Source organism: Duganella qianjiadongensis (genome assembly GCF_009857915.1).
GTDB lineage: Bacteria > Pseudomonadota > Gammaproteobacteria > Burkholderiales > Burkholderiaceae_D > Rugamonas > Rugamonas qianjiadongensis.
Map to the genome: position 1 here is coordinate 1 of NZ_WWCM01000010.1, position 56975 is coordinate 56975.

A 56975-nucleotide genomic window follows, 5' to 3' on the forward strand; every position below is an offset into this window, starting at 1 on the left:
CGGTATCGCCGTCCAGCGCCATACGTGCCGAACCTTTAACGATAGGCAGGTCGTCGCCTGGGAAGTCGTACTTCGACAGCAGCTCGCGCACTTCCATTTCAACCAGTTCCAGCAGTTCTGCGTCGTCCACCAGATCGCACTTGTTCAGGAACACGATGATGTATGGAACGCCAACCTGACGGGCCAGCAGGATGTGCTCGCGGGTCTGTGGCATAGGGCCGTCAGCTGCGGAGCAAACCAGGATTGCGCCGTCCATCTGGGCAGCACCGGTAATCATGTTTTTGATGTAGTCGGCGTGGCCTGGGCAGTCAACGTGAGCGTAGTGACGGCCAGCGGTTTCGTATTCAACGTGTGCGGTGTTGATGGTAATACCACGTGCTTTCTCTTCTGGAGCAGCATCGATCTGGTCGTATGCTTTAGCTTCGCCGCCGAATTTTTTCGACAGAACAGTAGCGATTGCAGCGGTCAGGGTGGTCTTGCCGTGGTCAACGTGGCCGATGGTGCCGACGTTAACGTGCGGCTTGGTCCGCTCGAATTTCTCTTTTGCCATTTTAGACTCCTAACGATTTGGTGTGATTACCTGGGCTGACGCCCGACTGTCTTGATAATACTGGGTAGTTTCTGCGACGCCAGCTTTCGGCGCCTTGATCGCTGCAAGTGCAACGACCGGACCTGCGGGATACTGCGAATTCTGGTGCCCTTGACGTGGATTGAACACGTGGCCTCTCCCTTACCAAGGGAGTGCTCTACCACTGAGCTACAAGGGCTTATGGGATACTGCTGCGATGCCTGCGCATCAGACTGCAAACCAACTGGAGCGGGTGAAGGGAATCGAACCCTCGTCGTAAGCTTGGAAGGCTTCTGCTCTACCATTGAGCTACACCCGCGAGGATTTCAATTCAACTTCTTTACTGCATCACTCAGTTTTTTTGCAAAAACTTGGTGGAGGGGGCTGGATTCGAACCAGCGTACTCGAAAGAACAGATTTACAGTCTGTCGCCTTTAACCACTCGGCCACCCCTCCGCAATGAGCCGCAGAGTATGAAGCAACTACTTTGACTTGTCAACCCTGTTTTGCGTTCGTTTTTCAACGTTAGCGCACTGTTGCGATCAACTGTCTGCTTCGGGGCGAAATTGTAAACGACGCTTATGCAAAAGTGCAAGTGTTGTTTTTGCGATGAACAATTTACTATACAATCTTTCATCTACCCGAGCCCCGGAGCCCCGCAGTTGAAGCCGCGTCTTAGCCACTGGTACAGCCTGATACTGGCCAATCTGGTCCTGTGGGCCAGCTACTTCATTGTTGGCCGGCTGGGCCTGCTACTGGCGCTGCCGCCCAGCTATGCTGCGCCTATCTTCCTGCCGGCCGGTATTGCGCTGGCCGCGGTGGTGGTGGGCGGCATGCGCTTGCTGCCGGCCGTCTGGCTAGGTTCGCTCAGCATCAATCTGGTGTATCCCGCGCTATCGCCCGAGGGCATCAGCGCCAGCGCCTTCCATGGCGCCAGCGCTGCAGCACTGGGGGCGCTGCTACAGGCCTGGGCAGGCAGCAGCCTGTTCCGCCGCTACATCGATCCCGCCGTCGCCTCCGGCCGCGACGTCGTGCGCTTTATTCTGCTGGCCGGCGGCATTACCCTGATCAGCAGCACCATCTCCATCGGCGGCATGGCCATGGTGGGCGTGGCGCAGCCCCAGACCGTGCTGGCCGACTGGCTGGCCTGGTGGATGGGCGATACCATCGGCATCCTGCTGGCGGCGCCGCTGTGCTGGATACTGATCGGCCGCCCGCGCACGCTGTGGTCGCGCCGCCGCCTGCTCGTAGGCCTGCCCCTGCTGCTGTCGACGGCCGCCTTCATTGCCATCTATCTGCAGGCGGATCGCTGGGAGAACATCCAGCAGCTGCAGACGTTCCGCCTGAAAGCCCAGCAGACGGGCGATCTGCTGCAGGAACAGTTCAGCGAGCACGAGCGCTTTATCTACGCCATCGGCAAAGCCCTTAGCGATCCCCAGCGCATCCTCAACAACGAGCATTTCGCCACTCTAGCGCACGGCTATCTGGACCAGCGCCCCGAGCTGCTGTCGATGGCCTGGCTGACGCCGATCAAGCACAGCCAGCGCGCCAGTTTCGAAGCGTGGGCCAGAAGCCACATTGCCCCCGATTTCGAGATCCGCCAGCGCAACGCGCAAGGCCGGCTGGTTCGCGCCGATCAGGCCGAACGCTATGTGGCTTCGACCTATATCGAACCGGTCGAGCGGCGCGCCTATCTGGGCTACGACCTGCTGACCGAACCGCTGCGCCGTGCCGCCATGGAACGCGCGCTCAGCTCGGGTCAGCCTACCGCCAGCGCACCACTGGCCATCCTGCCCGGCAGCACGGCGCCGGGCATGCTGCTGCTGCAGACGGCCTATCCCAACAAGGACTATCACCAGCCGGTCGGCGCGCTGCTGATCGCCATGCAGTATCGGGCCTTGCTCGAGCAGGCCCTCAAGCGCGCCGAATTCCCCCACTTCCTGCTGCGCTTCGAAGACAGCGATGACGAAGGGCCGCGCCACATGATTCACGACACCCTGCAGCGTCCGGCGCATGCTGGCGACTTCCAGCGCCAGCTGCACTTCGGCGGCCGCATCTACCAGCTCACGCTGGCGCCTACCCCGGCCTATCTGCTGCAGCAGCGCGGCTGGCAGAGCTGGACCGTGCTCACCTGCGGCCTGCTGCTGTCCGGTCTGCTGGGCACGCTGATGCTGCTGATCAGCGGCGAACGGGCCCGCATCCAGGCCCAGGTAACGGATAGCACGGCGCGCCTGCGCGAACGCGAAGCACGCCTGCAGGCCATCCTCAACAAGGCGGCCGACGCCATCCTCACCATCGATAGCGAAGGTGTGCTGATGTCGGCCAATGCGGCGGCGGGCCGCCTGTTCGGCTACAACGCCAGCCACATGACGGCCCTGCCCCTGTGCCAGCTGATTCCCATCGGCGTGGGCGACGCGGCCGGCCTCGATGCGCCGGGCATGCTGCGCATGATCGCCTGCGGCGTCACCCACGAATACGAACTGAAAGGCTGGCGCAGCGACGGCAGCGAGTTCCCGCTGGCGATGTCGGTGAGCGAAGTGGAACTGCCGGACGAGCACCTGTTCGTCACCATCCTGCACGACCTGACGGAGCAGCAGATGGCGCAGGAACGCATCCACCATCTGGCGCACCACGATACCCTCACCGGCCTGTCCAACCGGCTCTCGCTCAATCTGCGCCTCGACCAGCTGCTGGCGCAGACGCGCCGCACCAATGGCCGCTGCGCGCTGCTGTTCATCGACCTCGACCACTTCAAGAAAATCAACGATACCCACGGCCATCAGGTGGGCGATCTGCTGCTGGTGGCGGTAGCCCAGCGTCTGAAGGACCTGCTGCGCGATGTCGACACCATTGCCCGGCTGGGCGGCGATGAATTCATCGTCGTCACCTCCGGCGATGTCACGCCGGCAGCGACTTCGACTATCGCCGTGCGCATCGTCGAGGCACTCAACGCGCCCTACCAGCTGCACGGCGTTTCCGTGCACAGCGGCGCCAGCGTGGGGGTGGCCATGTTCCCCGACGATGGCAACGACGCCAGCACCCTGCTGCGCCACGCCGATACGGCCATGTATGCGGCCAAGAGCCGCGGACGCGGCAACTTCCAGTTCTTCTCGGCCGAAATGAACCGCGCCACCCACGAGCGCCTGATGCTGGAAAACCGCCTCTGGCTGGCGCTGGAGCAGAACGAATTCGAGCTGTATCTGCAGCCGCAGGTGGATCTGGCCAGCCAGCGCATCATTGGCGCCGAAGCGCTGCTGCGCTGGCACCATCCGGAGCTGGGTCTGGTACGGCCGGACCGCTTTATCCCGATTGCGGAAGAGTCCAATCTGATCGTCAGCCTGGGCGAGTGGGTGCTGCAGCGCGCCTTTGACCTGCTGGCCCACTGGCGCGGCACGCCATTGGCGCATCTGCGGCTGGCTGTGAATCTGTCGGCGCGCCAGTGTCACAGCCCGGCCCTGCTGCCCTATCTGGACAGCCTGCTGGCCAGCAGCGGCATCGATCCGACCCGGCTGGAGCTGGAAATTACCGAATCGGCCGCCATGCAGGACCCGGAACGCAGCCGCGCCCTGCTGGTGGAACTGCGCTCGCGCGGCATCCGCGTGGCCATCGACGATTTCGGTACCGGCTATTCTTCGCTCAGCTATCTGAAAATGTTCGAGATCGACCGCATCAAGATCGACCGCAGCTTCGTCAAAGATATCGAAACCGATCCCGATGATGCCGTGATCGTCGCCGCCACCATCGGGCTGGCCCATGCGCTGGGGCTGGCAGTGGTGGGCGAAGGTGTAGAAACTGCGGCCCAGCGCGACTTCCTGCGCGCCAAACACTGCGATGAAGGCCAGGGCTATCTGTGGTCGCAAGCGGTGCCGCTGACGCAGTTCGAAGCCCTGCTGCAGACCAGCTACAGCGACGCCGCCTGATAGTACCGGCAGCGCGGCGCTGCCGCTGCAGGTCTATGCGCGGGTCTAGAACGATGCTTCAAAAACAATAGCAAATAGGCCTAACACCTTGTTTTTCTTGCTACATTGGCTCAGAATGACTTATTGGCAAAAATTACAAGTTACCACTTAGGCCTCACCGTCAGCGCTAGCGTCACGTGCTCGCTACTTGTGCAGTGTCGCGTAAATTGCCCCACCAAGTATTTGCTGCGTTGTGCTGCTGATGAATTTTTACTCTCCGGTCTGGACGCCGAACCAGTACTGTCCCACTCAGTCCGCTAGCAAAGCACCCTGCCGCGCATCCGGAGCACAGCCATGATCAGGCTGTGCCTGAACAGCGCATGCGCGCGCCAGTTGTTTAGCCGGCTACCCTACTGCCCGTATTGCGGCACTATCCAGCAAACGACCACTGCAGCGCGCAGCGACGCCGTTGCTCCGCCCGCCGGCGGGGTCGACACGCCCGCTGCCGCTAGTACGGAACTGGCCAGCAGCGGCACCCGTCCGGTGCCACGCCCCGGCCAGAGCACAGCGGCCCAGTTGGCGCCGCCACTAGCGCCGCAGACACCGATAGAGCAGCCCGCGCGCGCAGGCGCGCGGCCGTTAGCTGCACCGGCGCGCTGGCTGGCTGCTGCGCTGGTGCTGCTGGCAGCCGCCATCTATCTGGCCGCACCGGCCTGGCCCGAAACCGGCTACGTCGCCGTTGCCTGCGACGCGCCCGCAGCCTCGGAGCTGACGATTCTGCTGGACCTGCCGGCGCCGCTGGAGCCCTCCACCCGAGCGGAAGTATTGGTCAGACTTAGCCGGGCACTCGATGCCGAACAGAGCGGGGTACGGCGCATCAGCGTCTTCAGCACTCGCGCGCGGCACGGCGATGTGGCAACGCCCGTGGTTTCCGCCTGCGCCGCACCCACCATGCTGGGATCGCTGCTGGGCGCGCGCGGTCTGGCCCCGCAACTCAAAGCCCAGCTACTCGGCAAGATCGAAAGCCAGCTCGCCGTGCAGGACAGCGCCGCCGCACTGACGCAAGTGGTGGCCGACCTGTCGGTCAGCCAGTATCTGCGCGCGCCGCAGAATACTTTGCTGGTGTTTTCCGATCTGATCGACAAATCGGCCCGCTTCAATCTGTTCAGCTGCGACAACAGCCAGGATGTCATACACCACTACCGCGCCAGCCACGCCGGCGCGGTAGAACGTCCGGCTTTCAGGAACACCGCCGTCGATCTGAACGCCGTCCCCGATCCCGGCATCAGCCCGGCCACGGCACGCTGCCGCAAAGCCTTCTGGCAGTGGTACTTCAGCGATGCGGAAGGCCCGGGCGCCCAGCTGGCGATGAATTTTCTGCCCGGCCGGCTGAAGAAAAAAAATTAACTCTAAAGGGAATCATGAATCACCAAGACTTTGTAAAGATGCGCAACCTGATGCTGGTGTCAGTGGCTATCCTGTGCATCACCACCTATTTTCATTGGCCTGCCCTGCTCGCCATCCCGTTTGCGATCGGCCCACTCAGCTACTATCACCTGAAGATCCTATTACCGCGCGCCCATGAAGGCCTGTCCGCCACCACCATCGACAGCGTCTATTATTTCGGCTTTCTCGTCACGGTGGCCGCGCTGTGCGTGAGCGCCATCATGGTCGGCACGCGCGGCGCCGGCCAGAGCATGAGCACGGTCATCATGAATTTCGGCGCAGGCCTGATTGCCACCGCCTATGCCGTGATCGCCCGTATGCATTTGCAGAGCCGCGCCAGCCATGCTTCCGACCTCAGCATGGAAGCGGCCATGGAAAAATACGTCGCCAAGTCCACCGATCTGGTCAGACAGGTACAGATCGCTTCGGAACACCTGAGCAGCTTCTCGCGCGAAATCGTCAGCAAAACCGTCGAAGCGGGTGAACTGACACGGATCGCGGCGAGCGAGAAAATGCTCGACGTTGCCGAAGAATTCTCCGACCAGATCACCGAAGCGCTGGAAGACGCCCGCCAGGGCGTGCAGGAATTCCGCGCCGTGCTCAACAGCACTGCCTTTGCCGACGAGCGCGCGCGATACGTCGATAGCCTGAAGGAAACCGTGCTCGCTTCCAGTGCACTCAACACGGTACTGGCGGACCTGCTGGCGCAGCGGCGCGAGGAAATCAGCCTTGCCCAGCAAAATGTCAGCCACACGGGCGAACTGGCAGAACGGCTCGATGCGCTGTCGGCCCGCGTGCACGCGCTAGGTTCGGCGGACGGCGCGATGGCACAATCGGCAGCGGCGCTGCAGCACACCACGGCCATGGTAAGCCGGGCCAGCCAGGAAATTGCCGACACCGTCGATGCACTGGCGCAGACGCTGGCCCATGCGGAAGATAGCCAGGCCGCGCTGAAATCCATCGGCACCCTGAGCAAGCGCGCAGCCTATCACATCGAAACGCTGAGCCAGTCGTCCAAACAGGCGGCCGATGCGGCGCAGCACATGAGCGAACTGTCGGAATCGGCCAAGGTGCTGGTACGGCGGGTACGCAGCCTCGATGGCGTGGTCGAGAACCTGTCCGACAGCACCGCTACGCTGGCCAGTAACTTTGACCGGGCCGATACCGCCAGCAGCAGCCTGGACCAGCGACTGGCCCACTTCCCCACTCAGGCCGAGGCGATTGCCGCCTTCGGCACGCGGGTCGAGAAATCGCTGGACGCCATCGCCCGCAAAGCCGAACTGCATCCGCCAGACGCCGGCTATGCGCCGAAGGAAGTAGCGCCCCAAGCATGAAAAAGAATAATGACGTCTACTTCATTACGCTGATCGATCTGCTGGTGCAGGTGGTGTTCCTCGGCCTGCTGCTGTACGTGGTGGACAAGGCCGACGAGGAAGCTCCGGCCGCCACCGTGGAAGTCGAGCGCAGCACCATGGAGCGCCTGCTGGCTAGCGCCGGCGTTTCCAATCTGACCGAACTGACGGACGAATTAAGCAAACTGGCGCCGGTCAAGGAACTTAAAGGCACGGCCGACTTTATCCAGAAAGCCGGCGGTCCGGACGCGGCCAAACAGATTATCGAGGTGGTCAAGCAGGCCGGGGCTGGCAAACAGCTGGCGCCTTATCTGCGCGACGCCAGAGAAGCCAAGGAGATGATAGACAAGGCGGGCGGCAAGGAAAAAGTCGCGGCCATCATCAAGAAGGCGGAAGAAGGCAGCGGCAAGCCGCCCTGTCTGTTCAGCGAGGAAAATGGCAAAAAAATCGTCAAGCCGCTGGCCAGCATAGACGCAGACAATGCCGAACTGGTGTTCGAAGCCACCACGCCGGAGCTGGAAAAAGTGCTGGCGCAGATGAACACCTCCTATGGGGCGATCCGCAAGCTATCGTTTGCGGAATTCTCGGCAGCTTTCGCGCCCCTCAGCCGTATCAAGCCGGAATGCCGCTACACCCTGCGCTTTGTCGAGCGGACCAATTTTGTCCACGCGCGCGATGCTGCCAGCAAGGTGTTCTACCTCAATATCGTCAAGGCAAAAGCGCAGAACACCACGCCGGAGGCAAGCAACTAGCCACCCGCGGCTAGCCGCACGGACGTGCGGCTTAATCCGGCGTCCGGCCGATATCGGGATTGCGCTCGATCAGGTCGAGCAGGGCCGCCACCACTTCCGGATCGAACTGCTTGCCGGCGCGCTCGGTGATGTAGCTCATCACCTGCGTGTGCGGCCACGGCTCCTTGTAGGGACGCTCATGCAGCAGCGAATCGAACACATCGACCACCGCTACGATACGGGCGGAAATAGGTATCTCCTGACCCTTGAGCTGGTTGGGGTAGCCGTTGCCGTCAAAGTGCTCGTGGTGGCCGCCTGCAATTTCGGCGCCATACGTCAGATAGCTGACGCCATCGACCATCCCCGCTGCCCGCTCCAGTATCGACTTGCCGACCGCCGCATGGGTCTGCATCTGGCTGCGTTCATCGGGCGTATGCAGACCCGGCTTGAGCAGGATATGGTCGGGCGTGGCCACCTTGCCCACATCGTGCAGTATGCTGGCCAGTCCTATCATGTCGAGCAGCTGCGGGGTGAGCTGGTCGGCATACACGCCGCGCTCGTGCATGCGCTGCGCCAGCGCCGACGACAGGTTCTGCACGCGCCGCACATGGCCGCCCGTGCCGCTGTCGCGGAACTCGGCCAGATCGGCCAGCGCCACCACGGTGGCTTCCTGCGCCTTGCGCAGCTGGCCGAACATATACAGATTGTCGAATGCGGCCGCAATGCGCTGGCAGAACACTTCCAGCAGATCGCGCTGGATCTGCGCCAGCGGCCACGGCGGCGTGACGGAAATCGCCACTTCGCGGTTTTCCTGCGTATGGATGAACAGCACATTGGCCGGATGGTCGAACTGGCTCTTCTTTTCCGCAAACGCTTTGGCGATGGTGGGCCACAGCGGGTGCTCGTGCGGCATCAGTTCGTGCTCGCTGAGCGTGGTGTAATTGCCGGTGGCGGCTACCACGGTGGTACGGCCCAGATCGCCCTGCATCAGACACAGCACGCCATCGGCACCCACATCAAGAATCGCGCTGACCTGATTGAGCACGCCGGAAGCGAATTCGCGCAGCGAATGGATCTGGTACAGATTGGTGGCGCCGGCCAGTATCTTGCCCAGCCCGATGCGGCTGCGCTCGAGCATGTTCAGGCTTTCGTAGGCGCGCAAGGCCGAGATCACGGTGGTAAACAGCTTCTGCGTGGTCAGTTCGGTCTTGGCCTTGTAGTCGTTGATATCGTATTCGATGATCACGCGCTGCTCCGGCGCCTGGCCGGGCTGGCCCGTGCGCAGCACCACCCGCACGATGCCGTTATGCAGTTCTTCGCGGATGCGGCGCGCCAGCAGCAGGCCGGCGTCATCGGTTTCCATCACCACATCCAGCAGCACCAGCGCGATATCGGGCGTGGTGCGCAGAAATTCATAGGCTTCCTTGCCGCTGTAGGCCGAGTACAGTTCCAGCTCGCGCCCCTTGAACGAGACATTGCGCAGCGCCAGCCGGGTCACGGCATGGACATCGACATCGTCGTCGACGATCAGCACACGCCACAGCCGCTGTTCTGGCGATTCCTGTCCGGTGGCGGGCGCATCGTCCTCATCCTCCTGAATCAGCCAGTTGTCGTCTGCGTTGGAATCGGTCATACACATCTCCAGAGGTGCGTTGTCGTTCTAGCATAAACAGATTCCCCCCCCATGACAACCTTTTTGCAAGGGCGGGCGGACTCTGTTACGCTGCCTGTCTGGATGGCCGCAAGCGCATTGCGGCGCACAACCGATCAAGGAACCCATCATGCAAGAATCAGCAAGCGATATCACGGGCCGCGAATTCCTCGCCTTCACGCTAGGCGCCGAAGAATATGGCATCGATATCCTCAAAGTGCAGGAAATCCGCGGCTATGAAACCGTGACGCGGATCGCCAACGCCCCTGCCTTCATCAAAGGCGTGATCAATCTGCGCGGCATCATCATTCCGGTGGTGGACATGCGCATCAAGTTCAATCTGGGCGAGCCCGTGTATGACCAGTTCACCGTGGTCATCATCCTCAACATCGGCGGACGGGTAGTCGGCATGGTGGTGGACTCCGTCTCGGACGTCACCACGCTGATGCCGGAACAGCTGAAGCCGGCGCCGGACATGGGCACCGCCTTCAGTCACGAGTACATGATCGGTCTGGGCACCATCGACGAGCGCATGCTGATTCTGGTCGATATCGACCGGCTGATGGCCAGCGAAGAGATGGGTCTGTCCGACGTCGAAGCTTAGGCCGGATCGGGCCGGCCTGGGCCGGACTAGTTGCTGACCGGCGGCGTCAGTGCCGCCGGGGTCGCTGCAGCCGTACGGCTAGGATGGTCGCAACCGCTGCGGTTAGCGCCCTGATCGAGATTCTGGTAACGCACTTCGTACTTGCCGTTCGCCAGCTTATCCACTACCAGTTTGTCATGCGCCTGCACATAGGCGTAGCGCACATTCGAATGGCGCTCGGTATCGTAAATCTTGATGAACACGGCCGATGCATTGGCGCCGTTATCGAGCAGCAGCTGCATGTCGTCACCCTTGTTCGCTACCGGGAAACCGGACATATAGCCCGACTGGTCCGGCCACGGCTCGCCGTTGGGCGCCAGCAGCGTCTGCTGCTCCACCTCGCACTCGGGCGCAGCATTCGGCAACAGCACCTGCGACAGCGCCTGTACCTTGATGGGCGCCTGCTTGCTGTTATTGGCTTCCGGATAATTGGCCTGTGCTGCGGCCCAGGCTTCGCGCATTTCCGCTTTGGGATCGGGCGCCGGCGGGCGGGCCGCTGCCCGCGCTGCACGGTCCGGACTTTCCGACTTGTTACCCCAGGCGGCAGCCAGTGCGCTCGACAGCAGATGCGGTTCGTTGACCATGGTGACCCCGGCCACCCAGCCCAGCACCAGACAGGCAGCCATGCCGCCCCACCAGCGCCAGGCGCTGCGCCGGAACGGCCGCGGCGAGTCGTCTACCGGCTCCGGGCTCCAGGCCCGCTCCGGCGCCTCGTGGCGCGACTTGTCGCCGCTGCGCTGGTCCTCGTTGCGGGTGCTTTCCAGCCATTCGATTTCCCACTCTTCGGCCGCAATCCACTCGTCATGTTCCTTGCGCCGCTGCGGGTCGGACAAAGTATTGTAGGCACCGTTCAGTATGGCCATGATGCGCGCAGCCTTCTCATCACCCGGATTCTTATCAGGGTGGTATTTCTGACTGAGTGCCTTGTAGGCAGCACGTATGACCTCCTGCGGTGCCATACGGGACACCTTCAGGTTGTCATAGTGAGTGTGTATCTTTGCCATCGTTCCAATTATTGTCCGGCGAGCGCGCGTCCTTCATGATAGCCGATCTGGCGTGGTGCAACGCAATGATCTGGCATGGAAAGGGCTTGCTATTCTAGCCACTGTGCTTTTCTGTCTACAGGCGGTGGCTGCGGTCCTGCGCCAGCAGCGTCTCGGGCAGGCTCACGCCATGGCCGATCAGCAGTACCTTGAACAGTTCTCCCATTTCGGCCGGCGACAGCAGCTTCTGCAGCGCCCGCGCCTGCGGCAGATAGCGCAGGCTGTCGGCAGGGTCGGTACGCAACAGTAGTTCGCTGGCGCCTGCCGCGATCAGGAAGCCCGCTTGATTCAGATAGCCCAGCACTTCCGCGCCGGCGTCCTGCGCTGCCAGCGCCATGGCGGTGAAATCCACGTGGGCGGTAATGTCCTGCAGGCCCGGATAATAGAACGGGTCGGGATGGGCATGGTGGCGGTAGTGGCACATCAGGGTGCCGGTGGCGCGCTGGAAAAAATAGTATTCATGGCCGGGGAAGCCGTAATCGAACAGCATCGCCGCGCCGCCCCGTCCGCGCGTCAGCATCTGGCTCAGCGTGGCCATGAAAGCACAGGCCACGCTGTGCACTTCCGTCACATAGCCCACCGGCAGGCTGTCATGCTCGGGGATCTGGCGTGCTATCTGGGCCAGCACGGCGGCGCTGGCCGGCACGGGCAGATAGTCGAAGCGGCCATCCCTGACGGTGACCTTGAGTTCCTGCCAGCCTTCCGGATGGCGGATCACCAGCTCGACCGGCATGGCATCGAGCACCTCGTTGCCCAGTACCACCCCGGTGAACGATTCCGGCAGGGCATCGAGCCACTCCACCTGGGGAAAATCGCGCAGCTTGTCCTGCTGGCGGCCGCGCAGCTCGCCGGACAGCTCGACGATCACGTAGCGCTCGATACGGATGCCCAGCAAAGCCATCTCGCTCAGCACGTCGAAGGCCAGCTGGCCCGTGCCGGCGCCGAATTCGAGGATGTGCGGCGCAGTTTGGGCGATAATAGCGGCTGCCGCATGCGCCAGCGCCGCACCGAACAGAGGCGTGAGCTCGGGCGCGGTTGTAAAATCACCATCTTTTCCCAGCTTGGCCGAGCCGCCGCTGTAATACCCCAGAGCGGGGGCGTACAGCGCCAGCTCCATATAGCGGGAGAAGGAAATAGCACCATCGTGGGCCGCAATCTCGGCGGCGATCTGCTGCTGCAGGGCGTGGGACGCGGCCAGCGCGTCACTGGTAGGGACAGGTAAGGACATAGGCGGCATTGTAACGAATCGGCAGGCCGCGCCGCCATTTTAAGCGACAAAATTAAGCGACAAAACAGCTATGGATCATCCACAACACAGCGCTGCACCAGCCACCGCCGCTGCCCCCGCACCGGTGGCCATGGTCACGGGAGCGGGCCGCCGCATAGGCCGCGTGATCGCTCTGACGCTAGCCCGCGCGGGCTGGGATATCGCCGTGCACTACCGTAGCTCGGCCGGCGAAGCGCACCAGCTGGTCGGGGAAATCAGCGCGCTGGGCCGGCGTGCTGTGGCGCTGCAGGCCGACCTGGCCGACGAAGCGGCCGTGCGCGCACTGGTACCGGCCTGCGTAGCCGCACTGGGCAGCCTGCGCTGCGTGGTGAATAACGCCTCGCTGTTCGAATATGACAGCGCGGCCGATTTCTCCATCCGCATGCTGGACGCCCACATGCATGCCAATCTGGCTGCGCCGGTACTGCTGGCGCAGGCCCTGCACGCTGCCACCCCGGCTGGCCAGCAAGCCGTGGTCATCAACCTGCTGGATCAGAAACTGTACAATCTCAATCCGGATTTCCTGTCCTACACCCTGTCCAAGGCAGCGCTGCACACGGCCACCACCATGCTGGCCCAGCAGCTGGCGCCCAAAGTACGGGTGGTGGGTGTGGCGCCCGGCATCACCATGGTCTCGGGCGAGCAGACCGAGGCCGGTTTTGCCAGCGCCCACCAGCAAACCCCGCTGGGCCGTTCCAGCACGCCGGAAGATATCGCCGAAAGCGTGGTCTACGCTGCTTCGGCCCGTGCCCTGACCGGCACTACCCTGCTGGTCGACGGTGGCCAGCACCTGATGCCCCTGCCGCGCGATGTGATGTTTCTGGCGCAGTAAGCACCGAATAATTTAAACGAAAGAAGGTAATTCCATGCTGTCCGCCCTGTACCACCCGCAACTGAGCGATTGCCGTCGCCTATTCCTGCGCAACTATGAAGTGCTGATCAATATCGGCGTGTACGAATTCGAGAAAAAGGGCGAGCAGCGCTTGATGATCAATGTCGATCTGTACATCCCGCTGGCCGTCTCCACCCCGACCCACGACCAGCTCGATGAAGTGGTGGATTATGACTTCATCCGCGACACCATCGCCAAGCTGATGGCACGCGGCCACATCCAGCTACAGGAAAGCCTGTGCGACGACATCGTGCGCGCGATGCTGGCCCACCCGCATGTACGCGCAGCGCGCGTCTCGACCATGAAGCCGGATGTGTATCCCGACTGCGAAGGCGTGGGGGTGGAAGTCTTCAGCATCAAGGAGGGCGTATGAGCGTCGCCAGCCCCGCCGCGCAAACGGCCGCCAGCGGCAAGGCGGCGGAAAAGATCGCGCTGGAGAACAACAAGCTGCACAAGCGCCTGTGCCGTCTGGTCGGCCAGGCCATCGGCGACTTCAACATGATCGAGGATGGCGACAAGGTGATGGTCTGCCTGTCCGGCGGCAAGGACAGCTACGCCCTGCTCGATATTCTGCTGACCCTGCGCGAACGCGCGCCCATCCACTTCGACGTGGTGGCAGTCAATCTGGACCAGAAGCAGCCGGGCTTCCCGGAAGATGTGCTGCCGACCTATCTGACCGGTCTGGGCATCCCCTTCCATATCGAAAATCAGGATACCTACAGCATCGTCAAGCGGCTGATCCCGGAAGGCAAAACCACCTGCTCGCTGTGCTCGCGCCTGCGCCGCGGCATCCTGTATCGCGTGGCCGATGAACTGGGCTGCAACAAGATCGCGCTGGGCCACCACCGCGACGACATCCTCGAAACCTTCTTCCTGAATATGTTCTTCGGCGGGAAGCTCAAAGGCATGCCGGCCAAGCTGGTGTCCGATGACGGCAAGCACATGGTGATCCGCCCCATGGCCTACGTGAAGGAAGAAGATACCGAACGCTATGCGGAAGTGAAGAACTTCCCCATCATTCCCTGCAATCTGTGCGGCTCGCAGGAAAACCTGCAGCGCAAGCACATCAAGGGCATGCTGCGCGAGTGGGAGAAAAAGCATCCGGGCCGGGTGGAAAACATCTACTCTTCGCTGTCGACGGTGGTGCCTTCGCACCTGATGGACCGCGAGCTGTTCAGCTTCACCGATCTGCAGATCGACGGTGTGGCCAATCCGCTCGGCGATATCGCTTTTGACGAAGACCCGTGCTCGACGCCCGCCACGGTGCCGGGCATCATACCCCTGCAGCGCGACCTGTAAGCGCTTCCTGCTCCCCCTGCATGAGCATGGTGGCGCTGCAGCTGGCGCCACCACCATGACTCAGGGATAAGGAATAAGATGACTCTCAAAATACAGAGCGATGCCTTGCAGGCATCCGTGCAGGCCAATTTTTCCGCCAGCCGCCAGAGCGGCGCTACCGGCTTTCAGGCTGCGCTGGAAAAAGCCAAGAAGCCCAGCGCCGCGCAGGAGCTGGACGACTACATGCGCAAGTCGCCCGCCGAACGCATGGTGGACATCATCCTGAAAAGCATGGGACTGACGCGCGAAGATCTGGCCAGCAAGTCGCCCGAGGAACAGACGTCTATCATGCAGAAGGTCAACCAGATCCTCAAGCAGAAGATGGAAGAAGCCGCTGCCAAACAAGGCAGCGGCAATACGCTACTGTAATCAGAACGTATCAGTAAGTCTGTGCCGTGCGCAGCACGGGATACAGATTGAAGCGCTCGTCCCACGAAGGATGGCGGCGGGCGAAGAACTCCAGCCGCTTGGCCGGGCTCTGGTTAAACTCCGCATCGCTGTCGCGCTTCTTCTGGAATTCCTCGCGCAGGGCAGGATCGGCTTCCAGCTGTTCGCGCGCCACCTGCTCGGCCACATACTCCTCCATGTATTCCTTGCGCTCGAAGGCGTTATTGAATTCGCCCCAGGCCAGCAGGGAATCGGCGCCGCGCGGTTCCAGCATGGTCATTACCAGCCGCGCCTTGGGCTGGGCGATCGGCACGAACAGCGAACCCTTGAGCAGACTGCGGCGCTCGCGTGCCCAGTCGCCTTCCACCGTCAGGCCCTGATGGCCTTCGAACGACTGATTGGCAAACGTGGCCTTGGTGGCGCGGAAGGTTTCCACTTCGGCCGCCATCTGGTCGGCGCCCAGCACCTTGTACTGTATGCCGTGTACCTTCAGCCGTGCCGCCACGCGCGCTGCTTCGGCCTGCGGTACCAGATAACCGCCTTTGGGTGCAGCCACGCGCAGGTCCGGCACCACTTCGTCGCGCAGCGGCACGCTCCAGATCTGCGGCTTGCTTTCGTCGTACACCGTCATGGTGCCGCCCGAAACTTCCGAATAGCCGCGGGTATAGGCATAGCCGGGGAATTCGATCGTCTTGCTGTTGAAGGTGGTGCGATAGCTGAGCGGGAACTCGGCGCCGCCCAGCGTCATGGCGCGCTGGTCGGCCTGCTGCACCAGCTTCTGCCAGTCCTTGCCATGCTGGGCCACCTGCGACAGCAGCGAAACGATGGTGTTGCGGGTGATGCGCACGCGGGTCGGGTAGTCTTTCCACGAATGGGTTTCCACCAGCATGGCAAAGCGGTTACGCATAGGGAAATAGCCGGTGGAGAAGCGTGGCGTCGACATCGAATCGACGAAGCCCGACATCGGATCATCTTCCTTGGCAAACGAGATGTAGTAGGGCTTGGGGTCGGAACCCAGCTGCTTCAGATCGGCCATCACGGCCGTCTGCAAGGCCAGACCGGCGCGCTTCAGATCTTCATCGCCGCCATGCACCGGCTCCACCTGTATCGAAACATCAGGCTGGAACTTGGCGCCATCGGTCACGTGCAAATCGATATAGGCCAGCGGATCCCAGGCGTTCACCAGCGCCAGCATAGCCTGCATTTCCGGCGCATCGGCTTTGACGTAATCGCGGTTCAGGTTGTAGTTCTGCGCCGTGGTGCGCCAGCCCATTTCCACCGGACCGCGCTGGTTAGGCCGGTTCCATTTGCCGAAACGTTCATGCCCATCGACGTTAAACACCGGTACGAACAGCAGCACCTGCTTGTCCAGCGCGCCTGCAGCAGCCTTGTTCTCCAGCGCTTCGCGCAGGGCCAGGAAACCGGCGTCCTTGCCATCGATTTCACCCGCATGGATACCGCCCTGCACCAGCATCACCGGCAGGCCGCGTTTCTTGGCCTGCTCCGGCGTCAGCGCGCCGCTGCGCGAGACGGCCAGCGCCAGCATGGGGCGGCCTTCCGGCGTGCGGCCGAATTCGAAGCAGCGCACCGCTTGCGGATAGGCTTTCTGGAAGCGCGCGCACAGCTCCACCACTTCATCGTAGCGGCCCGTGTGCTGGAAGCCGGAGCGCTCGGAAATAGTGGTGAGTGCAGCGCCACTGGCAGGTGCAGCAGCATAGGCGGCGCCCAGCGGGGCGGCGGCAAGGGCAAAGGAAAGGGACAGCAACAGGGCAGAACGTCGCATCGGCATGGCTCCGGTTAGATGCCGGTGCGCTCGATGGCACCGGTCAGATGGAAAATTATAATCGGCTTTGCGCCACCTTACCGCAGGCTCAGCGCCGCTCGGGCAGAATGGCGATTTCTTTCAGTGGCGAACGCACCTGTACCACCGCCGCCGCTGCACTGCCGCTGCTGCCTGCGTCAGTACCTGCCTGCGCTGGCACTCCGCTACGCCCGCCCATCCGCGCCGCACTCGCGCAGGAAGCTCCGGCGTTCAGACGCAGGGCAGTGGCCAGCAGTCCCTCGGCCGGATCGCCAAGCGCGTGGCTCATGTCGTCATCCACCTTGCAGTCAGGCGCAAAGCCCTCGTCGAAATCGCCCCAGCCCTTCTGGTTGGTGCCCTGATACTGCACCATGAAATAGGTGGTGCCGCAGTTGGCCATGGGGATAAAGGCATACGGCTTGCCGCAGGTCTGCCCGCCCACCAGCCGCACCTCGATATCGATGCCGCGCAGGCCGTTGATCAGCGCCTCGCTGGCGGAACAGGTTCCCGGACCGGTCAGCAGCGTCACGCGCTTCAGGTCCAGATGCGGCAGCACGGTACCGAACGGCAGTGGCTGGGAGGCTCCAAGGCCGACGGCACGGTCAATAAAGCTGGTAGGGCGGCCGGGATTGAGGCGGCCATTGGTTGCATAAGCCATAAACACCTTGCCGCTACTGGCGCCCGGTCCGGCGATCATATAGGCCAGCTGGCTGGCGATGGTGACCTGCCCGCCGCCGTTGTAGCGCATATCGAGCACCAGTTCCTTCACGCCGGCATCGCGGAATCGCGTCATGGCCTCGTACAGCTGCCGCTCGGCCGGTGCATTATGGCTGGTGAAATTCAGATAGCCGGTCTTGCCCGCCGCAGTATCGAGCAGCTGTGCCGACTGCACGGAGAGCGCGTTGACCGAACCGGCAAGCAACGCAGTGTCGAACAATCGGCCATCGCGCCACCACGTAAAGGTATGCGGCTGATTCGCGCTGGCCGGCGCAAGGGCCGCATTGAAGCGCGCTACGGCTGCCGTATCGCCGCGATAGATGAAGTCTTCGCCATCGATCATGATCAGCTGGTCGCCACGCTGCAAACCGGCTCTGGCGGCAGGCGAACCGGCATCGACCATGGCTATGCGCCACTGGCGCGGCACCTGATTGGCACCGGCATTCCAGCTGATGCCATAACCGAGCTCCACGCCCGCGGACAAGGCTTCCCAGACCTCGTTCGGATAGCTGTAATGGAAGCGGTCCTTGGGGTGCCCGCTGGCGAGCAGCTTGGGCGTTTTGAGCGCATTGAAATAGGCCACTACCGTGGGATAGTCGCTGGCCTTGATGGCAGGGACCTCGCTGCTCCACAGATAGGTCTCCTGCGTAATCGCGCGGATAAAACCTTTTTCGTCAGCCTGGCTGCCGGGCTGGTTCTGCACCGGCCCCGCATGCATGACTTCACAACGGTTCCACAATTCCAGCGACGTGCCGGCGCTAGCATCGGCATAGCTTACGGGAACAGGATCAGGCGGTACCGGATCGGGTACAGGCGGCACCACGGCGGGTGTGGAAGAACCGCCGCAGGCCGTCAGCATGACGGCCAGTGCAGCGCAGGACAGCGGGAGTAAGGGAAATTTCATCGACAGGAATTATAGACAAACTGTCCGCCATTCCTGCCGATGTTTATGATTGCTTACAAATTTATAACAATCAGGCTGCGTGTGGCGCCGCTTGCTGGTCCGCTTTGGCGAAATCGGCCAGCAATGCAGCCTCCTTGCGCTTGGCGGCAGCAAAATGACGCTCCTTGACGTGGCCATAACCACGGATATCTTCCGGAATGCTGGCAATCGCTACTGCCTGTGCCAGATTTTCCGCCGTCAGCTTGGGCAGCAGGCCTGCCACCGTCTGGCGGTAGTCCGTGATCAGCTGGCGCTCCATGCGGCGCTCTGCCGTGTAGCCGAAGATGTCGAGCGCGGTACCGCGCAGGCCCTTGAAGCGCGCCATAACGGCAAACGCTTTCATCATCCACGGACCGTATTCCTGCTTGAGCAGACGGCCTTGCGTGTCGTGCTTGGCAAACAGCGGCGGCGCCAGATGGAATTTCAGCTTGATATCGCCATCGAACATGCCGGCGATCTTCTGCTGGAACGCGCCATCGCTGTACAGACGGGCTACTTCATACTCGTCCTTATAGGCCATCAGCTTGTAGTAGTAGCGTGCCACCGCTTCGGTCAGACGGGTAGTCTTGCCCAGCCTGGCCTCCTCGGCACGCACCTCATCGACAAACGATTTATACTGTTTAGCATAATTCGCATCCTGATAGGCGGTCAGCAGTTCCACCCGCTTGCTGATGATGTCGTCCAGCGTCTGGATGCGCTTGAACTCGATCACCTTGGCAGGCGTGGTCATGCGGGTGACGGCCGCCAGATCCTGTGCTGCCGTGCGGCCCCAGTTGAAGGCGGCCTTGTTAAAGCCGACCGACACGCCATTGAGTTCGATCGCTTTGAGCAGCGAGGCTTCGCTCAGCGGCACATGGCCTTTCTGGAAAGCGTAGCCCAGCATGAACATATTGGTGGCAATCGAATCGCCCATCAGGGCAGTAGCGATCTGGCCCGCATCGACGAAGTCCACCTGATTGCTGCCGCAGGCACGGGTGATTTCATTGCGCGACGGTTCGTCAGGGAACTGCCAGTTAGGGTTCTTGACGAAGGCGGCAGTGGAAGAACCGGTCGAGTTGATCATGGCGTGGGTACGCCCTTCGCCCATGCGCGAGAGCGCATCGCGCGAAGCCGTCACGATCAGATCGCAGCCGATCACCAGATCGGCACTGCCGGTACCCACGCGGGTGGAATGCAGATCGCTCTGCTGATCGGCCAGACGCACGTGCGACATCACCGGACCGCCCTTCTGGGCCAGACCGCTCATGTCGAGCACAATGGCGCCCTTGCCTTCGACGTGGGCGGCCACGGCCAGTATCTGCCCCACCGTCACCACGCCCGTACCGCCGATACCGGTGATCAGGATGCCGTATGGCTGGGCCGTCGATGGCAGTACGGGATCCGGCAGCGCCGCTTGCGGGGCTTCGCCCGTGGCGGCCTTCTTCGGTTTCTTCAGCGCGCCGCCTTCCACCGTCACAAAGCTCGGGCAGAAACCGGTGACGCAGGAGAAGTCCTTGTTGCAGGAGGACTGGTTGATCTGGCGCTTGCGCCCCAGTTCCGTTTCCAGCGGCTCCACCGACAGGCAGTTCGACTGCACCGAGCAGTCACCGCAGCCTTCGCACACGGCTTCGTTGATCACGGCGCGTTTGGCCGGATCAGGGTATTCGTTGCGTTTGCGGCGGCGGCGCTTCTCCGAGGCGCAGGTCTGGTCGTAAATCATGGCCGACACACCGGGCTGGTCACGCAACTCGCGCTGCACGTCCATCAGTTCCGAGCGGTGGCGCACCGTTACACCGGGCGCCCAGTTGTAATCGGACGGATATTTTTCCGGCTCGTCGGTCACCACGATAATCGGGCTCACGCCTTCGGCCGCAATCTGGCGCGAGATCATGCCGGGATCGAGCGGACCGTCGAAGTTCTGTCCGCCCGTCATGGCAACAGCGTCATTGAACAGTATCTTGTAGGTGATATTGACCTTGGCCGCCACGGCAGCGCGGATTGCCAGTATGCCGGAGTGGAAGTAGGTGCCGTCACCGAGATTGGTGAACACATGCTTTTCGTTGGTGAACGGCGCCTGTCCCACCCATGTGACGCCTTCCGCCCCCATGTGGGTGAAGGTGGAAGTTTCGCGGTCCATCCACAGCACCATGTAATGGCAGCCGATACCTGCCAGCGCACGCGAGCCTTCCGGTACTTTGGTGGACGAGTTGTGCGGGCAGCCCGAGCAGAAGTAAGGCGTGCGGTCGGTTTCCGGATTCGATTTCAGTGGCAGCGATTTTAGCGCCAGCTCTTTGGCTTCGAGGAAGGCCACGCGCTCGCGCACGCGATCGGCCACCGGATGGCCGTCGCAGTAGTGGGCGATACGCGACGCGATGGCGCGGGCGATCTGGGCCGGATTGAGTTCGTAGGTAGCGGGCAGCAGCCAGTCGCCGTGGCCGGTCTTGCTGTTCTTGCTCCACTCGCCGGTATCGTCGAACTTGCCCACCACGCGCGGGCGCTTACCGTCCGGCAGGTTGTACAGCTCTTCCTTCAGCGCGTATTCGAGGATCTGGCGCTTCTCTTCCACCACCAGTATCTCGTCCAGACCTTCGGCAAACTCCTGCACGCCTTCCGCTTCCAGTGGCCAGGTCATGCCTATCTTGTACAGGCGGATGCCGATATCGGCCGCAGCCTGCTCGTCGATGCCCAGATCGGCCAGCGCCTGACGGGTATCGAGATAGGACTTGCCGGCCGTGATAATGCCGATCTTCGGCTTCGGGCTATCCCAGATGATCTTGTTGAGTTTATTGGCGCGGCAATAGGCCAGCGCGGCGTACCACTTGTAGCTGTTCATCCGTACTTCCATATCGAGTACGGTGTCGGGCCAGCGGATATTCAGGCCGCCTTCGGGCAGTTCGAAATCTTGCGGGATTCTGATCTGCACGCGATCCGGATCGAAATCGATCACGGCGCCCGATTCGATGATGTCGGTCACGCACTTCATCGATACCCACAGGCCCGTATAGCGGCTCATGGCCCAGGCGTGCAGGCCGTAGTCGATGTATTCCTGTACCGAGGATGGATACAGCACAGGGATGCCGCAGGCATTGAGGATGTGGTCGGACTGGTGCGCCGTCGAGGACGACTTGGCCGCATGGTCATCGCCGGCCAGCACCAGCACGCCGCCATGTTTGGCCGAACCGGCATTGTTGGCATGTTTGAACACGTCGCCGCAGCGGTCCACGCCGGGGCCTTTGCCGTACCACATGGAGAACACGCCATCGTATTTGGCGTCTTCAAACAGATTGGTCTGCTGCGTACCCCAGACAGCGGTAGCGGCCAGATCTTCATTCATCCCGGGATGGAATTTCACGTGGTGCGCATCCAGATACTTCTTGGCTTTCACCGCCGTCATATCCACACTGGTAACAGGGGAACCACGGTAGCCGGTGATGTAGCCGGCCGTATTTAGGCCAGCTTTCAGATCGCGTTCGCGCTGCATCATGGGCAGGCGGATCAGCGCCTGCGTCCCCGTCATAAAGGCACGGCCGCGCTCCAGCGTCCACTTATCGTCGAGGGAAATTTCGTGGTCCGAGTGCGAGCCCGGCTCCAGTTGCGAGCCCTTGTGAGGTGCGTTCATATTGTCTCCATTATTGTTTTGGCCATGCACTGCAGGGCCGTTTTCGGCCCGTTGGTGCGCGTCGGGGGTACTCTTGTGAAGCTCTCCCGGCGGTTATGTGTGTGGTTAGTTTTAGGGTACCACAGGCCGCTGTCCCGTTCTGTGCGGGACTAGCGGCTTTTCACCCTTGTTTAAGCGGCAGCCGGGTCTTTCAGCACGCCACGACGGATCTGATCAAGCTCGATCGATTCGAACAGGGCGCGGAAATTACCTTCGCCAAAACCTTCGTCGCCTTTACGCTGGATGATCTCGAAGAAGATCGGTCCGATCACGTTCTGGCTAAAGATCTGCAGCAGCAGTTCGCGCGAATTTTCGCTGCTGCGGCCGTCGACCAGTATGCGCAGGCGGCGCAGTTCGTCCAGATTCTCGCCATGCCCCGGCAGGCGGCGATTCACCAGATCGTAGTAAGTCTCGATGGTGTCCTGGAAGATGATGCCGGCGTCTTTCAGCGACTGCACCGTCTTGTAGATGTCATCGGTACCGAGCGCGATGTGCTGGATGCCTTCGCCGTGGTATTCGTCGAGGTACTCGGCGATCTGGGATTTGTCATCCGACGATTCGTTGATCGGAATGCGGATTTTGCCGCAAGGCGAAGTCATGGCTTTCGACTTCAGGCCGGTCAGCTTGCCTTCGATGTCGAAGTAGCGCACTTCGCGGAAATTGAACATCTTCTCGTAGAAGTCGGCCCATTCTTTCATGCGGCCACGATAGACGTTGTTGGTCAGGTGGTCGATATAGGTCAGGCCATGGCCGACCGGATTGGCCACCGTGCCCGGTATGGCCACGAAGTCCACATCATAGATGCTGATATCGCCGATGGCACCTTCGGTGCCGCCGTTCTTGCCGCGCCAGCGGTCTACCAGATACACCAGCGAATCACCCACGCCCTTGATCGCCGGGATGTTCAGTTCCATCGGACCGGTCTTGTTATCGAAGCCCCAGGCGCCCTGCTCCAGTGCGCGCTGATAGGCAAAGGCGGCATCCTTGACGCGCAGCGCGATGGCGCAGACGGACGGGCCGTGGGTGCGGGCGAAACGCTGGGCGAAGGAATCCTGCTCGGCGTTGATGAGGAAATTGATATCGCCCTGACGATACAGGGTCACGTTTTTGTGACGGTGGCGCGCGATCGCGGTGAAGCCCATGCTCTCGAACAGCTTGCCCAGCGCGACCGGATCAGGTGCGGCGTACTCGACGAACTCGAAGCCATCCGTGCCCATCGGGTTATCCCAGGGGGTAAATTGCATGCTAGTCTCCTTGTTTGAATGAGGCACAGTATAGTGGCCTTCCCACGGCATTAAATTGCAAACAATTCCCCAAGTTCGCACTTATGCGCAATAATATTGCATGCATTTCCGAATTAAGAGGGTTTTATGACCAAAATTACGCTAGACAAAACTGACCGCAAAATTTTGGGTATCTTGCAGGCCGATGGCCGCCTGTCGAATCAGGACGTGGCCGAGCTGGTGGCGCTGTCGCCCTCGCCCTGCCTGCGCCGCATCAAGCGGCTGGAAGAAGCGGGCGTGATCCGCCAGTACGTGGCCCTGCTCGACCCGGACAAGATAGGCCTCGGCCTGCTGGCCTACGTCAACGTGCGGCTGGAAAAGCACAGCGAGGCCGGTGCGCACAGCAATGCCCGCGCGCTGGGAGCGCAGAATGCTCCCGCTTCGCCCCGTGCCGACTTCGCCGTTTCGGTGGAACAGTGGCCGGAAGTGGTGGCCTGCTACGCCATGACGGGCGAAATGGACTATCTATTGCGCGTCCACGTGGAAGATATGGACCACTTCTCGCGCTTCATGATGGCCACCCTGCTGCGTCATCCGGCCGTGCTGGACGTAAAATCCAGCTTTGCCCTGCAGCGCATCAAGGACACCACGGCGCTGCCGCTGGTGTAAATACTCAGGGTTTGCGCCCCAGCAGGCGGTCCAGCCATTTGAGGGCAAAGCGCTTGTTGGCTTTCAGGGTGTAGTCGAGGGTGGCGAACTGCTCGTCCAGGGCTTCCTGCAGCACGCTGGCCGGATTGGCCGGCAGCAGTTTCAGATAGGCGTCGGCTTCGCCGTAATCGCGGTGGATTTCCATGCCGGCCTTGCGGGCGATGTGCATCATCGTCTTGTTCGACGACAGGCAGTGCATATATAAGGTATCGACATCGTCGTTGCGGCAGTGGATGGCGGCGCGCTCGAACAGCTTGGAACCGACGCCCTTGCCCCGTGCCGAACGGCTGACCGAGACGCCGAATTCGGCCACCCTCTCCTTTTCCGTGACACCGCTCTGCGTTTCCGCACGCGGAGCAAACGCCAGATGCCCGACCGCCACCAGCTGGAACACGCGGTTATACACCCCGAACACCATGTCGCGGCCGAAGTCGATGCGGTTGACATAGTTTGCTACCTGTTCGTCCGGCAGCATGCTGCCAAAACGCAGCAGCCGGTCGCTCGCTTCCAGCCCGAGGAAGTGCTTGAGCATGCGGCGCCGGTCGCGCTCTTGCAGCGCCTTGACCAGCACCGTAGGCCGGCGCTTGCCAGCTTTCCAGCGGCGCAGCGGGTTCTGAAACAGATCAGGCGAGTCCATAGATCCTAGCGTGGTTTGTGCAGTGCAACATCCAGCTCATTGTACCCTGTTTTCAGGGCGCCGCTACGGACGCATCGTCCACGCCAGCCGACGGCAGCGCCGCCGCTACTGCGTGCACGCGGGCCTGATGCACGCGCTGCGGAATCTGCGCCGGCTGCTCGCCGCAAGCGCGGGCAATTGCCCCCGCATCGACCGCGCGGGCAGCGGCCAGCGCCTGCTCCAGATGGGCGCGCTGCGGGAACGGCGTGTCGCGGTAGCTGGTCTGCGCACCGATACGGCCGCGCGCATCGCATTCGGTAGCGGCCAGCATCTGGAGAAAGCGGGCCGGTTTGCGGAAAGCGTCGCAACGCTCGAGCAGCTTCACCATGGTGTTGGCACGCAGTTGCAGCGCCCGCCCCACATTGCCATGCTCGCGCGCGGTCATCACGGCCAGATCGCGGCATTCGGTCGGCACGCGCAGGCGCTGGCACACCGCCTCCACCAGCGGCACGCCCAGTTCTTCATGGCCATGGTGGGCCGGCCAGTTGGCCGCCGGCGTCACACCCTTGCCCAGATCGTGCAGCAGACAGGCTACCCGCACCGGCAGCTCCATGCCCAGTTGCGCTGCGCAGTCCAGCACCTGCAATACATGGGTACCCGTATCGATTTCGGGATGCCATTTTTCCGGCTGCGGCACGCCCCACAGCGCATCGAGCTCCGGCACGATGCGCGCCAGCGCGCCACAGGCGCGCAGCACTTCCAGCATGCGCGATGGCCGCGCTTCCATCAGACCGCGCGACAGTTCCTGCCACACCCGTTCCGGCACCAGCGCATCGACTTCGCCTTTGGCCACCATCTGCTGCATCAGCGCCATGGTTTCCGGCGCAATGCTGAAATCGGCAAAACGCGCAGCAAAACGGGCCACGCGCAGGATGCGCACCGGGTCTTCTTCAAACGCCGGCGAGACGTGGCGGAAGATGCGCTGCTCCAGATCGCGCACGCCGCCGTAAGGATCGGTCAGCGTGCCATCTTCGGCGCAGGCAATCGCATTGATGGTGAGGTCGCGCCGGATCAGGTCCTGCTCCAGCGTCACCTCGGGCGATGTGTGGAAGACAAAGCCCCTGTAGCCGGGCGCGGTTTTGCGCTCGGTGCGGGCCAGTGCATATTCTTCCTGGGTTTTCGGATGCAGGAAGACGGGGAAGTCTTTGCCGACGGGGCGGAAGCCCAGTGCCAGCATGTCTTCCGGCGTGGCGCCGACTACCACGTGATCGTGATCCTGCACGGCCAGTCCCAGCAGGCGATCGCGCACGGCGCCACCGACAACATAGATCTGCATACGCTTAGTCCGGCATGTCGGCGTCGTGCTTGGCCGCGCGCTCGGTTTCGGCCAGCGCTTCGCTGATCCAGCGTGCTACCGCCGGATGGCCAATCACGCGCTGGCAATACGCTTCCAGCGCCGGCGCCAGCGCCACGCCGTAGGTGCGGAAGCGCATCACTACCGGCGCATAGAAAGCATCGGCAAGCGAGAATTCGCCAAACAGGAACTGGTGGTGACCGAAGCGCGACAGACACTCTTCCCAGATTTCGCAAATGCGGCCGATGTCGGCCTGCGAACCGTTGGTGCGGCCCTTGCCCGGATAGCTGGCGCGGATATTCATCGCCATGGCGTTCCGCAGGTCGCTGAAACCGGCATGCATTTCGGCGCAGATGGAGCGCGCCATGGCGCGCGCCGCCACATCCTGCGGCCACAGATGCAGTTCGGGGAACTGCTCGGCCAGATATTCGCAGATAGCCAGACTATCCCAGATCGTCATCTCGCCCGCCAGCAGCACCGGCACGCGGCCGCTGGCCGTGTATTCGCAGATGCGGTTGGCCGTGTTGGGCTGGTCCAGCAGCACGCGCACTTCCTGGAACGGTATGCCGAAGGCGGTCATGGCCACCCAGGGCCGCATCGACCACGACGAGTAGTTCTTGTTACCGATAACCAGCGTCAGGCCGGGGGCACGCGCGGCGGCCAGTGTCTGGGTCAGGCTGGGATCGAGTTTGGTAGTCTGCATGGCGGTTCCGTATGAGTGGTGCTTCAGCGTGCGCCGAAGCTGCTTTCCTGCTGTTCCTGTTCACTATAGCCTTTGGGCGCGACATTCCCCAGCCGCAGCTTGAGCGACTGTGGCCGGCCTTCGAACAGGGCGGCGTAATAGGCGGTATTCGACATCACGTTTTTGACATATACGCGGGTCTCGAAGAAGGGTATCGATTCGATGAACACGGCGCCTTCCATCGGTTTATCGAGTGTGCTGCGCCAGCTGCGCAGGCGGCCCGGCCCGGCGTTGTAAGCTGCCGTAGCCAGCACCTGCGAGCCGTCCATATTCCCCAGCACCATGTTCATGTAATTGGCGCCGAGCAGAATATTGGTGCGCACGTCGCTCAGCATTTCCTGCGCAAAGTCGGTCAGGCCGATTTTCTTGGCCACCCAGCGCCCGGTCGACGGCATCACCTGCATCAGACCGGAGGCGCCCACGTGCGATTGCGCGTCCATGATAAAGCGCGATTCCTGCCGGATCAGGCCATACACCCATGCCTTGTCCAGCCCCAGCGTCTGGGTGGTGGGATGCATGATGTCGTTATGCGGCGCCGGGAAGCGCTGGGTGTAATCCACCTGCAAACGGGTGCGGTCCGAGGTATTGACCATGCGGTCGAGGATGTTGTTCTGGCGGGCGAATTCGGCCGCTGCCAGATGTTCGCGCTCGCTCAGCCCACGCAGGCCCCAGTTCCATTCGCGCGTGCCTTCGAAGCGCAGCCGCATGGAGAAGAACTTGAGCGCGCGCTGGAAGTTCGGATTGCCGGCAAACGGCGCCACCTCGGCCTGGCTGATGGGCTGGCCAGGCAAGGGAATGGTGACCAGTTTGCCCAGTTCTTCCCCGGCCAGCTGGCCATAGAAGTTCGGCTGATCGGCAATACTGCGCAATAGCTGGGCCGCTTCGCCATTCGGCTGGGTGCTGCCGCTTTCCGCCATCTGGGCGCGTGCCAGCCAGTACACCCAGGCCGCTTCGCCGCGCAGCGAAGCCGGCATGGCGCGTATGGTCTGGCGCACGGTTTTCCAGTCGCCTTTGCGCAGGGCGATGCGGGTTTTCCACTGCAGCTGGTCGATAGACAGCGCCGCACCCTGCGACTTGTGCCAGTAGTCGCCCGTTTCCGGCGCCAGCGTGTAGGACGATTGCAGCGCAATCGCGGCCCACGCTTCCTGCTGTTCCTGCGCGCTCAGTTTCGACGCAGCGCGCTGCAGCGCGAGGGTGGCCAGTTTGACGCTGGTTTTGGCCATGCGGCCCAGCGCGACGATGAAAATTTCATGTTCGGTGCGACCGCTGCCGACGCCCTTGGTCAGCGCAATGGCCGGCAGGTCCACTGCCTGCACGGCGCGCTTCTCGTTGCCGTTCAGCAGAGCGACGATGCGGCGTGCCTGCCCGGTGGCGTTATATTCGCCGGACAGGCGCAGCTGCGCATACAGGTCGTCGATATTGAACTGGCCGGCCGCATACAGGGTGGCGATCAGACCGGCGCAGGGTTCGCCGTAGCCGTTCGGCGCGGTCAGCACCTCGCGCGCATCGCTGGCCACTTTATGGCCTTTGAGCGCGCGCGATTGCAGCGCATAGCACTTCACCTGCACGTCGTCGTTCAGCACGAACAGCGGCAGCTGTTCGTCGAAGCTGGCCCAGTCGCGTTTGCGGCCCAGTTCCAGCAGCCAGTCGTTACGCAGCCGGTCAACAATCGCCTGGCCCTCGTAACGCTTCATAAAATCGCGGATTTCGGCGCTGCTGGCATCTTTCAGACGCGGTTTCAGCCGATAATAATCAACGTAGGAAGGAATGGAATAACTGGCCAGACGGTTGGCATAGAAATCGGCCTTGGCGGCATCATCCTGCCGCACCGCGTCGCGCAGCAGCAGGAAGGCATCATCGGCGCGACGGCCGTCGTCGCCGATGTCTTCGGCGTGGGCCGTCAGGGTCAGCGCCAGCAAGGCTGCGCTGGCGATCCATTTCAATGCGTAACTCAATGTACAACTCTCTAAAGTCTGAAAAACCGAAGCGATGACCAGCGACCCTAGAATACCATGCGCCACGACGGAACCACTAGCCCTGCCGGCCGGGCAGAAGGCGCTATTGCGCAAGCAGTTGCGCCTGCGCCGCCGCGCCGTCGCTGCGGCCAGCAAAGCGCAATGGGATCAGGCCATAGGCGAGCGCCTGCTCGCATGGTGGCAAGCGATGCAGCCTGCCTCGCTGGGAGTGTACTGGCCGCTCAAGGATGAGCCTGATCTGCACGCCGCCTATGCCGCGCTGGCCGCGCGCGGTGCGCGCCTGCTGCTGCCGGTGGTGCTGGAAAAAGATGCGCCGCTGGCCTTTGCACAATGGGAGATCGGCGAAGCCATGGTGCAGGATGCAATGGGGGTGGCCGTGCCGCAGGACTTGCGCCTGCAAGCCGATTATCCGGCGGCCTTGCTGGTGCCCTGTCTGGGCTTTAATGAAGGGAACTACCGTATGGGTTACGGTGGCGGCTATTACGACCGCACGCTGGCCCGCACGCCCCGGCCGCAGACACTGGGTATCGCTTACCAGTGCCTGCGGGCCGAGTTTGCGGCGGACAGCCATGATGTGGCGCTCGACCACATCATCACCGAATAAAGCGCCGCTACCTGCTTATTTGACGAGGCGCTGCCACAGCGCCGTGGTGGCCGCTGCCTGATTCATGCTGTAGAAGTGCAGTCCCGGTGCGCCACCGGCCAGCAGGCGTTCGCACAGTGCACTCACCACGTCCAGCCCGAAAGCCTTGATGGAGGCGCTATCGTCGCCGAAGCTGGCCAGTTTCAACCGTACCCAGCGCGGAATCTCGGCGCCGCACATGTCCGAGAAGCGCATCAGCTGGGTGTAGTTGGTGATCGGCATGATGCCGGCCACAACAGGCACATCGATGCCCAGTTTCTGGGTCTGCTCGACGAACTGGAAGTAGGCGTCGGCATTGTAGAAATACTGGGTGATGGCGGAATTGGCGCCGGCTTTCACCTTGCGCTCGAAGGCCAGCAGGTCATCCTGCGGCGAACGGGCTTGCGGGTGCACTTCCGGATAGGCCGCCACTTCGATGTGGAACCAGTCGCCCGTTTCGGCACGGATGAATTCCACCAGCTCGTTGGCGTAGCGGAATTCACCGGCGGCACCGTAACCGCTGGGCAGGTCGCCGCGCAGCGCCACCAGCCTGCGAATATTGTGCGACTTGTACTCGTCCAGAATCTGGCGGATCGATGCGCGCGTACCACCCACGCAGGACAGGTGGGGCGCAGCGTCTTCGCCGGCAGCCAGAATTTCCACTACGGTATCAAGCGTACCGCGCTGGGTAGTACCGCCCGCACCAAAGGTTACCGAGAAATACTTGGGATGCAGCTCGGACAGCTTGGCGCGCGTGACGCGCAGCTTTTCCGCCCCTTCCGCCGTCTTGGGCGGAAAGAATTCAATACTGAAATTATGATTAGCCATCGGAGTTCTTCAAAATAAGAGTCGTAAGAGCCCAGGAAATCACGCTATACAGCAAAGCACCGCCTATGGCCGACAGGAAGCTGTCGACATGGAAGCCGTCTACCCACTGGGCGACCAGCCAGAACATGAAACCATTGATGATGAAGATGAACAGGCCCAGCGACACCAGCGTCACAGGCAAGGTCAGCAGCAGCAAGACGGGGCGGATCAGCGTATTCACCAGACCCAGAACCAAAGCCGCGACGAGGGCTGCACCGAGGCTTGTGACCTCGACGGAATGCATCAGGTAGGGAATTGCCAGCAAGGCAATTGCATTGATTAACCAGGTAAGGACCAAACGCATAATAGAGACTCGCTGCAAGTGGGAACGCTGTGGACTGGCCCGCCATTGCTGGCGGACTGCACCACAGCGCCGGCCGGAGCCGAATGACGGATTAAGGCGGATTAATAACGGTAGTGCTCAGGCTTGTACGGACCTTCCTGCGACACGCCGATGTAGGCAGCCTGTTCAGGGGTCAGCACGGTCAGCTGGGCATTAAGTTTTTTCAGCTGCAGACGCGCCACTTTTTCGTCCAGATGCTTAGGCAGCACGTACACGCCGACCGGATATTTGTCGGTGTTGGCGTACAGCTCGATCTGGGCGATGGTCTGGTTGGCGAACGAGGACGACATCACGTACGAAGGGTGGCCGGTACCGCAACCCAGATTCACCAGACGGCCTTCGGCCAGCAGGATGATGCGCTTGCCCGACGGGAAGATCACGTGATCGACTTGCGGCTTGATGTTTTCCCAGGTGTACTTCTTCAGCGCAGCAACATCGATCTCGTTGTCGAAGTGGCCGATGTTGCAGACGATGGCCTGATCCTTCATCTTCAGCATGTGCTGTTCGGTCAGGATGTGGTAGTTGCCGGTGCAGGTGACGAAGATGTCGCCGTGTTCGGCAGCGTAGTCCATGGTCACCACGCGGTAGCCTTCCATCGCCGCCTGCAAGGCGCAGATCGGATCGATCTCGGTCACCCATACCTGCGCCGACAGGGCGCGCATGGCTTGCGCCGAACCTTTGCCCACGTCACCGTAACCGGCGATCACGGCGATCTTGCCGGCCACCATCACGTCGGTGGCGCGCTTGATGCCGTCGACCAGCGATTCGCGGCAGCCGTACAGGTTGTCGAACTTGGATTTGGTGACGGAATCGTTGACGTTAATCGCAGGGAAGTGCAGCTTGCCTTCCTTGTGCATCTGGTACAGGCGGTGCACGCCGGTGGTGGTTTCTTCGGTCACGCCCAGAATGTGCGGCAGACGCTTGGAGTACCACTGCGGATCTTTGGCCAGATGGGCCTTGATGGCGTTGAACAGGCAGATTTCTTCTTCCGAACCGGGGTTGGCCAGCACGGAGATATCGGTTTCGGCACGGGCGCCCAGATGCAGCAGCAGGGTAGCGTCGCCGCCGTCATCCAGTATCATGTTCGAGTACACGGCATTGCCGGCAGCGTCGGCTGGCCACTCGAAGATGCGATGGGTGTAGTCCCAGTATTCATCCAGCGTTTCGCCCTTGATGGCGAACACGGGGGTGCCGTTGGCAGCGATGGCAGCGGCAGCGTGATCCTGGGTCGAGTAGATATTGCACGACGCCCAGCGCACTTGTGCGCCCAGCGCTTCCAGCGTCTGGATCAGCACGGCGGTCTGGATGGTCATGTGCAGCGAACCGGTGATGCGCGCGCCCTTCAAAGGCTGGCTGGCGGCGTATTCCTCGCGGATCGCCATCAGGCCCGGCATTTCGGTTTCTGCAATCTTGATTTCTTTATTACCCCAGCCTGCCAGCGAGATGTCGGCAACCAGGTAGTCGTGGGAAGATTTGAGTACGGCGTTCATCACGCCCTCCTTTCATGTGTTGAAAAAAGTAACGTGAGCGCGGTTTGGGACTCCGAGCCTGGCGCATCAAAGTTTTGATGCGTCGCAACGCTCCTCGGAGCAGGGATTTTACCATCAAATGCAGCAAAAATCAGCAGCGATGCAGCGCTCGCACGTACGAACTGCAGCGTTTCACTGCGGCGGCATAGGTCAAAGTGGGAACTTTCGCACATTTGCGCGATCTTAAATTTCACGCTAATCACTCTGCTACCGTCACTAATAAGGACGGCGCCAAACACCATCATGCCACTGAGCCCACATACCAAAGCTTGTTTACGCGCCTTTTATGAAGGTGTATGGGAAGGTCTGGCTGCTCCCTACTATCTGGCGGTAGGCATGCCGGATCACAGCAAGCAACACGCCCGACCACAAATCAAACTGGCGCCGCCTGATTACGCGGTACTCGCGCGCGACTGGCAACGCATCGGACTGGATCTGCATAAAGTGATCAGCGATTATGAAGCGACACTCCAGCAAAAAACCGGCTCCGCAGCGCCAGTTAACCCAGCGGCAACAAAACGCGATAAGCCAGCTTGACGCTCTGGCACACGCCCGCCCTCACTACTGGATGGAGTATATGACCATGCTGCAGGCAACCATTCCACCTCCTCATCTGCTAGAGCATTACGAACGGCTGGTTCCGGGAACAGCTGCCCGTTTGATCGAGCTAGCGCAGAATGAGGCCGTGCACCGCCACGAGATCGAGGATCTGGCAGCACGTGCCCACATCGAAACCCCCCGTCGCGAACAGGCCATGGCGGAACTATCGGCCAGAAACCTGAACCAGAGTTATCAGGGCGGACGCATGGCAGGCATGCTGATCGCACTGATTTCTATCGCGGCCTGCTGTTTTCTAGCACTACAGAATCAGACCGCGGTAGCGATCGCTTTAACCGCCGTGCCTTCTGCGGCTGTGATACGCGCATTTCTGGGGCGGAAACGGCCGCGCGACGACTGAGCAAAGAAAAACGCCCCGCTGGCGCAGGGCGAGCAGGGCGTTGTTTGGGCAGGCGGCGGGACGCCGCGCTGCGCAGGATTACTTCAGGCCGGCGGCATCACGCAGGATGGCAGCCTTGTCGGTGCGCTCCCAGGTGAACTCCGGCTCTTCGCGGCCGAAGTGGCCATAGGCAGCCGTCTTGGCGTAGATAGGACGCAGCAGGTCCAGCATCTGCACGATGCCTTTCGGACGCAGGTCGAAGTGGGCCATCACCAGTTCGGCGATTTTCTCGTCCGGAATCACGCCCGTACCTTCGGTGTAGACGGTGATGTTGATCGGACGGGCCACGCCGATGGCGTAGCTGACCTGCACCTGGCACTGGCGCGCCAGACCGGCAGCGACCACGTTTTTCGCCACGTAACGGGCCGCATAGGCAGCCGAACGGTCCACTTTCGACGGATCTTTGCCGGAGAAAGCACCGCCGCCGTGCGGGCTGGCGCCACCGTAGGTATCGACGATGATCTTGCGGCCGGTCAGGCCGCAGTCGCCTTGCGGGCCACCGATCACGAAACGGCCGGTCGGGTTGACCAGATAGCGGGTGTTGGTCAGCCATTCGCGCGGCAGCACCGGCTTGATGATCTCTTCGATCACCGCTTCTTCGATCTGCTTGTGTTCCATTTCCGGCGCGTGCTGGGTCGACAGCACGACGGTGTCGACTGCTACCGGACGGCCATTGACGTAGCGCAGGGTGACCTGCGATTTGGCATCGGGGCGCAGCCATGGCAGACGGCCATCTTTACGCAGCTGCGACTGGCGCTCGACCAGACGGTGCGAGTAATGGATGGCGGCAGGCATCAGCTCGGCCGTTTCATCGCAAGCGTAGCCGAACATCAGGCCCTGATCGCCCGCGCCTTGATCGAGATCAATGCCCGCACCTTCATCCACGCCTTGCGCGATGTCCGGCGACTGCTTGTCGTAGGCCACCAGCACGGCGCAGCCCTTGTAGTCGATACCGTAATCGGTGTTGTCGTAACCGATACGTTTGATGGTTTCGCGCGCAACTTGAATATAATCAACATTGGCGTGGGTGGTGATTTCACCGGCCAGTACGACCAGACCGGTATTGCACAGAGTTTCTGCAGCAACACGGGCTTTCGGGTCCTGGGTCAGAATCGCGTCCAGAATCGCATCGGAAATCTGGTCTGCAACTTTGTCGGGGTGGCCTTCCGAGACGGATTCGGAAGTGAAAAGATAATCATTAGACATCGCAAGCTCCTGAAGATTGGTGAAGAATAACGGTCGCTTACCAATACGGCTTGCGACGCTTTAGCGATATTTATATTCCGCTTCGCAAGTTGTCTGTTAACTCAGCGGTTACTGCTAACGTGGTATTTTACGCTTCTTTGAAAATTTTGGCACAGCAACACTTGCCCGCAGCACCGTAACCTAGATGAATTTCTCATGTTAGTTCCCATTTTCCGCTTATTTTCCATCTTGCCTTTGCCAATTTTGCATGCTCTGGGCAGTGTGCTGGGCTGGCTGGTTTACCTGAGCTCGGCCTCCTACCGGCGCCGCATGCGCGACAATCTGCGTCAGGCCGGCTACGGCCAGCACCTGCACGCCGCCATCGCCGAAGCGGGCAAATCCATCGTCGAACTGCCCTTCATCTGGTGCGCCCAACCCGAACGCGTTTCGCGCCATGCCAGCGATGAAGGCTGGTCGCTGGTGCAGACGGAACTTGATGCAGGTCGCGGCATTGTATTTTTAACACCGCATCTGGGCTGCTTCGAAATCGTCGCCCAGGAAATTGCGCTGCGCACAGAACTGATGGTGATGTACCGCCCGCCGAAAAAAGCCGCGCTCAAGCCACTGATCGAAGGTGCCCGCGCGCGCGACAACCTGCTGCTGGCACCGGCCAATATGTCGGGCGTGCGCATGCTGGCCAAAACCCTGAAAAAAGGCAAACCTATCGGCCTGCTGCCCGATCAGGTGCCGCAGGAAGGCGAAGGCGTGTGGGCCACTTTCTTCGGCCGTCAGGCTTACACCATGACGCTGCCGGCCAAACTGGCGCAGATGGGCGACGCCACCATCATCGTCACCTACGCCGAACGTCTGCCGGGCGGACGCGGCTATGTGATCCGCTTCGTCCCGTTCGAAGGCACGCTGGCCGGCAGCGCCGCCGAACAGGCCCAGAGCATCAACCACGCGATGGAGCGCCTGATCGCCCGCTGCCCTGCGCAATATTTCTGGAGCTACAACCGCTACAAAGTGCCTGCCGGCATAGACGCTCCGGCAGAAGGAGCCCAGGCATGAAGCTGCTACTCGGTTTTATGTGGCTGCTGCACTGGCTGCCTCTGCCCGTGCTGGGCCGCTTCGGTAAGCTGATCGGCAGCCTGCTGTTCGTTCTGCTGCCTTCGCGCCGCCACATCACCCTGACCAATCTGCGCCTGTGCATGCCGGAACTGACGGAAGCCGAGCGCGTGGTGCTGGCACGCCAGCACTTTCAGGCCTATTCGCGCAGCGTGTGGGAACGCGGCATCCTGTGGTGGGCTTCGGAAGCGCGCCTGCGCCGCCTGATCCAGCTCGATCCGTCCAGCGTGCCGGTGGAACAGATGACTGCCCAGCCTACTATCCTGTTATGCCCGCACTTTGTCTGCCTCGACGTAGCCGGCGCCGCCGTAGCGATGGAAACCAGCGCCTCGTCGATGTATGTACAACAGAAGAATCTGGCGTTCGACCGCGTGCTGCGCGCAGGACGCTCGCGCTTCAAACCCGTCAAGCTGTTCACCCGTCAGGATGGCATCAAGCCCATCATGCGCGCGCTGCGCGACAAGCTGCCCTACTTCATGCTGCCCGATATGGACTTCGGCGAAAAAGATGCCGAGTTCGTGCCCTTCTTCGGCATCGAAGCGGCCACGCTGACCGCCACGGCACGGATTGCCGCCACCACCGGCGCGCAGGTAATGCCGGTGATCGCCACCTTCCTGCCCAATTTCCAGGGCTGGCGTGTGAAATTCTATCCGGTGTGGGACAATTACCCCGGCACCGACATGGTCGCCGCAACGCGCCGCATGAATGCCTTTATCGAGGACCGTGTGCGGGAAGCGCCAGCCGAATATTTCTGGACGCACAAACGCTTCAAGACCCGTCCGCATGGCGAACCGTCGCTGTACCAGCGCGCGCCTCAACCGTAATCAGATAATTGCGATGAAACTCAAATTCACCAAAATGCACGGCGCCGGCAATGACTTCGTGGTCATCGACGGCATTAATCAGGATATCCAGTTCACGCCGGAGCAGTGGAAGCTGCTGGGCGACCGCCGCTTCGGCGTAGGCGCCGACCAGATGCTGCTGGTGGAAAAACCGACCGAAGCGGGCTGCGACTTCCGCTACCGGATTTTTAATGCCGATGGCGGCGAAGTGGAACAGTGCGGCAATGGTTCCCGTGCCTTCGTGAAATTCGTGGCAGAGAAAGGCCTGACCAGCCAGCGCAGCATCACGGTGCAGACCAAGGCCGGCATCATCGCCCCGCGCCTCGAAGCGGATGGCAGCATTACCGTGGATATGGGCGCGCCCGTGCTGGAACCGGCACGCGTACCCTTCGATGCAGAAAACCTGCAGGGCCAGCCACAGGGCAGCGATCTGCTGTGGCCGCTGATGCTGGAGCTGGGCGGCGCGCGCGAGGAAGTGCTGATCTCGGTGGTATCGATGGGCAACCCGCACGCCGTGCAGGTGGTGGACGATGTCGATACCGCGCCCGTCGAACTGAGCGGCCCCCTGATCGAGCGCCATGCGCGCTTCCCTAACCGCGTCAACGCCGGCTTCATGCAGATCGTCGACCGTCAGCACATCCGCCTGCGCGTGTTCGAACGGGGCGTGGGTGAAACCCTGGCCTGCGGTACGGGAGCCTGCGCGGCAGCCGTGGCCGGTATCCGCCGCGGCCTGCTCGACAGTCCGGTGCGGGTCGATGCCCGCGGCGGCCAGCTGTCTATCAGCTGGGCCGGTCCGGGTCAGCCGGTATTGCTTACCGGCCCTGCCGTCACAGTATTCGAGGGCGAAATCGAGATCTGAACGCCGCAAAAACAGCCAGGCCCCGTTCCAGCCGGGCCTGCTTGCATGATGGGCGCCGAATTGCTGCGTCTCAGGCGGCCAGCAGATCATCCACATGGGCTGCCACCGGCGCCCAGGTTTTCAGACGGTACAGGCGCTGGCGGTAGTTGCCCTCTATCCCGTCGGCACTGTTATCGTAGGGTTCGAACAGACGCACCAGCCGGTCCAGTGCCTGCCGTTCGCGGGCCGTACGCAGCAGCACCAGCCGGCGCTTGCTGCGGCCATAGCTGGCACGGATATCGATGACCAGACAGTGGCCCTGATCGGCCGCCGGTATATCGAGCAGCAATGCTTCCGGCCGGCTCAGGCCGAACAGACAGGCCAGTTCCAGCCGCGCCGTCAGCAGCGGCTGGGATTCGAGCGACTCGCGGCTCAGGCTGCCGAGTACGGTTTCCGCCCATGCGGCCGGTTTCGCCACTGCCGCCACCCGCGCCAGCGCCGCTTCCGCTTCGCGGCAGCCCTGTGCCACGGCCTTCTGCAGCCAGTAAGCTGCGCGCACATCGCTCTGTTCGTCGGTACGGCGGTTACGCCAGGCATACATGCCACATTCGAGCTGCGCGCCGCTATGGCCCATTTCGGCCGCGCGCTCCAGATAGCGCTGGGCTTCCGCCACGCAGCGCTGGGAAAATTCCGGTTTAAGATAAATGCGCGACAGGGCAAACCATGCTTCGGCCAGCCCCTGCTCGCCCGCCAGCGTGAGCCAGCGGATGGCGCGCTTGAAATTGGCAGCGGCGATGCCGTGAGTCTGGCGCCGGCCTGCGCCATCCATGCGGGCAAACCACAGCCCCAGCGCCAGCTGGGCCTGACGGTCGCCGCCATAGGCCGCCAGTTCGCGGTACTGCAACAGCTCCGCCTGCGCTTCGTCGCGCTCGTCGGCGCGCGCTTCGAGCAGTTCGGCGCAGCGCGACAGCAGAGTCAGCTGTACCGGCAATACGGCCCACTCGACATTGCGCGCCGCTTCCGCATCGATGGGCGCGCCGATCAGCAACTGGCGCGACAGCGGCAAGGCACGCTCCAGATAGGCGGCCGGATCGCTATTCCATGCCTGCTCCAGCACGGCGTACTGGGCCGCAGCCAGGCCATTATCGGCCGCACGGGCCAGCCATTGCTGGCCGCTGGCGCCCTCCTGCGCGACGGCAGGCTGGTTGTCCAGCAAGTCGGGACTACTGGCGGCCACCGTTGCCGCCGGCTGCTGCGCCAGCAGCCACTGCGCTTCGGCGCAGCCGCTGCGGGCCGATACTTCGAGCAATTGCAGGGCCTTGCCCTGCAGCGCCTGCACTGCCGGCACGCTGCCGCCATTGAGCACCAGCTGGGCCAGCACCAGCCCGGCCTGCTCTATCCCGGCTTCATAGGCCCGCTCGTACCAGACCAGCACTGCCGGCATTTTGTGCTGTGCCTGCTCGTACGGAATGTAACTACCAATCAACATCCAGGCTTCATCCTGCTGCTGGCCTGCGGCGCGATCCAGCCAGTGCAGTGCGGTAGGCAGGCTGCGCGGCAGACTGGCGCCGCCAAACAGATAAAGCTTGCCAAGTGCCAGCTGGCACGCTGCGTCTCCCCCGCGCGCGCCACGGATGATCCCTAATTCTTCTCGATTAGCCATCGTCTCTCTATTACTCCGATTCATAGAAGCGGAAGGTGCTCGCCACCCTGTCTGCACAGGTGCATGGCTACCATTGGTAACGGAGAGTGTAGCGTGCCATTGGCGCCACACAGAAAAGAATATGCTGAACATTTTGATATCACGCAAAGATCCAACGCTGTGGAACGCGGTACGCTAGAGGCAAAGTGATGCCTGTGTGAAAGGAATTGATGTCTAAAACCGGGCAGGCCGGCAGCACGGGAGGCGTTTCATTAATACAACAGGAAGCTCAGTTTGACGGGCTTTCGACCAAAATTAAGCGTCCTAATCGACCATTTCAACGATTTTAAAGCGGTAGCAGATTAAGGTTTCAGCATCCGCGGGGCTCGCAGTAGCTCCGTTCAGCTTCAGAAGTATTGACGTTCACTCTTAAAGGAATAGCTAAAATGAAAAAATCTTTAGTGGCTCTGGCGCTCATGGGCGCATTTACGGGCGCAGCCTATGCCCAATCGTCCGTGACCGTCTACGGCACTCTGGATGCAGGTATTTCCAAACTGACCGGCGGCCCTACCTCGGTCGGCAAGCGCGATAACAACAAGCTGGGCTTCAAAGGCGTAGAAGATCTGGGCAGCGGCCTGAGCGCACTGTTCCAGCTGGAAATCCGCTACGAGCCAGACACCGGCACCATCGAAAACACCTCGGGCGCCAACAGCCGTCCGCTGTTCCAGGGCCAGAGCCGCGTCGGCCTGCAAGGCGACTTCGGTACCGTACGTCTGGGCCGTGGTCTGACCGCCTTCCAGGAAACCAGTACCCTGTTCGAACCATGGAGCGGCATGCCTGCCGTGGCCGGTTACCAGACCGACCTGCAAGTAGCCGGCTACACCAGCGATCCGATGAGCGCGACCGGCAACTCGAAAAACCGCTTCTCCAACTCGGTGTTCTATAACAGCCCGGTAGTGGGCGGCATCTTCCAGGTCAACGTCACCGTACAGGCCAAGGAAGCCAATCAGAACCCAGTGATCATCGGCAAAGGTACCGCTGCCAACCCGCAGTTCCCGGCTAACTCGGCGCCAACCACCACCCCTTACTCGCTGAGCGCAACGGCCATCAATGGCCCGCTGGGCGTGTATGGCGCGTATGAAAAGAATGCTATCCAGACCAAAATCTGGTCGCTGGGTGCCTACTTCAAACCTGCACCTGAGCTGAAACTGATGGCTTCCTACCAGTCGCAAGACCAGTCGGAAAACGTCACCATCAATCCTAAGACCAAAGCCTGGCTGGTCGGCGCCAACTACACCGTGGGTGCAGGTCTGGTCCGCGCTGGTTACGGCCAGAAAGATCCGGACAACGTCCTGAACAGTGCAGCCATCGCCAAAACCAAGCAGGTTTCGATCGGCTACGACTACAACCTGTCGCCACGCACCTATCTGTACGTCGATGCCTCGAACAAGAAGGCAGTTACCACTGCTAACTTCTACAGCCTCGGTATCCACCACAACTTCTAAGCCTATGACCGGCCCGCAATGGCCGGTTGCGAGCGGAAGTGCGCACGGACATGGGTGACCATGTCCGTTTTTTTCGTTTAGAATGAAGCTCGATCTTTCATTTCGTAAATAAAGCACCACCATGACTGCCCCACTGGATTCCAACCTCGTCGCCCAGTACCTGAGCGACAATCCGACATTTTTCGAAGAGCACGCCGACCTGCTGGCCGAAATCAAGCTCTCCAGCCCCGTCACTGGCCGCGCGGTCTCGCTGCAGGAGCGCCAGATGGAAGTCATGCGCGACAAATACAAGACGCTGGAATTGCGCATGGGCAACCTCATGCGTCTGGCCTCGGAAAATGAAGCGATCGCCAACAAGTTCCACCGCTGGACCAGAACGCTGCTGGAATCGGAAGATGTGGGTTCCATACCACACGCCGTCACCAGCGGCCTGAAAAACAGTTTTGATGTGCCGCAGGTGACTTTGCGCATCTGGGGCGCCGAAGCCGAGTATCAGGACGAGTGGTTTGTGCGCGGCGTTTCCGACGATGCCCGCATCTTCGCCAATAGCCTGCAGGCGCCGTATTGCGGCACCAACAAGGATTTCGAAGCGGTGCGCTGGCTCGATGATCCGACCGGCATCACCTCGACCGTGATCATTCCGCTGCGCAAGCCCGGCAACAAGGATGCCTTCGGCCTGCTGATTCTCGGCTCGGAAGATCCGGCCCGCTTCACCTCGCTGATGGCCACCGACTTCCTGGTCCACATCGGCGAAACCAGCAGCACGGCACTGGCCTGGCTGCTGGCCTGAGCAAGCTGTCATGCACGACTATCCAGACCCCCGGCTGGGCTGGATAGACGGCTATCTGGCCCAGCTCACCAGCCAGCGCCAGCTCTCGCCCCACACGGTCAGTGCCTACGCGCGCGATCTGCGCGAACTGGCCAGCCTCACGCCGGGCCAGGACTGGCCCGCCATCCAGACCCAGCACATCCGCCGCCTGGCCGCCAGCCTGCACGCGCGCGGCCTCGATCCCCGCTCGATTGCCCGCAAGCTGTCGAGCTGGCGCGGCTTTTACGACTGGCTGGGCGAGCAGCTAGCGCTGGCCAGCAATCCCGTTCAGGGCGTACGGGCGCCGAAACAGGCCAGAACCCTGCCCCGTGCCCTGTCCGTCGACGATGCGATCGCACTGGTGGCACCGGCCGAACTGCATGCCGGCCACAGCCCGCCTGCGGCCGAGCTGTGCAATCAGGCCATGTTCGAATTACTGTATTCGAGCGGCTTGCGGGTCGCCGAACTGACGGCGCTCGACCTGCAGGCCAGCCCGGCTGCCAAAGGCTGGCTATTGCCCGATAGCGGAGAAGTCATCGTCACCGGCAAAGGCAACAAGCAGCGCGTGGTCCCCGTCGGCAAAGCGGCGCTAGCAGCCCTGCATGCCTGGCTGGCCGTACGCCCCGCACCTGGCGATGGCAGCAATGCCCTGTTCCTCAGCACGCGGGGCAGCCGCATCAGCCCACGCGTGCTCCAGCAGCGCCTGCAAGCCCACGCGCTGGCACGCGGCATGCCGGTCCACGTGCACCCGCACATGTTGCGCCACTCGTTTGCTTCCCATGTGCTGCAATCGTCGGGCGATCTGCGCGCCGTGCAGGAAATGCTGGGCCATACCAGCATCAGCTCGACGCAGGTCTATACGGCGCTCGACTTCCAGCATCTGGCTGCCGTGTACGATCAGGCCCACCCGCGCGCCAAGGTAAAATAAGCTGCGGCACGGAAAGCTATGCGCAGCCACCCTGCGCTGGCTCAATCGTGCAGTTTGCGCGCCGGCGCGGAATTCCGGCATAATCAGGCGCTTGCATTTTCGCATTTCACCCCCATCTAATTTCCCCCTAGACCAGAACTGGTACGCACCATGGCACTGATACCCACCACCATCCTCACCGGCTTTCTCGGCGCCGGCAAAACCACCCTGCTCAACCGCATCCTGCAGGAGCAGCATGGCATGCGCATCGCCGTGATCGAAAACGAGTTTGGTCAGGAAAATATCGACAACGAGATTCTGGTGCAGGACAGCAGCGAGCAGATCATCGAAATGAACAACGGCTGCATCTGCTGTACCGTGCGCGGCGACCTGATCGTGGCCCTCAGCAAGCTGGCCCAGCAGCGCGAAGCGGGCACCCTGCAATTCGACCGCGTGGTGATCGAAACCACCGGCCTGGCCAATCCCGGCCCGGTGGCGCAGACTTTCTTCGTGGACGAGGAAGTGGGCACTTACTACATGCTCGATGCCGTGGTCACCGTGGTGGATGCGCGCCATGCCATGGACCAGCTGGACCAGCATGAAGAAGCCCAGCGCCAGATCGGTTTTGCCGACAAGCTGCTGCTCTCCAAGACCGATCTGGTGACGCCGCAACAGCTGGCGGCGCTGACGGAACGCCTGAAGCGCATCAATCCGCGCGCGCCCATCAGCACCAGCGACTTCGGCCGCGCCCCGCTGACGGAAGTGCTGGATCTGAAAGGTTTCATGCTCAACGACAAGCTGGAACTCGATCCCGACTTCCTGCGCACCGAGCAGACCCATGAAGAAGGCCATGTGCACGACGAGCACTGCGGCCACCATCATCACGAGCACGAGCACTGTGATCACCCTGAGCACGGCCATAATCACCACCATGCCCACCACAGCGACGATATCGCCGCGTTCGTGTTCAAAAGCAACCGTCCGTTCGACCCCGCCAAGCTCGACGATTTCCTCGGCGGACTGGTGAATGCCTATGGCCCCCGTATGCTGCGCTACAAGGGCGTGCTGTGGATGCGCGAAGCTGACCGCAAGGTGGTATTCCAGGGCGTGCATCAAATCATGGGCAGCGACCTCGGTGCCAAATGGGGAGAAAACGACGTTCGTGGCAGCAAAATGGTATTTATCGGCAAAAATCTGCCGAAAGACATCTTTATTAGCGGTTTAGAACAATGTCTGGTATAAACTATCGGGGTTTTGTGGGGATGGCTAAAAAGCCACAAAATTCGGGCTGATTAAATGTAAACTCTGTCGTATCGAAGGTAAGCGAAGTTATGACCAAAACTAATAAATCGACCCCCGCCGCCGAAGCCGAACGCATCCTGACCGAAGAAGAAATTCTGGCCATGGATGAAAAGGATTATATGAATCCGGCACAAATGGCCTTTTTCAAAGCCAAGCTGCAAGCGCTGGAAAAAGAGCTGCTGAAGAACGCTGGCGAAACCACCGAACACCTGCGCGAAACCGTGCTGGTGCCGGATCCGGCCGACCGCGCAACCATCGAAGAAGAGCATGCGCTGGAACTGCGTACGCGCGACCGCGAACGCAAACTGCTGAAAAAAGTCCAGCAATCCATCGTCGCCATTGATGGCGGCGACTACGGCTGGTGCGAAGAAACGGGCGAACCGATCGGCATTCCGCGCCTGATCGCCCGTCCGACGGCCACGCTGTCGCTGGAAGCCCAGCAGCGCCGCGAACTGAAACAGAAGCTGTACGGCGACTAAGCCGGCACCGCCCTGAAAAAGCACGCAGCCGCGTGCTTTTTTTTACTTTGCGTCACGAGGATAAGCGTGGGACTGTTCTCCCGTTTCGGCAAAACCGGCACTGCCCCTGTTGCGGGCACGGGCCCTGCTGCGCCCCTGACAGCGGAACAGCAGCGCGAACTGGCCATGGCAACGGCGCGCAAAATAGACGAAATCGAGGCCGCCATGGCGGCTGACATCTTCCCGCCTGCCGCGCAGCAAAGCCAGCCGGCCACGCCCGAGGAAGAACTGCCGCATGCTGCCGCCGCCCCGGAAACGGCGGTGCTGGCCGACGAAATTGCCATCCTGTACTCGCAAGGCCAGTACCAGCTGGCCGCCCAGCTATTGCGCGACCATCTGGCGCAGGCTGCCGAACCCGGCCTGTGGTGGCTGCTGTTCGATCTGTACCAGCTGCTGGACCAGCGCGACGCATTCGATGCCCTCTCGCTCGTCTATGCACAGCGCTTCGAAACCTCGCCGCCGGACTGGAGCGCCAGCGCGCCCGCCACCCCGCCGGCAGCTCGCCTGACGCTGGAGCCACGGCAGATCGCCGGCGAAACAGCGCAAGCTACCCTGCTTGCCACCCTGCAGGCCAGTCCCGAGCATCTGCGGCTGAGCGGCGCCGAGGCGCTGGCCGCCACTCTGCGCGGCCAGCTGGCTAGCGATCCGGCCAGCAGGTCGGCGACGCCATGGCTATTATTGCTGGAACTGCTGCAAAGACTGGATAGGGAAACCGAATTCGAACTGATCGCGCTCGAATACTGCGCGGCTTTCGAAGTATCGCCGCCCGCGTTCCGGCCTCGGCCCGTGGCACCTGCCCAGCCGCGCAGCGTTCAGGCACGGCCGGCGGCGGGCGACGCCTTCGAACTGCCGCTCGCCATGCATGCGCCGCTGGGGGCATTGCAAAGCCGCATCATTGCCTACGCTGCACAGCAGCCGCGCCTGATTTTCGATGGCAGCCGTCTGCGCCAGCTCGACTACCTGTGCGCCCAGCAACTGCTTGCCTGCCTCGGCAATTTGCCCGTCAGCAGCATCGAATTCCGCCACGTCAGCCATCTGGTGGCCGCCCTGCTCAGGCTGCAGGGTTACTCCCGGCTGGCGCGCATCGTGCCGCGCCACAACTGAAACTTGCAATTCGCGCTGGCTGCCCCATATTGGACATCACGGCAGTTCGCAATTACTCTGAGGTCACTATGGAACAATTTCACGGCACCACCATCCTGTGCGTGCGACGGGGCGCAGAAGTCGCGCTGGGCGGCGATGGTCAGGTAACGCTGGGCAACATCGTCATGAAGGGCACGGCCCGCAAAGTCCGCAAAGTCTACGGCGGCAAAGTGCTGGTGGGCTTCGCCGGCGGCACCGCCGACGCCTTCACCCTGCTGGACCGCTTCGAAGGCAAGCTGGACAAGCATCAGGGCAATCTGCTGCGCGCTTCCGTGGAACTGGCCAAGGACTGGCGTACCGACCGCGTGCTGCGCCGGCTGGAAGCCATGCTGCTGGTGGCCGACGCCAGCTCGACGCTGGTGATTACCGGCAACGGCGACGTGCTGGAACCGGAAGGCGGCGTAGGCGCCATCGGCTCGGGCGGCACCTATGCCCAGTCGGCCGCCAAGGCACTGGTGGAAAACACCGAGCTGACCCCGGCCGAGATCGTCAAGAAGTCGCTCACCATCGCCGGTGAACTGTGCATCTACACCAATCTGAACCACATTATCGAAACACTGGATCCAGCATGAACATGACTCCGCAAGAAATCGTCGGCGAACTCGACAAGCATGTAGTCGGTCAGGCCAAGGCCAAGAAGGCGGTGGCTATCGCCTTGCGCAACCGCTGGCGCCGGCAGCAGGTGGCCGAACCCCTGCGCCATGAAATCACCCCGAAAAACATCCTCATGATAGGCCCCACCGGGGTAGGTAAAACGGAGATCGCGCGCCGTCTGGCCAAGCTGGCCGATGCGCCCTTCATCAAGATCGAAGCCACCAAGTTCACCGAAGTAGGCTATGTGGGACGCGATGTGGATACCATCATCCGCGACCTGATCGATATCGGCATCAAGCAGACCCGCTCGGCGGAAATGGCCAAGGTGCGCGCCCGCGCCGAAGACGCGGCGGAAGACCGCGTGCTCGACATCCTGCTGCCGCCGGCGCGCGACTTCGGCTTCAACGCCGCCAGCGAAGCGCCGAAAGAAGGTGACAGCACGCGCCAGACCTTCCGCAAGCGTCTGCGTCAGGGCGAGCTCGATGACAAGGAAATCGAAATCGAGCTGGCCGAAGCGGGCCCGCAGATGGAAATCATGGCGCCACCGGGCATGGAAGAAATGACGGAGCAGATCAAGAGCATGTTCTCCGGCATGGGCAATGCACGCAAAAAAGCCCGCAAGATCAAAATCCGCGACGCCATGAAAGTGCTGGTCGACGAGGAAGCGGCCAAGCTGGTGAACGAAGAGGAAATGAAGCAGAAGGCGATCCAGAACGTCGAGCAGAACGGCATCGTGTTCCTCGACGAAATCGACAAGATCGCTTCGCGCTCGGAAGTGGGCGGTGCCGACGTGTCGCGCGCCGGCGTGCAGCGCGACCTGCTGCCGCTGGTGGAAGGCACGACCGTCAACACCAAGTACGGCATGATACGCACCGACCACATACTGTTCATCGCATCCGGCGCCTTCCACCTGGCCAAACCGTCCGACCTGATTCCCGAACTGCAGGGCCGCTTCCCTATCCGCGTGGAGCTGGAATCGCTCTCCATCGCCGATTTCGAGCGCATCCTGACCAGCACCGACGCCTGCCTGACGCGCCAGTACGCAGCCTTGCTGGCCACCGAAGACGTCACGGTGGAATTCGCGCCGGACGGCATTACCCGTCTGGCCGAAATCGCCCACTCGGTCAACGAACGCACGGAAAACATCGGTGCGCGCCGGCTCTACACGGTGATGGAAAAGCTGCTGGAAGAGCTGTCCTTCAGCGCCAGCGAACTCAGTGGCAGCGGCAGCACCATCAGCATCGATGCGGCCTATGTCAATGCCCGCCTCGACGCATTGGCCGTCAACGAAGACCTGTCGCGCTACGTGCTGTAAGCGAGGGGGCGGAGATGGCCAACAAGGCACTGGCAACACGGCAGAAAATGCGCATCCGGGTGGAGCCATCGCAGCAGCCGCCGCGCAACCCTGTGGCCGTGGCAGCCAAAGCCCGTACCGGCGGTGCCGGCCCCCACGCCAAACCGCATGCCAACGAAAGGCAGGCCGCCAAACGCCTGCTGGCCAGGCTCACGCAGAAACTCGATCCCGATCCGGACGCGTGACAGTCTGGTGCTGGCGGGAAAGGCAAAGTCCTTCCCCGCTAGACTGTCCGCCGGCGTGATACGATACCTTTTGTTCTTTTCACAAGGGTCGCCATGAGCTCACCGGAAATCATCCTGCAAGTGCTGCGCAGCCATCTGCGCGCGGCCGATGTCACCTACAAGATGCTGGCCGAGCGTATCGACATGAGCGAATCGAGCGTCAAACGCATGTTCGGTCAGGCCGACATGCCTTTATCGCGGCTGGCCCAGATCTGCAAGGCGGCCGGCGTGGCCATGGAGGACGTGCTGCGCGCCGCCGCCGACGCCACCCCGCAGGCCGACACCCTCACGCTGACGCAGGAAAAATCGCTGCTGGCCCAGCCCCATCTGCTGCTGATGGCGATCTGCTGCCTGGGCCACTGGACGCTGGAACAGGTACTGGAAACCTACAAGCTGACGGAACCCGAATGCATCTTGCTGCTGGCGGAACTGGACCGCCTGGGCCTGATCGAACTCAAACCGCTGAACCGCTACCGCCTGCGCGTCTCGAATGCCTTCCGCTGGCTGCCGGACGGCCCCGTGCAGCAGTTCTTCCGCGCCCATGTGGTCGACGATTATTTCGCCGGCAGCTTTAACGGTGCCGGCGAAACCCTGCTCTGCCTGCCCGCACGCCTGTCGCTGCCCAGCGCACAGGAGCTAGTGGGGCGCATCCAGCAGCTGGCCGGCGAACTGGCGCGCCTGCACCAGAACGACCGCCGGCTGGCAGCGCCCGAGCGCGACGGCTTTACCCTGCTGGTCGGCTTCCGTTCATGGGAATTCTCCGCCTTCACGGCGCTGCGCCGCAGCGCCGCCACGGCTGCCGCAGTGGCCGTTACCAGATAGGGCCGAGGAACAGATAGCCGCTGCTGTTGCCGCCTTTGGTGGTGCCGGCGCCGAAATACAGCGGGCCGAAACGGGTATCCACCGCCACGAAAGCGCTGGCCGCCTGATGCAGCGCGCCCCAGCGCAAGGGATTCTCGGGGCTATAGGCGCCGCCCGCTTCGAGCGAGAAGCCCAGCCGCACATCGCCGCCCAGCGCAGCCGGCATGGCGCCCACACTGCGCGCCATCACCATCCGCCCCAGCACGGTACGGCTGCCGACCACCGAACCGGGCGTCGATCCCGACAGGCGCAGGAAGCCGCCCAGCGTATTGGCATTGACGTTACCGAGACTGCGCGACCATTCGCCATACAGGTGGCCGGCCCAGCGCTCAAGGTGGAAAGCCTGCAGCCCCTGCACCGACTGGCGCGCCATGACCGGGCCGTCATCCTTCGAATGCATCAGACGCTGCCAGTCCAGCGTGAACAGCGTGCCGCGGGTAGGGAAAGCTACCGTATCGAGGCTATCGACATTGAACGACAGGTCCTGCACCGTGCGCACTTCGCTCTGCTCCGTATGGTCTTCCGGTATGGTCTGGTGCAGTACCTGCTTGACGCGGCCCACCGAATAGCGCAGATCGCCCCAGCGCCCCAGCTGCCGTCCCAGTGCCAGACTGGCCGCGCCGGACTTGACGCCATAACGGGCCTGACGGAAACCGCTGTTATCGAATACCTCGCCGCCGGTCGAGCTGTAGCTCAGCTCCGGTGCGATATACCATGGCGATCCCACGCCCAGCGGCTGCCAGAACTGGGTGCCCAGCGCACGCTCCGTGCCCACCCGCGCAATGGTGCGCAGCTCGCCCCCCCAGTCGTTCAGCGAGGTCAGTACATGCATGCCTTTGAGCTCGAAAGCATTGTTGTCGGCAAAGTCGCTGGTCAGCTCCAGCCCCACGCGCAGGCGACTGTGGGTCCAGTCAGCCTCGGTAGGTTTGATCAGCACCGTGCGGCCATCGCGGTCATCGCGGATTTCCGTTTCCACCCGGGCCAGATCGCCGCGCCCGAACAGGTGGTTGGCAGCCTGCTGCGCCTGTTCGCTGGTCACTGGGGTGCCCACTTTCAGGCCGGACTGCACCAGCAATTCCTGCGGGTTGATGCGGCCACTGGGCGCCACTTCCACCTTGCTCAGCATGACCGGATGATCGATGCCGACCGGCGCCGACAGGCGCTTGACTTCATACGCGGCATACTGCGCTTCCGGCAGCGCCAGTTGCAGCAGACGCGCACTCATGGCGCGCACTGCCGCTTCGCCAGCCTTCATGGCCCGCTCATGGCGGGCAAAGTCGAGGAAACCTATGCCGCCCAGATCGGGCTGCAGCAGCACGTCGCCGGAGCGCAGCTCCTTGAGCGAGCGCTGCACATTCTGTTCGGTCAGTATCTGCAGCATCTGCTGCGCCACACTGACTGCGCTGACCAGTTCCTTCTCCTGCGCCAGCGGCGTGCCTACATTGACGGCGATGATGATGTCGGCGCCCATTTCGCGCGCCACATCCACCGGCAGATTGCGTACCAGCCCGCCATCGACCAGCAGGCGCTGATTCACCCGCACCGGCGCAAACACGCCCGGCACAGCCAGCGAGGCGCGCATGGCCAGAAACAGCGGGGTGTCACTCAGCTCCACCAGATCGCCCGTGACCAGATCGGAAGCAACGGAGCGGAACGGCAGCTGCAGCAGATTCACCGGCTTGTCGCGTGCGCCATGCGGCAGCACGCGCGTCAGCGCCAGTTCCAGCGCTTCATTGCCGGCCGCCGCAGGCGGCAGGGAGACGCCATCCATACGCGCACCGAACTCGATGCGCGATGGCAGCAGCAGGTCTTCCTCGCGGCGCCGGTACACCAGCTCATCGCGCGGCGGACGGTCCGCCACCACGGCATTCCAGTCGGTGCGCCGCACCAGCTGCTCCATCTGATCGAGCGAGCTACCGGCCGCATAGGCGCCACCCACCACGCTGCCCATGCTGGTACCGACCACGATATCGACCGGCACGCGCAGCTCCTGCAGGGCGCGCAGCACGCCGATGTGGGCAAAGCCGCGCGCGCCGCCGCCGGACAGCACCAGCGCCACTTTCGGGCGCGGCTTGAGCGCGGCATCGGGCGCCACCGAACTGGCGGCAGGAGCGCTGTCCTGCGCCTGCGCCGGCTGGAGCAGGCTGGAAAGCAAAAGGCCGCAGCAGAAGGCGGCGGCCAGAGTACGGGAGATCAGCATAGGAGGCCTATTGCAGTCGGTCGAAGCCGGGGACCGGGGCTATCGGAGCGGGTGTGCTGGCAGCATGCGGTGCGCCTGCAGGAGCAGCCGGCTGGCTGGCTGGCGGCGCAGGCGGTGCGGACTGGGGCGCAGGCTGGGGGACGGGCATGGCACTGCCAGCGCCCTGCAGCAGTGCGGGTGCCGGCGCGCTGCCGCTCCCCGCATCACTGGCCAGTTCGATGCGTTTGAGTGCACCGCCTTCGGACAGCACCACGTATTTCGCCTGCACTTCCTTGATGGTGACGCCGGGCGCTACTTCGCGGCCCTGGCCGTAAGCCATCGCCGGCTGACCATCCACCGAGATGATGGCGGCACTGTCGCTGCCGTGCGCAGCCACCACGCCCTTGAGCTGGTAGTTGCTGGCGGCAGCGACCGTGATCTGGCCGCCGAACAGTCCTTTGGCGGCATCGAGATTCAACGGCATGGCCAGCTGCTGCGGCGGCGGCGCCAGCGGGCGCTGGGCCGGCTTGAACAGCTGCAGCGCCCAGTAGGCCAGCGATGCCGACAGCAGCACCACGGCGAGAACAGTCAGAATGAGGGGCAAACGCTTCATGGTCTAGAATTTTCCGGTTTAGCGAACCAGCTGGTTAATTTCGATAATCGGCATCAGCACTGCCAGTACGATCAGCAGCACCACCACGCCCATGGCCAGTATCAGGGCCGGCTCCAGCAGGCCGGCGATGGTCAGCGTGCGGCGTTCCAGATCGGATTCCTGTGCCGCGGCAGCGCGGTTGAGCATGGCGGGCAGCTCGCCGGTAATTTCCCCGGCCCGTATCATGTGGATCAGCATGGGCGGGAAGTGCTTCTGCGCCGACAGTGCGCGCGCCAGACTGACGCCTTCGCGCACCGCATCGCTGGCCTGCTCCACCAGCTCGCGCATGGCCACGTTGGACAGCGTGTCGCGGCTGGTTTCCAGCGCGCGCAGTATCGGCACGCCGGAGCCGGTGGTAATCGCCAGCGTGCTGGCAAAGCGCGAGGTATTCAGGCTGCGCTCGAATTTGCCGTACAGCGGTGCCGTCAGCAGCCAGGTATGCCAGCGCCGCTTGAGGTCGGGATTCTGCAGCGCGCGGCGCCAGCCGAACCACAGCCCCACCAGCAATAGCGCCACCGCGATGCCGTAATGGCGGACGAAATCGGACACCGCCAGCATCACGATGGTCAGCACCGGCAGCTTCTGCTTGGTGTTGGCGAATACCGAGACTATCTGCGGCACCACATAGGTCAGCAGGAAAATCACGATGGCAAACGCCACCACCGTGACAATGGCCGGATAAGTAAAAGCCAGCCGCACTTTCTGGATCAGCGCATTGCGCCGCTCGATGTAGTCGGCCAGCCGCGACAGCACGCGCGAGAGCTGGCCTATCTGTTCGCCCGAGGCCACCAGCGCGCGATAGATTTCGGCAAAATCACGCGGATGGCGCGACAGCGCGTCCGACAGCGCCGCACCACCTATCACTTCCGAGCGGATCGAGGCGATCAGGTCGCGCACGTAGTTACGCTCGGCCTGTTCCAGCAGCGCCGTAAAGGCCTGCTCCAGCGGCAGCCCTGCTTCCAGCAGGCTGGCCAGCTGGCGCGTGAACAGCGCCAGTTCGTTGGCCGACAGGCGTTCGCCGAAAGCGTGGCTGCGGGCCGCGCCGCTGGCATCGACCTGCGCCGCAATCAGATCGACCTTGAGCGGCACCAGTCCCTGCGCACGCAGCTCGGCACGGGCCGAGCGGGCGCTATCGGAATTCAGGACGCCTTTTTTGCTGGCGCCGCCGGCATCGACGGCTTCATAACGGAATGCAGGCATAGTCGCTCGTCAGTCCTTGGTCACACGCAGCAGTTCGGCGCGCGTGGTCACGCCCTGTTCCAGCCAGCGCTCGCCATCCTCGCGCATGGTCTGCATGCCGCCGGCGACAGCGCTGCTACGCACCTCCGCTTCCGAGGCACGGTTATGGATCTGGGCACGGATCTGCTCCGTGGTCTGCAGCAGTTCATAGATACCCACCCGGCCCTGATAGCCGGTGTGACCGCAGTGTTCGCAGCCCACCGCATGCCATGTGCCGTTGTCGTGGCGCTTGCAGCTGCCGCACAGCTTGCGCACCAGCCGCTGTGCCAGTACGCCCAGCAGCGAGGACGACAGCAGGAAGGGTTCTATGCCCATGTCCAGCAACCGGGTAACGGCAGCGGCAGCATCGTTGGTGTGCAGCGTGGCCAGCACCAGATGGCCGGTGAGCGAAGCCTGCACGGCAATCTGCGCCGTTTCCAGATCGCGGATCTCGCCTATCATGATCACGTCCGGGTCCTGCCGCAGGATGGCGCGCAGCGCCTTGGCAAACGTCATGTCGATACGCGGATTGACCTGGGTCTGGCCTACGCCATTGAGGTCGTACTCGATCGGGTCTTCCACCGTCATGATGTTGGTGCTGGTGGCATTCAGCATCGACAGCGCCGCATACAGCGTGGTGGTCTTGCCGGAGCCGGTAGGGCCCGTCACCAGCACGATGCCGTGCGGCTGCTTGATCAGTGCATCGAAATCACCGAGCATGTCGCGCCCCATGCCCAGATGCTGCAGATCGAGCCGGCCCGCTTCCTTGTCCAGCAGACGCAGCACGGCTCGTTCGCCGTGGCCGGTAGGCAGCGTGGACACCCGTACGTCGACCGGCTTGCCGCCTATACGCAGGGTGATACGGCCGTCCTGCGGCAGACGTTTTTCGGCAATGTCTAACTGCGCCATGATCTTGATACGCGAGATCAGCGAGCCATGGATGGCCTTGCGGGGCCGCACGATATCGCGCAGCGCGCCATCGACGCGGAAGCGTACCACCGAAGTCTGCTCGAACGGCTCGATGTGGATATCCGAAGCGCTATCGCGCAGCGCCTGCGTCAGCAGCGCATTGATCATGCGGATCACCGGCGCATCGTCGGACGATTCCAGCAGGTCTTCGATGGCCGGCACGTCCTGCAGCAAACGGGTCAGATCGAGGTCGGCATCGAATTCTTCCGCCACCATCGAAGCATTGCCGCCCGAGCTGGCATAGGCCGCAGCGATGGCGGCGTCCAGATCGGCGCGCGCCAGACTGGTAATCTGGATGCGGCCGAAACGGCGCGATACTTCGGCTATCGCCGCCGGTGCCGTGGCCGCGCACACGCGCACCTCCACCGTGCCTTCGGCGGTGTCGCTGGGCTGGGCCAGCAGCAGGAAATCGCGCGCAAACGCGAAAGGAAGGAGGTTGCTCATATCACTGCTGCTTGCCGGTTTCGCCTGCGCCCGGCGCACGGATCGGGAACGGTGCTGGCGGCACAGGACGTGCTACGGCGCCACTACCTACCGGCACGCCATCCTGCAGTTGCGGCAGCAGGGGCTGGCCCAGATCCTTGACCAGTATGCTGTCGGCCGGCTTGACGGCTTCCTGCGCGGCGCGCATGTAATCGTAGCGGTCGGTGGCCAGAGAAGTGCTCTGTTCCTTGTTGCGGATCACCACCGGACGCAGGAACACCATCAGATTGGTTTTCTTGCGCGTGCGGGTCTGGTATTTGAACAGATTGCCCAGCACGGGAATGTCCCCGAGGCCGCGCACCTTGTCCGTGCCATCGCCCTCGGTGTCTTCGATCAGGCCACCGAGCACGATGATCTGGCCATCGTCGGCAATCACATTATTCTCGATCACCCGCTTGTTGAGCGTAATGCCGGCCGATGCCGTCAGGGTCGACTTATCGACGCTGGAAGTCTCGTGATAGATCGCCATCTTGATGGTGCCGCCTTCGGATATCTGCGGACGCACTTTCAGTGTCAGCCCCACTTCGCGCCGGTCTATGGTCTGGAACGGATTGCTGGCCGTGCCGGACGTGGTGGTGAACTGGCCACTCAGTATCGGCACGTTCTGGCCTACCTGTATCGAAGCGAGTTCGTTATCGAGCGTGATCATGTTCGGCGTCGACAGAATGTTGGCATTGCCGTCCGATTCCAGCGAGTGGGCCAGTGCGCCCAGACCCAGCCCGCCCGCCACCTGCTTGAACACGCCGATGGACAAGCCATTGCCCGGCATGGTGGCGCTGGTCGAGGTGGTGCTGGTGGTCTTGCCAAGCAGCGAATTGGCCAGCGTGGCGATATTGTTATTGGTGCCGCCCGTCGAATACGACTGCAGGCCGCCTACGCGGTAGGTGCTGTTCTCGTTGCCGGTTGCGCCCACCCACTGCACGCCGAATTCGGAAGCTTTATCGGACGAGACTTCGACAATCAGCGATTCGATATACACCTGCGCGCGGCGCACGTCGAGCTGGTCGATCACGGCGCGCAGATTGCGGTACACCGATTCGGGCGCGGTGATAATCAGCGTGTTGGTGGTGGAATCCGCCTGGATGAAGCCCGCCGTACCGCCGCCGGCCTGTTGCTGCTGCGTGCTGTTGGTCAGTAGCGGGTTGCTCGGTCCGGTCGAGGTGCTGCCACTGCTGCCGCTGCTCTGGCCACTCATATTGTTCTGGTTCTGGCCCGACTGGCCGCTGCTAGGCACGCCGGTGGCCGTGGCCGCCGAAGTATCGCCCGACATCACCGAACGCAGCGTCTGCGCCAGCTTGGCCGCTTCGGCATTTTTCAGGTACACCACGTGCACATTGCCCAGTTCCGCCGTAGGCTGATCGAGCTTGGCGATCAGCGATTTGGCCAGATTGGCGCGTGCCGCCGACGGCGCGCGCAGCACCAGCGAATTGGTGCGCGGGTCGGCCAGCACACTGGTCTTGCCTGCATCACCGGCACCGGCGCCGCCTTCGAGCAGCTTGTTGACCATGGTGGCCAGATCGCTGGCAATCGCATAACGCACCGGAATCACATCGAGATCGGCCACTGCCGGCACATCGAGCGCCGCCACGATCTTGGCCAGACGCTTGACGTTGTCGGCATAGTCGGTCACCACCACCGAGTTGTTGCCGGGGTTGGCGTTGATCGTATTATTGGGCGAAATCAGCGGGCGCAGCACCGTCACTACGTTGGCCGCCGATTCGTAATTGAGCTGGAAAATCTGGCTCACTACCTGATCGCCCTTGGCCCCCGCCTGACCGGCGCCCACCTGGGTCGGACCTGCCTGCAGCTTGGCATCGGCTTCCGGCACCACCTTGGCGTAGCCGTCGCCGCTGACCACGGCAAAACCCTGCAGGCGCAAGGCCGAGGTGAGCAGATTGAAGGCCTGTGCCTTGCTGATGGATTTTTCCGACACCAGCGTCAGCGTGCCTTTGACGCGCGGATCGATCACGAAGGTGATGTTGGTGTAGTGCCCCACCGCCTTGATGACAGATTCGATATCGGCGCCGACAAAGTTCAGAGCCGCTTCTTCCGCCGCCTGCGCGCTGAATGGCAGCAGCATGACGGCTGTGGGCAGGGTGCCGAGCGCGCAGCACAGCATCGCACCGGCGCTCAGGCGACGCAGCGCAGGAAGGTGGGTTCGTTGCAGGGACGGTGTTTTCATTGTCTGAACTTTTTCTGAACTTAGTGGAACTCTAAAGCGATGATGTTGCGCTCACTATTCGGCTTGCGCTGGCCCAGCAGATTAAGCAGGTTAGCCAGTGCGTCTTCACTTCCTCGTGCTGCTTCGGCCTGTCCGGAAAACTGCAGCCGGCCATGATCGAGACTGCCTTTGCCGCTTAACAGCAAAGGCCCGCTGGTCGATGCCAGCGTCAGCGCCGCCGACTGGCCCTGCCAGTCCAGCGCCAGCTGGTAACTGCCCAGCGGCCGTACCGACGACAGGCGCGACGCCATCTCTGTCATCTCCAGCGTGGTGCGCCCCTGGACTGCCAGCTGGCGCTCCGCCAGTGCCAGTTCCAGCGTACTCCACGACAGCCGCATTACGCCGCTGGGCGCAATGGTATTCAGCGGCGCGCCCAGACCGGCCAGACCCGTGGCCGGCAGCAGCAGGGCCGAAGGGCTCAGCTGCCAGTGCGTCCAGCCGCCCTTGATGGTGAGCGGCTGCGCCAGCGATACGCTGTTCGCCAGCTGCATATCCACCATGCCCAGCAGGGCCAGCGGCGAAATCGTCCAGCTAAAGCGCCCCGGCAGCAATGGCGTCACCGCACTGTTATTACCCGGCGCACCACCGATAAATGCCGAACCGCGCCACAGCGTACCTTGCGCGTCTCCCAGCGTCAAACGGCCGCCGCTCTGCTGCTCCACCAGCGCCCCCAGCCAGGTCGCCGGCAGGAAGATGGCGAGCGTCAGCAACGCACTCAGCGCCACGGTCAGCAACCATAACATGCTACGTTTCATCAAGCTGCTTTCCCGCCTAGCGGCCAGCGCTGCTCTGGCGCAGCGTCAGCGTTGCATTCACCATGCCGGCGCTATCCTGCGCGCTGATGCTGGCGTCCTGCACCTGTATCTTGCTTTCCACCCGCACGGCATCTAGCCACACCACCAGCGCGGCAAACGGCACACCGTTCAGCTGCACTTTGGCATATTCGCCGGTGACCGACAGCGACTGGGCGCTCAGTCCGCGCGTGGTCAGGCTGCTAGCGAGCGTATCGCGCGACATCGGCGACGGGGCTATGCTGTTCTGACTGCGCAGCGCCACTGCCTGTGCACCCAGCGCCTGCAATTCGGCGGCCTGCTGGCGTAGTTCCGGCAGCGA

General features: G+C 62.3%; 50 protein-coding genes, 3 tRNA genes and 1 riboswitch (1 of these 54 running past the window's edge). Of the genes, 26 read left to right on the forward strand and 27 right to left on the reverse strand.

The features are described 5' to 3' along the window. The 4 genes from GTP27_RS14705 to GTP27_RS14720 all read right to left on the reverse strand — a co-directional run. Positions 1-550, reverse strand: a 550-nt coding sequence (locus tag GTP27_RS14705) for a GTP-binding protein (protein ID WP_161039937.1), incomplete at its 3' end; no start/stop codon positions are given. Positions 551-692: 142 nt separating this feature from the next. Next, positions 693-767, reverse strand: a tRNA-Thr gene (locus tag GTP27_RS14710). Positions 768-813: 46 nt separating this feature from the next. Beyond that, a tRNA-Gly gene (locus GTP27_RS14715) sits at positions 814-887 on the reverse strand. Between the two features lie 53 nt (positions 888-940). Then, a tRNA-Tyr gene (locus GTP27_RS14720) sits at positions 941-1024 on the reverse strand. Positions 1025-1230: 206 nt separating this feature from the next. Between GTP27_RS14720 and GTP27_RS14725 the strand changes: the two genes are divergently transcribed. The 4 genes from GTP27_RS14725 to GTP27_RS14740 all read left to right on the forward strand — a co-directional run bounded on the left by GTP27_RS14725 (position 1231) and on the right by GTP27_RS14740 (position 8017). Then, entirely contained in the window at positions 1231-4488 is a 3258-nt protein-coding gene (locus GTP27_RS14725; protein WP_229633939.1) for an EAL domain-containing protein, read from the forward strand. A gap of 333 nt (positions 4489-4821) precedes the next feature. Then, complete coding sequence (locus tag GTP27_RS14730; RefSeq protein ID WP_161039939.1) at positions 4822-5874, forward strand: flagellar biosynthesis protein FlhF; 1053 nt, start codon at positions 4822-4824, stop codon at positions 5872-5874. A gap of 14 nt (positions 5875-5888) precedes the next feature. Further along, positions 5889-7247, forward strand: a complete 1359-nt coding sequence (locus GTP27_RS14735) for a coiled-coil domain-containing protein (protein ID WP_161039940.1) — start codon at positions 5889-5891, stop codon at positions 7245-7247. Beyond that, complete coding sequence (locus GTP27_RS14740; RefSeq protein WP_161039941.1) at positions 7244-8017, forward strand: hypothetical protein; 774 nt, start codon at positions 7244-7246, stop codon at positions 8015-8017. Before GTP27_RS14735 ends, GTP27_RS14740 begins: the two co-directional genes overlap by 4 nt. Before the next feature lie 31 nt (positions 8018-8048). Here the strand turns inward: GTP27_RS14740 and GTP27_RS14745 are convergent, their stop codons facing one another. Then, on the reverse strand, positions 8049-9629 hold the full coding sequence (locus GTP27_RS14745) for a DUF3369 domain-containing protein (protein WP_161039942.1): 1581 nt from the start codon (positions 9627-9629) through the stop codon (positions 8049-8051). Positions 9630-9777: 148 nt separating this feature from the next. On the opposite strand from GTP27_RS14745, the gene GTP27_RS14750 reads away from it, so the two are divergent. Next, positions 9778-10251, forward strand: a complete 474-nt coding sequence (locus GTP27_RS14750; RefSeq protein ID WP_161039943.1) for a chemotaxis protein CheW — start codon at positions 9778-9780, stop codon at positions 10249-10251. Positions 10252-10277: 26 nt separating this feature from the next. Here GTP27_RS14750 and GTP27_RS14755 read toward each other — a convergent pair whose 3' ends face one another. Together GTP27_RS14755 and GTP27_RS14760 are read right to left on the reverse strand one after the other, a co-directional pair. Next, entirely contained in the window at positions 10278-11294 is a 1017-nt protein-coding gene (locus GTP27_RS14755) for a J domain-containing protein (protein ID WP_161039944.1), read from the reverse strand. 115 nt (positions 11295-11409) lie between these two features. Further along, the gene (locus tag GTP27_RS14760; protein WP_161039945.1) at positions 11410-12561 is read right to left on the reverse strand and encodes a class I SAM-dependent methyltransferase; all 1152 of its coding nucleotides are present in this window, start codon (positions 12559-12561) and stop codon (positions 11410-11412) included. 70 nt (positions 12562-12631) lie between these two features. Here GTP27_RS14760 and GTP27_RS14765 point away from each other — a divergent pair, with 70 nt between their 5' ends. The 4 genes from GTP27_RS14765 (at position 12632) to GTP27_RS14780 (ending at position 15199) form a co-directional block, all read left to right on the forward strand. After that, positions 12632-13432: an SDR family oxidoreductase gene (locus tag GTP27_RS14765; RefSeq protein WP_161039946.1), complete on the forward strand. Its 801-nt coding sequence runs from the start codon at positions 12632-12634 to the stop codon at positions 13430-13432. Between the two features lie 34 nt (positions 13433-13466). Next, entirely contained in the window at positions 13467-13865 is a 399-nt protein-coding gene (locus GTP27_RS14770; protein ID WP_161039947.1) for a dihydroneopterin aldolase, read from the forward strand. Beyond that, positions 13862-14791, forward strand: coding sequence for a tRNA 2-thiocytidine(32) synthetase TtcA (gene ttcA / locus GTP27_RS14775; protein WP_161039948.1), 930 nt, complete (start codon positions 13862-13864; stop codon positions 14789-14791). The genes GTP27_RS14770 and ttcA overlap by 4 nt, the downstream gene beginning before the upstream one ends. A gap of 78 nt (positions 14792-14869) precedes the next feature. Then, the gene (locus GTP27_RS14780) at positions 14870-15199 is read left to right on the forward strand and encodes a hypothetical protein (protein ID WP_161039949.1); all 330 of its coding nucleotides are present in this window, start codon (positions 14870-14872) and stop codon (positions 15197-15199) included. A gap of 10 nt (positions 15200-15209) precedes the next feature. Here the strand turns inward: GTP27_RS14780 and GTP27_RS14785 are convergent, their stop codons facing one another. The 4 genes from GTP27_RS14785 to hppD form a co-directional block, all read right to left on the reverse strand. After that, the gene (locus GTP27_RS14785; protein ID WP_202416805.1) at positions 15210-17000 is read right to left on the reverse strand and encodes a M14 family metallopeptidase; all 1791 of its coding nucleotides are present in this window, start codon (positions 16998-17000) and stop codon (positions 15210-15212) included. 88 nt (positions 17001-17088) lie between these two features. Further along, positions 17089-18639 (reverse strand): S41 family peptidase, encoded by a 1551-nt coding sequence (locus GTP27_RS14790; RefSeq protein WP_161039951.1) that lies wholly within the window; start codon positions 18637-18639, stop codon positions 17089-17091. Positions 18640-18709: 70 nt separating this feature from the next. Beyond that, positions 18710-22276 (reverse strand): indolepyruvate ferredoxin oxidoreductase family protein, encoded by a 3567-nt coding sequence (locus GTP27_RS14795; protein ID WP_161039952.1) that lies wholly within the window; start codon positions 22274-22276, stop codon positions 18710-18712. A gap of 170 nt (positions 22277-22446) precedes the next feature. Next, positions 22447-23559, reverse strand: coding sequence for a 4-hydroxyphenylpyruvate dioxygenase (gene hppD / locus GTP27_RS14800; RefSeq protein ID WP_161039953.1), 1113 nt, complete (start codon positions 23557-23559; stop codon positions 22447-22449). A 126-nt stretch (positions 23560-23685) separates the two neighbouring features. Between hppD and GTP27_RS14805 the strand changes: the two genes are divergently transcribed. Continuing rightward, positions 23686-24207: an Lrp/AsnC family transcriptional regulator gene (locus GTP27_RS14805; protein ID WP_155435402.1), complete on the forward strand. Its 522-nt coding sequence runs from the start codon at positions 23686-23688 to the stop codon at positions 24205-24207. Positions 24208-24211: 4 nt separating this feature from the next. Here GTP27_RS14805 and GTP27_RS14810 read toward each other — a convergent pair whose 3' ends face one another. The 4 genes from GTP27_RS14810 to GTP27_RS14825 are packed head-to-tail and all read right to left on the reverse strand — an operon-like array spanning position 24212 to position 28913. Then, the gene (locus tag GTP27_RS14810) at positions 24212-24883 is read right to left on the reverse strand and encodes a GNAT family N-acetyltransferase (protein ID WP_161039954.1); all 672 of its coding nucleotides are present in this window, start codon (positions 24881-24883) and stop codon (positions 24212-24214) included. Positions 24884-24935: 52 nt separating this feature from the next. Further along, positions 24936-26198 (reverse strand): multifunctional CCA addition/repair protein, encoded by a 1263-nt coding sequence (locus GTP27_RS14815; protein WP_161039955.1) that lies wholly within the window; start codon positions 26196-26198, stop codon positions 24936-24938. Between the two features lie 4 nt (positions 26199-26202). Then, the gene (locus GTP27_RS14820; protein WP_161039956.1) at positions 26203-26919 is read right to left on the reverse strand and encodes a glutathione S-transferase family protein; all 717 of its coding nucleotides are present in this window, start codon (positions 26917-26919) and stop codon (positions 26203-26205) included. Between the two features lie 23 nt (positions 26920-26942). Next, positions 26943-28913: a lytic transglycosylase domain-containing protein gene (locus GTP27_RS14825; RefSeq protein ID WP_161039957.1), complete on the reverse strand. Its 1971-nt coding sequence runs from the start codon at positions 28911-28913 to the stop codon at positions 26943-26945. Between the two features lie 34 nt (positions 28914-28947). On the opposite strand from GTP27_RS14825, the gene GTP27_RS14830 reads away from it, so the two are divergent. Next, on the forward strand, positions 28948-29538 hold the full coding sequence (locus GTP27_RS14830) for a 5-formyltetrahydrofolate cyclo-ligase (protein WP_161039958.1): 591 nt from the start codon (positions 28948-28950) through the stop codon (positions 29536-29538). A gap of 15 nt (positions 29539-29553) precedes the next feature. Here GTP27_RS14830 and metF read toward each other — a convergent pair whose 3' ends face one another. From metF to ahcY, 3 genes are all read right to left on the reverse strand, one after another. Continuing rightward, positions 29554-30384 carry a methylenetetrahydrofolate reductase [NAD(P)H] gene (gene metF, locus GTP27_RS14835; protein ID WP_161039959.1) on the reverse strand — a complete coding sequence of 277 codons (831 nt, stop codon included), beginning with the start codon at positions 30382-30384 and terminating at the stop codon, positions 29554-29556. Further along, positions 30377-30727 (reverse strand): phage holin family protein, encoded by a 351-nt coding sequence (locus tag GTP27_RS14840; RefSeq protein ID WP_161039960.1) that lies wholly within the window; start codon positions 30725-30727, stop codon positions 30377-30379. Before GTP27_RS14840 ends, metF begins: the two co-directional genes overlap by 8 nt. 101 nt (positions 30728-30828) lie before the next feature. Beyond that, complete coding sequence (ahcY, locus tag GTP27_RS14845) at positions 30829-32256, reverse strand: adenosylhomocysteinase (protein WP_161039961.1); 1428 nt, start codon at positions 32254-32256, stop codon at positions 30829-30831. A 28-nt stretch (positions 32257-32284) separates the two neighbouring features. Continuing rightward, positions 32285-32358, reverse strand: a riboswitch (S-adenosyl-L-homocysteine riboswitch). A gap of 180 nt (positions 32359-32538) precedes the next feature. Here ahcY and GTP27_RS14850 point away from each other — a divergent pair. Both GTP27_RS14850 and GTP27_RS14855 read left to right on the forward strand, forming a co-directional pair. Continuing rightward, complete coding sequence (locus GTP27_RS14850) at positions 32539-32832, forward strand: hypothetical protein (RefSeq protein ID WP_161039962.1); 294 nt, start codon at positions 32539-32541, stop codon at positions 32830-32832. A gap of 40 nt (positions 32833-32872) precedes the next feature. Continuing rightward, positions 32873-33253 (forward strand): DUF2335 domain-containing protein, encoded by a 381-nt coding sequence (locus GTP27_RS14855; RefSeq protein WP_161039963.1) that lies wholly within the window; start codon positions 32873-32875, stop codon positions 33251-33253. 78 nt (positions 33254-33331) lie between these two features. Here the strand turns inward: GTP27_RS14855 and metK are convergent, their stop codons facing one another. Next, positions 33332-34498 carry a methionine adenosyltransferase gene (metK, locus tag GTP27_RS14860; protein WP_161039964.1) on the reverse strand — a complete coding sequence of 389 codons (1167 nt, stop codon included), beginning with the start codon at positions 34496-34498 and terminating at the stop codon, positions 33332-33334. Positions 34499-34693: 195 nt separating this feature from the next. Here metK and GTP27_RS14865 point away from each other — a divergent pair, with 195 nt between their 5' ends. The 3 genes from GTP27_RS14865 to dapF are packed head-to-tail and all read left to right on the forward strand — an operon-like array spanning position 34694 to position 37303. After that, positions 34694-35545: a lysophospholipid acyltransferase family protein gene (locus GTP27_RS14865; RefSeq protein WP_161039965.1), complete on the forward strand. Its 852-nt coding sequence runs from the start codon at positions 34694-34696 to the stop codon at positions 35543-35545. Next, positions 35542-36426, forward strand: a complete 885-nt coding sequence (locus GTP27_RS14870; RefSeq protein ID WP_161039966.1) for an LpxL/LpxP family acyltransferase — start codon at positions 35542-35544, stop codon at positions 36424-36426. Before GTP27_RS14865 ends, GTP27_RS14870 begins: the two co-directional genes overlap by 4 nt. Positions 36427-36439: 13 nt before the next feature. Next, the gene (gene dapF / locus GTP27_RS14875) at positions 36440-37303 is read left to right on the forward strand and encodes a diaminopimelate epimerase (RefSeq protein ID WP_161039967.1); all 864 of its coding nucleotides are present in this window, start codon (positions 36440-36442) and stop codon (positions 37301-37303) included. A 70-nt stretch (positions 37304-37373) separates the two neighbouring features. On the opposite strand, the gene GTP27_RS14880 is transcribed toward dapF, so the two are convergent. Then, entirely contained in the window at positions 37374-38945 is a 1572-nt protein-coding gene (locus GTP27_RS14880) for a tetratricopeptide repeat protein (protein ID WP_202416807.1), read from the reverse strand. A gap of 425 nt (positions 38946-39370) precedes the next feature. Between GTP27_RS14880 and GTP27_RS14885 the strand changes: the two genes are divergently transcribed. The 10 genes from GTP27_RS14885 to GTP27_RS14930 all read left to right on the forward strand — a co-directional run bounded on the left by GTP27_RS14885 (position 39371) and on the right by GTP27_RS14930 (position 48101). Continuing rightward, a complete protein-coding gene (locus GTP27_RS14885; RefSeq protein WP_161039969.1) occupies positions 39371-40429 on the forward strand; it encodes a porin in 1059 nt (352 codons plus the stop codon). Between the two features lie 121 nt (positions 40430-40550). Then, the gene (locus GTP27_RS14890; RefSeq protein WP_161039970.1) at positions 40551-41219 is read left to right on the forward strand and encodes a DUF484 family protein; all 669 of its coding nucleotides are present in this window, start codon (positions 40551-40553) and stop codon (positions 41217-41219) included. 10 nt (positions 41220-41229) lie between these two features. Then, positions 41230-42165 carry a tyrosine recombinase XerC gene (locus tag GTP27_RS14895; protein WP_161039971.1) on the forward strand — a complete coding sequence of 312 codons (936 nt, stop codon included), beginning with the start codon at positions 41230-41232 and terminating at the stop codon, positions 42163-42165. A gap of 150 nt (positions 42166-42315) precedes the next feature. Beyond that, positions 42316-43386 carry a CobW family GTP-binding protein gene (locus GTP27_RS14900; protein ID WP_161039972.1) on the forward strand — a complete coding sequence of 357 codons (1071 nt, stop codon included), beginning with the start codon at positions 42316-42318 and terminating at the stop codon, positions 43384-43386. An 89-nt stretch (positions 43387-43475) separates the two neighbouring features. Beyond that, positions 43476-43925, forward strand: coding sequence for an RNA polymerase-binding protein DksA (gene dksA / locus GTP27_RS14905; RefSeq protein ID WP_161039973.1), 450 nt, complete (start codon positions 43476-43478; stop codon positions 43923-43925). 66 nt (positions 43926-43991) lie between these two features. Continuing rightward, positions 43992-45068, forward strand: coding sequence for a hypothetical protein (locus GTP27_RS14910; protein ID WP_161039974.1), 1077 nt, complete (start codon positions 43992-43994; stop codon positions 45066-45068). Positions 45069-45136: 68 nt separating this feature from the next. Next, positions 45137-45679 (forward strand): ATP-dependent protease subunit HslV, encoded by a 543-nt coding sequence (gene hslV, locus GTP27_RS14915; protein WP_161039975.1) that lies wholly within the window; start codon positions 45137-45139, stop codon positions 45677-45679. Further along, positions 45676-47016, forward strand: coding sequence for an ATP-dependent protease ATPase subunit HslU (gene hslU, locus GTP27_RS14920; protein ID WP_202416809.1), 1341 nt, complete (start codon positions 45676-45678; stop codon positions 47014-47016). The genes hslV and hslU overlap by 4 nt, the downstream gene beginning before the upstream one ends. Positions 47017-47030: 14 nt before the next feature. After that, complete coding sequence (locus GTP27_RS14925; protein ID WP_161039976.1) at positions 47031-47240, forward strand: hypothetical protein; 210 nt, start codon at positions 47031-47033, stop codon at positions 47238-47240. 93 nt (positions 47241-47333) lie between these two features. Beyond that, positions 47334-48101, forward strand: a complete 768-nt coding sequence (locus GTP27_RS14930) for a helix-turn-helix domain-containing protein (RefSeq protein ID WP_161039977.1) — start codon at positions 47334-47336, stop codon at positions 48099-48101. Here the strand turns inward: GTP27_RS14930 and GTP27_RS14935 are convergent. The 7 genes in view from GTP27_RS14935 to GTP27_RS14965 are tightly spaced (at most 20 nt apart) and all read right to left on the reverse strand, a layout consistent with a single transcriptional unit that may run on beyond the window. After that, positions 48091-50340, reverse strand: a complete 2250-nt coding sequence (locus GTP27_RS14935) for a patatin-like phospholipase family protein (protein WP_161039978.1) — start codon at positions 50338-50340, stop codon at positions 48091-48093. The two genes, GTP27_RS14930 and GTP27_RS14935, sit on opposite strands and share 11 nt — an antisense overlap. Before the next feature lie 7 nt (positions 50341-50347). After that, on the reverse strand, positions 50348-50932 hold the full coding sequence (locus GTP27_RS14940; RefSeq protein ID WP_161039979.1) for a type II secretion system protein N: 585 nt from the start codon (positions 50930-50932) through the stop codon (positions 50348-50350). Positions 50933-50950: 18 nt separating this feature from the next. Then, positions 50951-52171 (reverse strand): type II secretion system inner membrane protein GspF, encoded by a 1221-nt coding sequence (gene gspF, locus GTP27_RS14945; RefSeq protein ID WP_161039980.1) that lies wholly within the window; start codon positions 52169-52171, stop codon positions 50951-50953. Between the two features lie 9 nt (positions 52172-52180). After that, positions 52181-53602, reverse strand: coding sequence for a type II secretion system ATPase GspE (gene gspE / locus GTP27_RS14950; protein ID WP_161039981.1), 1422 nt, complete (start codon positions 53600-53602; stop codon positions 52181-52183). A gap of 1 nt (position 53603) precedes the next feature. Further along, positions 53604-55823, reverse strand: coding sequence for a type II secretion system secretin GspD (gene gspD / locus GTP27_RS14955; protein WP_161039982.1), 2220 nt, complete (start codon positions 55821-55823; stop codon positions 53604-53606). Positions 55824-55843: 20 nt separating this feature from the next. Next, positions 55844-56617 carry a type II secretion system protein N gene (gene gspN, locus GTP27_RS14960; RefSeq protein WP_161039983.1) on the reverse strand — a complete coding sequence of 258 codons (774 nt, stop codon included), beginning with the start codon at positions 56615-56617 and terminating at the stop codon, positions 55844-55846. Between the two features lie 16 nt (positions 56618-56633). Continuing rightward, a protein-coding gene (locus GTP27_RS14965; RefSeq protein ID WP_161039984.1) for a type II secretion system protein M crosses the window boundary here: on the reverse strand, positions 56634-56975 show its 3' portion. It continues 177 nt past the right edge of the window; only the last 342 of its 519 coding nucleotides appear in the window; its start codon lies off the right edge, out of view — the gene reads right to left on this strand; it ends in the stop codon at positions 56634-56636.

Bases quoted from the DNA above. Each gene is read 5' to 3' on its own strand.
- GTP27_RS14870 (WP_161039966.1), top strand. From the start codon at position 35,542: ATGAAGCTGCTACTCGGTTTTATGTGGCTGCTGCACTGGCTGCCTCTG.
- GTP27_RS14940 (WP_161039979.1), bottom strand. From the start codon at position 50,932: ATGAAGCGTTTGCCCCTCATTCTGACTGTTCTCGCCGTGGTGCTGCTG.
- ttcA (WP_161039948.1), top strand. From the start codon at position 13,862: ATGAGCGTCGCCAGCCCCGCCGCGCAAACGGCCGCCAGCGGCAAGGCG.
- GTP27_RS14890 (WP_161039970.1), top strand. From the start codon at position 40,551: ATGACTGCCCCACTGGATTCCAACCTCGTCGCCCAGTACCTGAGCGAC.
- GTP27_RS14900 (WP_161039972.1), top strand. From the start codon at position 42,316: ATGGCACTGATACCCACCACCATCCTCACCGGCTTTCTCGGCGCCGGC.
- GTP27_RS14815 (WP_161039955.1), bottom strand. From the start codon at position 26,198: ATGCAGATCTATGTTGTCGGTGGCGCCGTGCGCGATCGCCTGCTGGGA.
- GTP27_RS14820 (WP_161039956.1), bottom strand. From the start codon at position 26,919: ATGCAGACTACCAAACTCGATCCCAGCCTGACCCAGACACTGGCCGCC.
- GTP27_RS14745 (WP_161039942.1), bottom strand. From the start codon at position 9,629: ATGACCGATTCCAACGCAGACGACAACTGGCTGATTCAGGAGGATGAG.
- GTP27_RS14805 (WP_155435402.1), top strand. From the start codon at position 23,686: ATGACCAAAATTACGCTAGACAAAACTGACCGCAAAATTTTGGGTATC.
- dksA (WP_161039973.1), top strand. From the start codon at position 43,476: ATGACCAAAACTAATAAATCGACCCCCGCCGCCGAAGCCGAACGCATC.
- GTP27_RS14770 (WP_161039947.1), top strand. From the start codon at position 13,467: ATGCTGTCCGCCCTGTACCACCCGCAACTGAGCGATTGCCGTCGCCTA.
- gspD (WP_161039982.1), bottom strand. From the start codon at position 55,823: ATGAAAACACCGTCCCTGCAACGAACCCACCTTCCTGCGCTGCGTCGC.
- GTP27_RS14795 (WP_161039952.1), bottom strand. From the start codon at position 22,276: ATGAACGCACCTCACAAGGGCTCGCAACTGGAGCCGGGCTCGCACTCG.
- GTP27_RS14765 (WP_161039946.1), top strand. From the start codon at position 12,632: ATGGATCATCCACAACACAGCGCTGCACCAGCCACCGCCGCTGCCCCC.
- GTP27_RS14880 (WP_202416807.1), bottom strand. From the start codon at position 38,945: ATGGCTAATCGAGAAGAATTAGGGATCATCCGTGGCGCGCGCGGGGGA.
- GTP27_RS14790 (WP_161039951.1), bottom strand. From the start codon at position 18,639: ATGAAATTTCCCTTACTCCCGCTGTCCTGCGCTGCACTGGCCGTCATG.
- GTP27_RS14935 (WP_161039978.1), bottom strand. From the start codon at position 50,340: ATGCTGATCTCCCGTACTCTGGCCGCCGCCTTCTGCTGCGGCCTTTTG.
- GTP27_RS14885 (WP_161039969.1), top strand. From the start codon at position 39,371: ATGAAAAAATCTTTAGTGGCTCTGGCGCTCATGGGCGCATTTACGGGC.
- GTP27_RS14850 (WP_161039962.1), top strand. From the start codon at position 32,539: ATGCCACTGAGCCCACATACCAAAGCTTGTTTACGCGCCTTTTATGAA.
- GTP27_RS14810 (WP_161039954.1), bottom strand. From the start codon at position 24,883: ATGGACTCGCCTGATCTGTTTCAGAACCCGCTGCGCCGCTGGAAAGCT.
- GTP27_RS14840 (WP_161039960.1), bottom strand. From the start codon at position 30,727: ATGCGTTTGGTCCTTACCTGGTTAATCAATGCAATTGCCTTGCTGGCA.
- hppD (WP_161039953.1), bottom strand. From the start codon at position 23,559: ATGCAATTTACCCCCTGGGATAACCCGATGGGCACGGATGGCTTCGAG.
- dapF (WP_161039967.1), top strand. From the start codon at position 36,440: ATGAAACTCAAATTCACCAAAATGCACGGCGCCGGCAATGACTTCGTG.
- gspE (WP_161039981.1), bottom strand. From the start codon at position 53,602: ATGAGCAACCTCCTTCCTTTCGCGTTTGCGCGCGATTTCCTGCTGCTG.
- GTP27_RS14895 (WP_161039971.1), top strand. From the start codon at position 41,230: ATGCACGACTATCCAGACCCCCGGCTGGGCTGGATAGACGGCTATCTG.
- GTP27_RS14930 (WP_161039977.1), top strand. From the start codon at position 47,334: ATGAGCTCACCGGAAATCATCCTGCAAGTGCTGCGCAGCCATCTGCGC.
- GTP27_RS14830 (WP_161039958.1), top strand. From the start codon at position 28,948: ATGACCAGCGACCCTAGAATACCATGCGCCACGACGGAACCACTAGCC.
- GTP27_RS14760 (WP_161039945.1), bottom strand. From the start codon at position 12,561: ATGTCCTTACCTGTCCCTACCAGTGACGCGCTGGCCGCGTCCCACGCC.
- GTP27_RS14865 (WP_161039965.1), top strand. From the start codon at position 34,694: ATGTTAGTTCCCATTTTCCGCTTATTTTCCATCTTGCCTTTGCCAATT.
- gspN (WP_161039983.1), bottom strand. From the start codon at position 56,617: ATGAAACGTAGCATGTTATGGTTGCTGACCGTGGCGCTGAGTGCGTTG.
- hslU (WP_202416809.1), top strand. From the start codon at position 45,676: ATGAACATGACTCCGCAAGAAATCGTCGGCGAACTCGACAAGCATGTA.
- metF (WP_161039959.1), bottom strand. From the start codon at position 30,384: ATGGCTAATCATAATTTCAGTATTGAATTCTTTCCGCCCAAGACGGCG.
- GTP27_RS14855 (WP_161039963.1), top strand. From the start codon at position 32,873: ATGACCATGCTGCAGGCAACCATTCCACCTCCTCATCTGCTAGAGCAT.
- GTP27_RS14740 (WP_161039941.1), top strand. From the start codon at position 7,244: ATGAAAAAGAATAATGACGTCTACTTCATTACGCTGATCGATCTGCTG.
- hslV (WP_161039975.1), top strand. From the start codon at position 45,137: ATGGAACAATTTCACGGCACCACCATCCTGTGCGTGCGACGGGGCGCA.
- metK (WP_161039964.1), bottom strand. From the start codon at position 34,498: ATGTCTAATGATTATCTTTTCACTTCCGAATCCGTCTCGGAAGGCCAC.
- ahcY (WP_161039961.1), bottom strand. From the start codon at position 32,256: ATGAACGCCGTACTCAAATCTTCCCACGACTACCTGGTTGCCGACATC.
- gspF (WP_161039980.1), bottom strand. From the start codon at position 52,171: ATGCCTGCATTCCGTTATGAAGCCGTCGATGCCGGCGGCGCCAGCAAA.
- GTP27_RS14925 (WP_161039976.1), top strand. From the start codon at position 47,031: ATGGCCAACAAGGCACTGGCAACACGGCAGAAAATGCGCATCCGGGTG.
- GTP27_RS14735 (WP_161039940.1), top strand. From the start codon at position 5,889: ATGAATCACCAAGACTTTGTAAAGATGCGCAACCTGATGCTGGTGTCA.
- GTP27_RS14780 (WP_161039949.1), top strand. From the start codon at position 14,870: ATGACTCTCAAAATACAGAGCGATGCCTTGCAGGCATCCGTGCAGGCC.
- GTP27_RS14730 (WP_161039939.1), top strand. From the start codon at position 4,822: ATGATCAGGCTGTGCCTGAACAGCGCATGCGCGCGCCAGTTGTTTAGC.
- GTP27_RS14750 (WP_161039943.1), top strand. From the start codon at position 9,778: ATGCAAGAATCAGCAAGCGATATCACGGGCCGCGAATTCCTCGCCTTC.
- GTP27_RS14755 (WP_161039944.1), bottom strand. From the start codon at position 11,294: ATGGCAAAGATACACACTCACTATGACAACCTGAAGGTGTCCCGTATG.
- GTP27_RS14785 (WP_202416805.1), bottom strand. From the start codon at position 17,000: ATGCGACGTTCTGCCCTGTTGCTGTCCCTTTCCTTTGCCCTTGCCGCC.